Annotated in this window: 54 protein-coding genes and 2 tRNA genes (1 of these 56 cut by a window edge); 30 read left to right on the top strand and 26 right to left on the bottom strand. The window is 67.3% G+C overall.

Features of this window, described 5'->3' with window-relative positions; genetic code table 11:
- A protein-coding gene (locus AB4Z37_RS30115) for an MFS transporter (protein ID WP_441520392.1) crosses the window boundary here: on the top strand, window positions 1–1,004 show its 3' portion. It extends 196 nt beyond the left edge of the window; only the last 1,004 of its 1,200 coding nucleotides appear in the window; its start codon lies beyond the left edge, outside the window; it ends in the stop codon at window positions 1,002–1,004.
- A 75-nt stretch (window positions 1,005–1,079) separates the two neighbouring features.
- The gene (locus tag AB4Z37_RS30110) at window positions 1,080–1,862 is read left to right on the top strand and encodes a class I SAM-dependent methyltransferase (RefSeq protein ID WP_441520391.1); all 783 of its coding nucleotides are present in this window, start codon (window positions 1,080–1,082) and stop codon (window positions 1,860–1,862) included.
- A 129-nt stretch (window positions 1,863–1,991) separates the two neighbouring features.
- On the opposite strand, the gene AB4Z37_RS30105 is transcribed toward AB4Z37_RS30110, so the two are convergent.
- The 5 genes from AB4Z37_RS30105 to AB4Z37_RS30085 form a co-directional block, all read right to left on the bottom strand.
- Window positions 1,992–3,221 (bottom strand): argininosuccinate synthase, encoded by a 1,230-nt coding sequence (locus AB4Z37_RS30105; protein ID WP_441520390.1) that lies wholly within the window; start codon window positions 3,219–3,221, stop codon window positions 1,992–1,994.
- A 72-nt stretch (window positions 3,222–3,293) separates the two neighbouring features.
- Window positions 3,294–4,046: a phosphatase PAP2 family protein gene (locus AB4Z37_RS30100; protein ID WP_441520389.1), complete on the bottom strand. Its 753-nt coding sequence runs from the start codon at window positions 4,044–4,046 to the stop codon at window positions 3,294–3,296.
- Between the two features lie 13 nt (window positions 4,047–4,059).
- Window positions 4,060–4,518: a hypothetical protein gene (locus AB4Z37_RS30095; protein WP_441520388.1), complete on the bottom strand. Its 459-nt coding sequence runs from the start codon at window positions 4,516–4,518 to the stop codon at window positions 4,060–4,062.
- A 10-nt stretch (window positions 4,519–4,528) separates the two neighbouring features.
- Window positions 4,529–5,767 (bottom strand): 23S rRNA (adenine(2503)-C(2))-methyltransferase RlmN, encoded by a 1,239-nt coding sequence (gene rlmN, locus AB4Z37_RS30090; protein ID WP_441520399.1) that lies wholly within the window; start codon window positions 5,765–5,767, stop codon window positions 4,529–4,531.
- Between the two features lie 223 nt (window positions 5,768–5,990).
- Entirely contained in the window at window positions 5,991–6,542 is a 552-nt protein-coding gene (locus AB4Z37_RS30085; RefSeq protein WP_441520398.1) for an invasion associated locus B family protein, read from the bottom strand.
- Between the two features lie 324 nt (window positions 6,543–6,866).
- Between AB4Z37_RS30085 and AB4Z37_RS30080 the strand changes: the two genes are divergently transcribed.
- Complete coding sequence (locus tag AB4Z37_RS30080; RefSeq protein WP_441520387.1) at window positions 6,867–7,841, top strand: NADPH:quinone oxidoreductase family protein; 975 nt, start codon at window positions 6,867–6,869, stop codon at window positions 7,839–7,841.
- A 43-nt stretch (window positions 7,842–7,884) separates the two neighbouring features.
- On the opposite strand, the gene AB4Z37_RS30075 is transcribed toward AB4Z37_RS30080, so the two are convergent.
- Together AB4Z37_RS30075 and AB4Z37_RS30070 are read right to left on the bottom strand one after the other, a co-directional pair.
- The gene (locus AB4Z37_RS30075; RefSeq protein WP_441520397.1) at window positions 7,885–8,271 is read right to left on the bottom strand and encodes a YkvA family protein; all 387 of its coding nucleotides are present in this window, start codon (window positions 8,269–8,271) and stop codon (window positions 7,885–7,887) included.
- 138 nt (window positions 8,272–8,409) lie between these two features.
- Window positions 8,410–8,709, bottom strand: a complete 300-nt coding sequence (locus AB4Z37_RS30070) for a 4a-hydroxytetrahydrobiopterin dehydratase (protein WP_441520386.1) — start codon at window positions 8,707–8,709, stop codon at window positions 8,410–8,412.
- A 164-nt stretch (window positions 8,710–8,873) separates the two neighbouring features.
- Between AB4Z37_RS30070 and AB4Z37_RS30065 the strand changes: the two genes are divergently transcribed.
- The 8 genes from AB4Z37_RS30065 (at window position 8,874) to AB4Z37_RS30030 (ending at window position 18,204) form a co-directional block, all read left to right on the top strand.
- Entirely contained in the window at window positions 8,874–10,316 is a 1,443-nt protein-coding gene (locus AB4Z37_RS30065) for a TAXI family TRAP transporter solute-binding subunit (protein ID WP_441520385.1), read from the top strand.
- Between the two features lie 117 nt (window positions 10,317–10,433).
- Window positions 10,434–12,005: an alkaline phosphatase D family protein gene (locus AB4Z37_RS30060; protein WP_441520384.1), complete on the top strand. Its 1,572-nt coding sequence runs from the start codon at window positions 10,434–10,436 to the stop codon at window positions 12,003–12,005.
- 70 nt (window positions 12,006–12,075) lie between these two features.
- A complete protein-coding gene (locus tag AB4Z37_RS30055; RefSeq protein ID WP_441520383.1) occupies window positions 12,076–12,807 on the top strand; it encodes a prolipoprotein diacylglyceryl transferase family protein in 732 nt (243 codons plus the stop codon).
- The gene (locus tag AB4Z37_RS30050; RefSeq protein ID WP_441520382.1) at window positions 12,788–14,203 is read left to right on the top strand and encodes a radical SAM protein; all 1,416 of its coding nucleotides are present in this window, start codon (window positions 12,788–12,790) and stop codon (window positions 14,201–14,203) included. The genes AB4Z37_RS30055 and AB4Z37_RS30050 overlap by 20 nt, the downstream gene beginning before the upstream one ends.
- Window positions 14,200–14,448: a hypothetical protein gene (locus AB4Z37_RS30045; protein WP_441520381.1), complete on the top strand. Its 249-nt coding sequence runs from the start codon at window positions 14,200–14,202 to the stop codon at window positions 14,446–14,448. Before AB4Z37_RS30050 ends, AB4Z37_RS30045 begins: the two co-directional genes overlap by 4 nt.
- Window positions 14,449–14,729: 281 nt before the next feature.
- Entirely contained in the window at window positions 14,730–16,556 is a 1,827-nt protein-coding gene (gene typA, locus AB4Z37_RS30040) for a translational GTPase TypA (protein ID WP_441520380.1), read from the top strand.
- A 14-nt stretch (window positions 16,557–16,570) separates the two neighbouring features.
- Window positions 16,571–16,969, top strand: a complete 399-nt coding sequence (locus tag AB4Z37_RS30035) for a hypothetical protein (protein WP_441520379.1) — start codon at window positions 16,571–16,573, stop codon at window positions 16,967–16,969.
- Window positions 16,966–18,204 (top strand): flavin monoamine oxidase family protein, encoded by a 1,239-nt coding sequence (locus AB4Z37_RS30030; protein WP_441520378.1) that lies wholly within the window; start codon window positions 16,966–16,968, stop codon window positions 18,202–18,204. Before AB4Z37_RS30035 ends, AB4Z37_RS30030 begins: the two co-directional genes overlap by 4 nt.
- Window positions 18,205–18,231: 27 nt before the next feature.
- Here the strand turns inward: AB4Z37_RS30030 and AB4Z37_RS30025 are convergent, their stop codons facing one another.
- From AB4Z37_RS30025 to AB4Z37_RS30010, 4 genes are all read right to left on the bottom strand, one after another.
- Window positions 18,232–18,804, bottom strand: coding sequence for a Fic/DOC family protein (locus AB4Z37_RS30025; RefSeq protein ID WP_441520377.1), 573 nt, complete (start codon window positions 18,802–18,804; stop codon window positions 18,232–18,234).
- An 11-nt stretch (window positions 18,805–18,815) separates the two neighbouring features.
- Window positions 18,816–19,019: a hypothetical protein gene (locus AB4Z37_RS30020; protein WP_441520376.1), complete on the bottom strand. Its 204-nt coding sequence runs from the start codon at window positions 19,017–19,019 to the stop codon at window positions 18,816–18,818.
- A gap of 89 nt (window positions 19,020–19,108) precedes the next feature.
- A complete protein-coding gene (locus tag AB4Z37_RS30015) occupies window positions 19,109–20,122 on the bottom strand; it encodes a TRAP transporter substrate-binding protein (protein ID WP_441520375.1) in 1,014 nt (337 codons plus the stop codon).
- On the bottom strand, window positions 20,119–21,048 hold the full coding sequence (locus AB4Z37_RS30010; RefSeq protein ID WP_441520374.1) for an alpha/beta hydrolase family protein: 930 nt from the start codon (window positions 21,046–21,048) through the stop codon (window positions 20,119–20,121). Before AB4Z37_RS30010 ends, AB4Z37_RS30015 begins: the two co-directional genes overlap by 4 nt.
- 165 nt (window positions 21,049–21,213) lie before the next feature.
- On the opposite strand from AB4Z37_RS30010, the gene AB4Z37_RS30005 reads away from it, so the two are divergent.
- Together AB4Z37_RS30005 and AB4Z37_RS30000 are read left to right on the top strand one after the other, a co-directional pair.
- Window positions 21,214–21,723 carry a GNAT family N-acetyltransferase gene (locus tag AB4Z37_RS30005; protein ID WP_441520373.1) on the top strand — a complete coding sequence of 170 codons (510 nt, stop codon included), beginning with the start codon at window positions 21,214–21,216 and terminating at the stop codon, window positions 21,721–21,723.
- A gap of 93 nt (window positions 21,724–21,816) precedes the next feature.
- The gene (locus AB4Z37_RS30000) at window positions 21,817–23,298 is read left to right on the top strand and encodes a M20 family peptidase (RefSeq protein WP_441520372.1); all 1,482 of its coding nucleotides are present in this window, start codon (window positions 21,817–21,819) and stop codon (window positions 23,296–23,298) included.
- Between the two features lie 24 nt (window positions 23,299–23,322).
- Here AB4Z37_RS30000 and folD read toward each other — a convergent pair whose 3' ends face one another.
- The 3 genes from folD to AB4Z37_RS29985 are packed head-to-tail and all read right to left on the bottom strand — an operon-like array spanning window position 23,323 to window position 24,842.
- A complete protein-coding gene (folD, locus tag AB4Z37_RS29995; RefSeq protein ID WP_441520371.1) occupies window positions 23,323–24,210 on the bottom strand; it encodes a bifunctional methylenetetrahydrofolate dehydrogenase/methenyltetrahydrofolate cyclohydrolase FolD in 888 nt (295 codons plus the stop codon).
- Complete coding sequence (locus AB4Z37_RS29990) at window positions 24,207–24,548, bottom strand: DUF167 family protein (RefSeq protein WP_441520370.1); 342 nt, start codon at window positions 24,546–24,548, stop codon at window positions 24,207–24,209. Before AB4Z37_RS29990 ends, folD begins: the two co-directional genes overlap by 4 nt.
- Before the next feature lie 3 nt (window positions 24,549–24,551).
- Window positions 24,552–24,842 carry a YggT family protein gene (locus tag AB4Z37_RS29985; RefSeq protein WP_441520369.1) on the bottom strand — a complete coding sequence of 97 codons (291 nt, stop codon included), beginning with the start codon at window positions 24,840–24,842 and terminating at the stop codon, window positions 24,552–24,554.
- A 279-nt stretch (window positions 24,843–25,121) separates the two neighbouring features.
- On the opposite strand from AB4Z37_RS29985, the gene AB4Z37_RS29980 reads away from it, so the two are divergent.
- Window positions 25,122–25,197 (top strand) — tRNA-Ala (locus AB4Z37_RS29980).
- Window positions 25,198–25,283: 86 nt separating this feature from the next.
- Here AB4Z37_RS29980 and AB4Z37_RS29975 read toward each other — a convergent pair.
- The 3 genes from AB4Z37_RS29975 to AB4Z37_RS29965 all read right to left on the bottom strand — a co-directional run bounded on the left by AB4Z37_RS29975 (window position 25,284) and on the right by AB4Z37_RS29965 (window position 27,562).
- Window positions 25,284–26,105 carry a glutamine amidotransferase gene (locus AB4Z37_RS29975; RefSeq protein ID WP_441520368.1) on the bottom strand — a complete coding sequence of 274 codons (822 nt, stop codon included), beginning with the start codon at window positions 26,103–26,105 and terminating at the stop codon, window positions 25,284–25,286.
- Window positions 26,106–26,242: 137 nt separating this feature from the next.
- Window positions 26,243–27,019 carry an SDR family NAD(P)-dependent oxidoreductase gene (locus AB4Z37_RS29970; RefSeq protein ID WP_441520367.1) on the bottom strand — a complete coding sequence of 259 codons (777 nt, stop codon included), beginning with the start codon at window positions 27,017–27,019 and terminating at the stop codon, window positions 26,243–26,245.
- Between the two features lie 63 nt (window positions 27,020–27,082).
- Window positions 27,083–27,562: a TerB family tellurite resistance protein gene (locus tag AB4Z37_RS29965; RefSeq protein WP_441520366.1), complete on the bottom strand. Its 480-nt coding sequence runs from the start codon at window positions 27,560–27,562 to the stop codon at window positions 27,083–27,085.
- 654 nt (window positions 27,563–28,216) lie between these two features.
- Here AB4Z37_RS29965 and AB4Z37_RS29960 point away from each other — a divergent pair.
- Complete coding sequence (locus tag AB4Z37_RS29960) at window positions 28,217–29,215, top strand: DMT family transporter (protein ID WP_441520365.1); 999 nt, start codon at window positions 28,217–28,219, stop codon at window positions 29,213–29,215.
- 51 nt (window positions 29,216–29,266) lie between these two features.
- On the opposite strand, the gene AB4Z37_RS29955 is transcribed toward AB4Z37_RS29960, so the two are convergent.
- From AB4Z37_RS29955 to hemC, 5 genes are all read right to left on the bottom strand, one after another.
- Window positions 29,267–29,342, bottom strand: a tRNA-Thr gene (locus AB4Z37_RS29955).
- Between the two features lie 92 nt (window positions 29,343–29,434).
- Window positions 29,435–31,168, bottom strand: coding sequence for a heme biosynthesis protein HemY (locus AB4Z37_RS29950; protein WP_441520364.1), 1,734 nt, complete (start codon window positions 31,166–31,168; stop codon window positions 29,435–29,437).
- 9 nt (window positions 31,169–31,177) lie between these two features.
- The gene (locus tag AB4Z37_RS29945) at window positions 31,178–32,422 is read right to left on the bottom strand and encodes a COG4223 family protein (RefSeq protein WP_441520363.1); all 1,245 of its coding nucleotides are present in this window, start codon (window positions 32,420–32,422) and stop codon (window positions 31,178–31,180) included.
- An 88-nt stretch (window positions 32,423–32,510) separates the two neighbouring features.
- Complete coding sequence (locus AB4Z37_RS29940) at window positions 32,511–33,257, bottom strand: uroporphyrinogen-III synthase (protein WP_441520362.1); 747 nt, start codon at window positions 33,255–33,257, stop codon at window positions 32,511–32,513.
- Window positions 33,258–33,260: 3 nt separating this feature from the next.
- Window positions 33,261–34,208, bottom strand: coding sequence for a hydroxymethylbilane synthase (gene hemC, locus AB4Z37_RS29935; protein ID WP_441520396.1), 948 nt, complete (start codon window positions 34,206–34,208; stop codon window positions 33,261–33,263).
- Between the two features lie 114 nt (window positions 34,209–34,322).
- On the opposite strand from hemC, the gene tsaD reads away from it, so the two are divergent.
- From tsaD to AB4Z37_RS29905, 6 genes are all read left to right on the top strand, one after another.
- Entirely contained in the window at window positions 34,323–35,414 is a 1,092-nt protein-coding gene (tsaD, locus tag AB4Z37_RS29930) for a tRNA (adenosine(37)-N6)-threonylcarbamoyltransferase complex transferase subunit TsaD (protein WP_441520395.1), read from the top strand.
- Between the two features lie 17 nt (window positions 35,415–35,431).
- The gene (locus tag AB4Z37_RS29925; RefSeq protein WP_441520361.1) at window positions 35,432–36,421 is read left to right on the top strand and encodes an NAD(P)H-dependent glycerol-3-phosphate dehydrogenase; all 990 of its coding nucleotides are present in this window, start codon (window positions 35,432–35,434) and stop codon (window positions 36,419–36,421) included.
- Window positions 36,422–36,430: 9 nt separating this feature from the next.
- Window positions 36,431–36,844 carry an EVE domain-containing protein gene (locus AB4Z37_RS29920; RefSeq protein WP_441520360.1) on the top strand — a complete coding sequence of 138 codons (414 nt, stop codon included), beginning with the start codon at window positions 36,431–36,433 and terminating at the stop codon, window positions 36,842–36,844.
- A gap of 37 nt (window positions 36,845–36,881) precedes the next feature.
- The gene (locus AB4Z37_RS29915) at window positions 36,882–37,553 is read left to right on the top strand and encodes a class I SAM-dependent methyltransferase (RefSeq protein ID WP_441520359.1); all 672 of its coding nucleotides are present in this window, start codon (window positions 36,882–36,884) and stop codon (window positions 37,551–37,553) included.
- A gap of 173 nt (window positions 37,554–37,726) precedes the next feature.
- Window positions 37,727–39,670 carry an acetate--CoA ligase gene (gene acs / locus AB4Z37_RS29910; RefSeq protein WP_441520358.1) on the top strand — a complete coding sequence of 648 codons (1,944 nt, stop codon included), beginning with the start codon at window positions 37,727–37,729 and terminating at the stop codon, window positions 39,668–39,670.
- Window positions 39,671–40,000: 330 nt separating this feature from the next.
- Entirely contained in the window at window positions 40,001–40,525 is a 525-nt protein-coding gene (locus AB4Z37_RS29905; RefSeq protein ID WP_441520357.1) for a L,D-transpeptidase, read from the top strand.
- Between the two features lie 87 nt (window positions 40,526–40,612).
- Here the strand turns inward: AB4Z37_RS29905 and AB4Z37_RS29900 are convergent, their stop codons facing one another.
- Entirely contained in the window at window positions 40,613–41,185 is a 573-nt protein-coding gene (locus tag AB4Z37_RS29900) for a thermonuclease family protein (RefSeq protein ID WP_441520356.1), read from the bottom strand.
- A 93-nt stretch (window positions 41,186–41,278) separates the two neighbouring features.
- A complete protein-coding gene (locus tag AB4Z37_RS29895) occupies window positions 41,279–41,512 on the bottom strand; it encodes a DUF1674 domain-containing protein (RefSeq protein ID WP_441520355.1) in 234 nt (77 codons plus the stop codon).
- 169 nt (window positions 41,513–41,681) lie between these two features.
- Between AB4Z37_RS29895 and AB4Z37_RS29890 the strand changes: the two genes are divergently transcribed.
- The 4 genes from AB4Z37_RS29890 (at window position 41,682) to AB4Z37_RS29875 (ending at window position 47,718) form a co-directional block, all read left to right on the top strand.
- The gene (locus AB4Z37_RS29890; RefSeq protein ID WP_441520354.1) at window positions 41,682–43,022 is read left to right on the top strand and encodes an RsmB/NOP family class I SAM-dependent RNA methyltransferase; all 1,341 of its coding nucleotides are present in this window, start codon (window positions 41,682–41,684) and stop codon (window positions 43,020–43,022) included.
- A 140-nt stretch (window positions 43,023–43,162) separates the two neighbouring features.
- Window positions 43,163–44,911, top strand: coding sequence for a heparinase II/III family protein (locus AB4Z37_RS29885; RefSeq protein WP_441520353.1), 1,749 nt, complete (start codon window positions 43,163–43,165; stop codon window positions 44,909–44,911).
- 212 nt (window positions 44,912–45,123) lie between these two features.
- Window positions 45,124–46,716 carry a bifunctional phosphoribosylaminoimidazolecarboxamide formyltransferase/IMP cyclohydrolase gene (gene purH, locus AB4Z37_RS29880; protein WP_441520352.1) on the top strand — a complete coding sequence of 531 codons (1,593 nt, stop codon included), beginning with the start codon at window positions 45,124–45,126 and terminating at the stop codon, window positions 46,714–46,716.
- Window positions 46,717–46,887: 171 nt separating this feature from the next.
- Complete coding sequence (locus AB4Z37_RS29875; RefSeq protein ID WP_441520351.1) at window positions 46,888–47,718, top strand: AraC family transcriptional regulator; 831 nt, start codon at window positions 46,888–46,890, stop codon at window positions 47,716–47,718.
- Here AB4Z37_RS29875 and AB4Z37_RS29870 read toward each other — a convergent pair.
- Complete coding sequence (locus AB4Z37_RS29870) at window positions 47,715–49,127, bottom strand: MFS transporter (RefSeq protein WP_441520350.1); 1,413 nt, start codon at window positions 49,125–49,127, stop codon at window positions 47,715–47,717. The genes AB4Z37_RS29875 and AB4Z37_RS29870 overlap by 4 nt on opposite strands.
- Window positions 49,128–49,303: 176 nt before the next feature.
- Here AB4Z37_RS29870 and ggt point away from each other — a divergent pair, with 176 nt between their 5' ends.
- Window positions 49,304–51,049: a gamma-glutamyltransferase gene (gene ggt / locus AB4Z37_RS29865; protein ID WP_441520349.1), complete on the top strand. Its 1,746-nt coding sequence runs from the start codon at window positions 49,304–49,306 to the stop codon at window positions 51,047–51,049.
- 87 nt (window positions 51,050–51,136) lie between these two features.
- On the opposite strand, the gene AB4Z37_RS29860 is transcribed toward ggt, so the two are convergent.
- On the bottom strand, window positions 51,137–51,802 hold the full coding sequence (locus AB4Z37_RS29860) for a glutathione S-transferase family protein (protein ID WP_441520348.1): 666 nt from the start codon (window positions 51,800–51,802) through the stop codon (window positions 51,137–51,139).
- A 182-nt stretch (window positions 51,803–51,984) separates the two neighbouring features.
- Here AB4Z37_RS29860 and AB4Z37_RS29855 point away from each other — a divergent pair, with 182 nt between their 5' ends.
- The 4 genes from AB4Z37_RS29855 to AB4Z37_RS29840 all read left to right on the top strand — a co-directional run bounded on the left by AB4Z37_RS29855 (window position 51,985) and on the right by AB4Z37_RS29840 (window position 55,365).
- Complete coding sequence (locus tag AB4Z37_RS29855) at window positions 51,985–52,608, top strand: DUF2239 family protein (protein ID WP_441520347.1); 624 nt, start codon at window positions 51,985–51,987, stop codon at window positions 52,606–52,608.
- Between the two features lie 114 nt (window positions 52,609–52,722).
- Window positions 52,723–54,072, top strand: coding sequence for an MATE family efflux transporter (locus tag AB4Z37_RS29850; RefSeq protein WP_441520346.1), 1,350 nt, complete (start codon window positions 52,723–52,725; stop codon window positions 54,070–54,072).
- Window positions 54,073–54,223: 151 nt separating this feature from the next.
- On the top strand, window positions 54,224–54,838 hold the full coding sequence (locus tag AB4Z37_RS29845) for a 2-hydroxychromene-2-carboxylate isomerase (protein WP_441520345.1): 615 nt from the start codon (window positions 54,224–54,226) through the stop codon (window positions 54,836–54,838).
- 101 nt (window positions 54,839–54,939) lie between these two features.
- Window positions 54,940–55,365 (top strand): SRPBCC domain-containing protein, encoded by a 426-nt coding sequence (locus AB4Z37_RS29840; protein ID WP_441520344.1) that lies wholly within the window; start codon window positions 54,940–54,942, stop codon window positions 55,363–55,365.
- The last annotated feature ends 265 nt before the right edge of the window (window positions 55,366–55,630 follow it).

Genomic DNA, 55,630 nt, shown 5'->3' with positions numbered 1-55,630 from the left:
TCGGCTACGTGACGGGACTGCTGCTGCTGGTCCCGCTCGGCGACCTCATCGAGAATCGCCGGCTGATCTGTACCGTGATCGGTGTCGGCGCGCTGGCGCTGGTGGCCGCGGCCTGCTCGACGCGACCACTGCCGTTCCTCGCGGCGGCGCTGTTCACCGGCCTCGGCTCGGTCGCGGTGCAGATCATGATTCCCTACGCCGCGCATCTCGCGCCGGAGGCGACGCGCGGCCGCGTGGTCGGCAACGTCAGCACCGGGCTGATGATCGGCATCATGCTGGCGCGGCCGGTGTCGAGCGCCATAACCGCAGCCTCATCCTGGCACGTCGTGTTCGCGGCGTCGGCCGCCGTCATGGTCGTCCTCGCGCTGGTGCTGCATCGCGCGCTGCCGCGCCGCGCCCCGGTGGCCCGCCTGCACTACGGCCAGTTGCTGCTGTCGATGGGCCACCTCATGCGCACCACGCCGGTGCTGCGGCGGCGCGCCCTGTATCAGGCGGCCTTGTTCGGCGCGTTCAGCCTGTTCTGGACGGTGATCCCGCTGCTGCTGGCAAGCCCCGCCTTCGGCCTGTCCCAGCGCGGCATCGCATTGTTTGCGCTGGTCGGCGTTTCCGGCGTGATCGCCGCACCGCTCGCCGGCCGGATCGCCGACCGCGGCTATGGCAAGATCGCCACCATGGTGGCGATGCTGGCGGTGGCGCTCGCCTTCCTGATCACCCATATCGCCGAGCAGGGATCGGCGCTCGCCCTTGCGCTGCTGGTGGTGGCCGCGATCCTGGTGGACTTCGGCGTGCAGGGCAATGTCGTGATCGGCTTCCGCGCCATCTTCGTGCTCGGGCCCGAATTCCGCAGCCGCCTCAACGGCCTCTACATGGCCACCTTCTTCGCCGCCGGCGCCCTCGGCTCGGCGGTCGGCGGCTGGGCGTTCGTCCATGGCGGCTGGGCGCTGGCATCGTGGATCGGCCTCGCGCTGCCGGCCGCGGCGCTGCTCTACCTCGCCACCGAATAGACGGCTCCCGCCGTTGTGACTGTCCTCGCGCGCGACGGCGGCCTATGAGCCTGACGCGAGAAACCGGAGGGGCTCATGACGGACGCGACGCACGACATTCACCACGCGGCGAAGGAAGGCTTCGCCGCCAAGGCCGACCACTATGTTCGCGGCCGCCCCGACTATCCCACGGCAATTGCACCATGGCTGACGGAGCGCCTCGGCCTGCGCGGTGGCACCACCGTGCTCGACCTCGGTGCCGGCACTGGCAAGTTCACTGCATACCTCGCGAAGACCGGCGCCCGCGTCATCGCCATCGAACCGGTGGCGGAAATGCGCCGCAAGCTGACGCAGGCGCTGCCCGACGTCGACGCCCGCGCCGGCACGGCGGAAGCCATTCCGCTGCCGGACGCTTCGGTCGACGCAGTGACGTGCGCCCAGGCGTTCCACTGGTTCGCAACACCAGCCGCACTCGACGAGATCCGCCGCGTGCTCAAGCCCGGCGGCCGGCTCGGCCTGATCTGGAACGTGCGCGACGAGAGCGTGCCGTGGATCGCCGCGCTCACCCGCATCATCAACCAGCACGAAGGCGATGCGCCACGCTATGCCAGCGGCGCGTGGCGACGCGTCTTCCCGCACGCGGGCTTCGGCCCAATGCACGAGGATATCTTCCGCCACGGCCACACCGGCACGCCCGAGGACGTGGTCATCAACCGCGTGCGCTCGACGAGCTTCATCGCCGCGCTGCCCGCGGAGGAGGAGGCGAAGGTGGTGGCGCAGCTGCGCGCGCTGATCGCGGCGGAGCCGTCGCTCGCGGGCAAAGATGAGGTGACGGTGCCGTACTCGACGTCGGCGTTCAGTACAGAGAAGATTGGCTGACGACCTCGCGCCTCATCCTGAGGAGGCGCGCAAGCGCCGTCTCGACGGATGAGGCTGAGGTGCCTGTGGCCTCATGGTTCGAGACGCGCGGCGATGCCGCGCTCCTCACCATGAGGCACGAAGCGCGCCTTACAGCCCAAGCTTCTTCTTGCGCTGGCCGAGGGTGCGCAGCCGCAGCGCGTTGAGCTTGATGAAGCCGGCCGCGTCGCGGTGGTCGTAGGCGACGGCGCCTTCCTCGAAGGTGACGAGGTCCTGATCGTACAGCGAGTACCTGCTGTTGCGGCCAACCAGGATGACGTTGCCCTTGTAGAGCTTGAGCCGCACCTGGCCGGTGACGAATTCCTGGCTCTTGTCGATCGCCGCCTGCAGCATCTCGCGCTCCGGCGAGAACCAGAAGCCGTTGTAGACGAGCTCGGCATACTTCGGCATCAGCTCGTCCTTGAGGTGCGCCGCGCCGCGGTCGAGCGTGATCTGCTCGATGCCGCGATGGGCGACCAGCAGGATGGTGCCGCCGGGGGTCTCGTACATGCCGCGCGACTTCATGCCGACGAAGCGGTTCTCGACGAGATCGAGGCGGCCGATGCCGTTGGCGCGGCCGAGCTCGTTGAGCCTGGCGAGCAGCGACGCCGGCGACAGCTTGACGCCGTCGATCGCAACCGCGTCGCCCTTCTCGAAGTCGACGGTAATGTAGGTCGCCTGGTCCGGCGCCTTCTCAGGATCGATGGTGCGCGAGTAGACGTAGTCGGGCACCTCCTGCGCCGGATCCTCCAGCACCTTGCCCTCGGAGGAGGCGTGCAGCAGGTTGGCGTCGACCGAGAACGGCGCTTCGCCGCGCTTGTCCTTGGCGATCGGGATCTGGTGCGCCTCGGCGAACGCGATCAGCTGCTCGCGCGAGCGCAGGTCCCACTCACGCCACGGCGCAATGATGGTGATGTCGGGCTTGAGCGCGTAGTAGCCGAGCTCGAACCGCACCTGGTCGTTGCCCTTGCCGGTGGCGCCATGGGACACGGCGTCGGCGCCGACCTTCTCGGCGATCTCGATCTGCTTCTTGGCGATCAGCGGCCGGGCGATCGAGGTGCCGAGCAGGTACTGGCCCTCATAGACCGCGTTGGCGCGGAACATCGGGAAGACGTAGTCGCGGACGAATTCCTCGCGCAGGTCCTCGATGAAGATGTTTTCCGGCTTGATGCCGAGCAGCAGCGCCTTCTGGCGCGCCGGCTCCAGCTCCTCGCCCTGGCCGAGGTCGGCGGTGAAGGTGACGACCTCGCAGCCATAGGTGGTCTGCAGCCACTTCAGAATGATCGAGGTGTCGAGCCCACCAGAGTAGGCGAGCACGACCTTCTTCACGTCCTTCGTCATGAAAACCCTATGGAATTTTGTTCGATCTGGCGGGTCCGGCCGCCGGATTTCGGCCGGACTATAGGCCAACGCTCAGCGGCGCAACACCCTCAGCCGCCACCGGTAGCCCGGCATCGCCCACCGGGTCAACGCCGCATCGATCGCCTCGTCGGTCCAGCGTGTCGCCGCCCAGCGGTAGATCAGGGCATGGACGATCCAGACCACCCAGAACGACACCAGCCCGGAGACCAGGACGTCGGTCAGGAAATGCCCGCCGAACGCCATCCGCAGGCCGCCGGTCAGGACCCCGAACACCGTCGCCCCGACATAGGCCAGCGGTCGCCACGCCGGCGGCGCCAGGGCGGCCGGCGCATAGGTCCAGAACGCGGTCGAACCCTCGCCGGAGAAGAATGAACAGTTCCTGCGGCATTCGCCGCTCGGATCGTACCAGGGCTTGAAGGTCCAGGGCCCGCCGAACTCAGTGACCATCACCGGGCGCGGCCGCCCCCAATAGCTCTTGAAGGTGAGGTTCGACAGCACGACGGGGGACAGGATGATGGTGATCAGGATGAAGGCCACGGTGCGGCCCCGAACCAGCAGCGGCCTGTCCGGACGGATGAACTTGACCACCACCGCGACGATCGACGGCGCGGCGAACCCCCAGGCAATCCACATCGCGGCGTCACGCAAGACGTTCGCAAGGCCGTCGCCCTTGACCGGGAAGCTCCTGGTCACGGGATCGTAGAACCAGGCTGCGACCTTGAGGTCGATCTCGGGATGCAGCCCGAACACCACCACGAAGACGAGCGACAGCGCGAGCGCAATGAAAAGTCCGGTGCGATTCATGTCAGGGAGCCGTTCAGGGAGCGGTGGGCCGTTCGGACGGCGGATTGCGCCAGGCGCCGGCGTTGCGGCCGGCGATCAGCCAGTAAACGAAGCCGGCGACGATGCCGGCGCCGGTCAGGACCTCGAGCTCGCGGCGGATGATGCCGACGAACGACATCGAGGTGGTGTCGAACGGCACGAGACTGAGGTAGCAGGCCGCGCCGACCGCGGCACCGCCGAGAGCGTAGACCACGAGACTGCGGATCGCGAACGCCTCGGTGATCAGCGCCACGATCATGGCAGGCAGCAGCGCGAAGCCGCTGATGAAGATGAAGCCGAAGGTCGCGATCAGCGACATGGTGGTGTCGTCGAGGCCAAGATTGACATCACTCCATTCCGGCATCAGCACCGCGGCGATCACCACCGCCGCGGCGGCAAGGCTCGCGGCGAAGAAGCCGACGAAGATGACGATGATGCGGACGAGCAGCGCCATCAGGGGCCGCTCAGTCCGTCATTGCCATGGCGCGCAGCGCCTGACGCTCGCGCGCCGACAGCTTCTCGGTCTCGGACTTGAGCTGGCCGCAGGCCGCGAGGATGTCGCGGCCGCGCGGCGTGCGCACCGGCGACGAGTAGCCGGCGTTGAAGACGTATTCGGAAAACTTCTCGATCTGGTCCCAGTCCGAGCACTCGTACTTGCTGCCGGGCCAGGGATTGAACGGGATGAGATTGATCTTGGCCGGGATGCCCTTGAGCAGCTTGACCAGCAGCCGCGCATCGTCGAGCGAATCGTTGACGCCCTTGAGCATCACATACTCGAAGGTGATGCGGCGGGCGTTGGAGACGCCGGGATAGTTGCGGCAGGCGTCCAAGAGCTCGGCGATCGGGTATTTGCGGTTGAGCGGCACCAGCTCGTTGCGCAGCTCGTCACGCACCGCATGCAGCGAGATCGCCAGCATGACGCCGATCTCGTCGCCGGTGCGGGCGATGTTCGGCACCACACCGGAGGTCGACAGCGTGATGCGGCGGCGCGACAGCCCGATGCCCTCGTTGTCGGACACGATCAGCAGCGCATCGCGCACCGCATCGAAATTGTACAGCGGCTCGCCCATGCCCATCATGACAATGTTGGTGACGAGGCGGTTGCCGTTCGGCGTCTCGCGGTCGACCCAGTCATTGAGGCGGTCGCGCGCCACCATCACCTGGCCGACGATCTCGCCGGCGGTGAGGTTGCGCACCAGGCGCTGGGTGCCGGTGTGGCAGAACGAACAGTTCAGCGTGCAGCCGACCTGCGACGACACGCACAGCGTGCCGCGGTCGGTCTCCGGGATATAGACGCACTCGACCTCGTGCGGCCGCTCGGAGGCATGGCCGCTCGGCAGCCGCAGCAGCCACTTACGGGTACCGTCGCTGGAGATCTGCTCGGCGACGACCTCCGGCCGCGCCACCGTGAAGTGCTCCGCAAGCTGCGCGCGGATGTCCTTGGAGACGTCGGACATGTCCTCGAAGCTCTGGGCGCCGCGGACATACATCCAGCGCCACAGCTGCTGGGCGCGCATCTTGCGCTGCTTCTCCGGCACGCCGAGATCGCCGAGGCGGTCCATCAGCTCGGGCCGCGACAGCCCGATCAGCGACGGCTTGTCCGGCGCGACATAGCTCTCGAGCGGCGTCTTCTCCAGCGGCGGCGCGGCGCGCGACAGCTCACGCCCATCGGGCGCGCGCGACGATCCGGCTTCCTGCGGCATCTGGGTCATCCGAAATCTCTGATCCTGCGGCGGCAACGGCCGCTCATCCTCGGGGCGGTTCGGGCCTGCGGCCCTGCCCGGCGGCCTCGCCGGACACCTGCGGAACCCGCCCGCGGCGGCCATTCCTTTACCCTGAAACACCCGCTCCAGATAGCCGTTTTCTGCAATCCTGCAGCCGGTTCCACCCGGCGGACAGCATCGGGACGGCGACCGGCGCCGCCACTCAGCGGCGGCAGTCCTGGGCGAGGCGATCCAGCGCCTGGGACAGCCCCTTGAGCGAGAACGTGTCGGTGGTCTCGGTGCCCTTCGCCGACACGCCCTTGACGGTGACGTCGGTGCTGCGCCGCAGCGCCTCGACCATGCGCTCCTCTTCCGCGGCATTCTTGATCCAGAGACCATCGCCCTGGGTGTACATCGCGTAGCGCGCGCCACCGACCTCGAGCGTGGATTCCGATCCCGGCTTCAGCTGGTAGCCGATCATCACCGACACCTCGTTGACGACCTTCTCCGACGGCCGTGTCGACACGAACACATAGGCGGGATCACGCGGACGATTCGCCGGATGGGTTTTCGACGACGTCGGCTTGGCCAGCGCGAAGCACACCTTCTTGCCGTTCGGCATCGCGGTGTAAGCGCCCCAGGTTCCGAACTGACCGACCAGCGTCGGTTCGGCGCCGCCGATGCTCGGCGGTTTCGCCTCCGGCTTGGCTGCCGCGGGCTTGGCCGCAGCTTTCGATTTCGCGCCCTGCGCCAGCGCCAGCTGCGAGGCGGCCATGCACAGCGCACCCGACAGCAGCACCGTCGCCGAACGCATCGCCAGGTTTTGCCGCTTGAACATCGTCGAGCCTCGCTTGCAGGTGTACGGATCATCGCCGTCGGCGGGTTGGCCCCTCGCTCCGCCGATGCTGCGATTGATCATGTGTGTTTGATATTCCGACTCTTGGAATAACCGGGAAATGCCTGTTTGGGAAGCAGGTTGCGACGAACTGCGCACGTTCGCAAGATCGCGCAGCGATCGTGAATCAGATTGTCGCATGGCCTCAAATCCGCCATGAAGAATGCAGGTTGAATCCTCGTCCTCTCGATTCAGGTGACTGCCATGAAAGCCATCCTGTGTTCTCAATACTGCGGCCCCGATGATCTCGTGCTGGCGGATGTGCCCGATCCCGTCGCGGCGCCCGGCGAAGTGGTGATCGCCATCAAGGCGGCGGCGCTGAATTTCTTCGACCTGCTGATGATTCAGGGCAAGTACCAGATCAAGCCGCCGTTTCCGTTCTCGCCCGCGGCCGAAGTCGCCGGCGTGGTGGAGAGCGTCGGCGCGGGCGTCACCGATCTCAAGGCCGGTGATCGCGTGGTCGCGTCGTGCGGCCACAACGGCGCACGCGAGAAGATCGCTGTGCCGGCGATGCAGGCGGTGAAGATTCCCGACAATCTCGACTACGACCGCGCCGCCGGCATCATCATCATCTACGGCACCGCGCTGCATGCACTGGAGGATCGCGCACGGCCGAGGCCCGGCGAGACGCTCGCGGTGCTCGGCGCCGCCGGCGGCACCGGCCTTGCCGCCTGTGAGCTCGGCAAGCTGATGGGCCTGAAGGTCATCGCCTGCGCGTCGTCCGACGAGAAGCTCGCCTTCGCCAAGCAGCATGGCGCCGAGCTGACCCTCAACTACGCCAGGGACGATCTCAAGGAAGGCCTCAAGACACTGACCGGCGGCAAGGGCGTCGACATCGTGTTCGATCCGGTCGGCGGCGCCTATGCCGAAGCGGCGCTGCGCTCGGTGGCCTGGGAAGGCCGTTTCCTGGTGATCGGCTTCGCCGCCGGCGACATTCCGAAGATTCCGCTCAACCTCGCGCTGCTCAAGGGCTGCGACATCCGCGGTGTGTTCTGGGGCGCCTGGGCGCGGCTCAATCCGGAGAAGAATCGTGCCAACCTGCAGAAGCTGGTGCAGTGGACCGCCGAGGGCAAGATTTCCTCGCATGTCGACCGCACCTTCCCGCTGGCGCAGACCGCGGAAGCGCTCAAGGTTCTGGCGGGCCGCCAGGCGATGGGCAAGGTGATCCTGCATCCGTGATACGACCGCGTGCGCATCGACCGGTCCACGCCGGTCGATGCGATCACTCCGTGGCCGGCGTCACGCCGTCCTTCAGCCGCTGCAGGGCGGCTCGCGCCGCATCGCGATGGTCGGAACGGATGTGGTTCGAGACAAGCCGGATCACGGTGGCGAGCACGGCCGCGTCATCGGTAAAGCCGAGCAGCGGCATGACATCGGGGATGACATCGAACGGCAGGATGAAATAGGCGAGCGCGCCGAGCAGTGACGCCTGCACATGGCGCGGCGTCTGCCGATCGAAGGCGCAGTAATACGCCGCCAGCAGATCCTCGGCGAAGGGCAGCCGTGCCGCCACCTTCTTGATCTTGGCCCAGAACTCCCGGCGCACCCGCGCATGGTCCTTCGCCAGCCGTTCGGCCGGCTCGAAATCCACGGTGTGTTCGGTGGTCACGACCAATTGCTCCTCGACGCCCCACATGGCGACCTGCTCGCCGGCGGAACCCGACGATCGCATCAACAACTGCCGCTCAGGTGGGGGGCGCCCCCAGCCGCTGCAAGATGACAACTGCGCGACATCGCCGCGCCGTGCTCAGGTTCCGCGCGCCGCGATGCGATCCATGACCTTGGCGAGGGCGATGTCCCGCACCGTGACGCCGCCGGCGTCATGGGTCGCCAGCACCACCTCCACGGTCTTGTAGACGTTGCGCCATTCCGGATGGTGGTCGCGCTTCTCGGCCTCCAGCGCCACGCGGGTCATGAAGCCGAACGCCTCGTTGAAATCCCTGAACACGAAGGTGCGGGCGATGGCGTCCCGCCCCTCGACCTCGGACCAGCCGGACAATTCGGCCAGTGCCGCCGCGCGTGCCGCGCCGGTCAGACGCTGATCCATGATACCCTCCTGTCGTCACACCCTTGATCCCTGGTCGGACCGTTCCCATCCTAACCCGGCTTGCCGCTGAGCGCTCGCGGATGGAACCGGTAACCATGCCGGCCGGGAACATGTCGCCGGTTCCCAAATTTGCTATAATTCTGCTCTCAAACGGGCCGATGCGGATGAACCTGAACCTCGCGCAGCTGTTTTCGCGGTCTCCGGCATCGAGCGCCCCTGCGCCGAGCACGCCGGAGCCGACGCCGATCCGCGCCAAGCGCCCGCCGAAAGGGGCGGGCATTTTCATGCCGCTCGCGGTCGCGCTCGCCATCGTGCTGGTGGTCGTCGGTGCGATCTATATCGCCATGCGGCCTGTGACCCTGAAGATCGCGGTCGGCCCGCCGAACAGCGAGGACGTCAAGGTGGTCCAGGCGCTGTCGCACGCCTTCTCACGCGACCGCGGCGGCTATATCCGCCTGAAGACCATCGTCACCGACGGCGCGGTCGCCAGCGCCGCGGCCTTCGCCAACAAGACGGTCGATCTCGCGGTGATCCGCGGCGACCTCGAGGTGCCGAAGGATGCCGCCAGCATCGCCGTGCTGCGCAAGAATCTCGCGGTGCTGTGGGTGCCGTCCGCCGGCAAGGGCAAGAAGAGAAGCGCGATCAAGAAAATCCAGAATCTCGCAGGCCGCCGCATCGGCGTGATCGGCCGCACCCCCGCCAACGTCAACCTGCTCAACACCATCCTGCGCCAGTATGGCGTCGATCCCGCCAAGGTCGAGGTCGTGCAGTTCTCGACCGGTGAGGTGGCCGAGGCAGTGCGCACGCAGAAGGTCGATGCGCTGCTCGCCGCCGGGCCGCTGAACAGCAAGGTGACCATGGATGCGCTGGCAGCGTCGCAGCGCGATGGCGGCGAGCCGACCTTCCTCGCCATCGATGCGGCCGACGCGATCGCCCAGAACGTGCCCGCCTATGACGTGGCCGAAATTCCGGCCGGGGCGCTCGGCGGCGTACCGCCCCGCCCGGACGACGAGATCAAGACCATCAGCTTCTCGCACCTCATCGTGGCGCGCAAATCGCTGTCGGAGGTCACCGCTGCGATGCTGACGCGGCAGATCTTCGCCGTGCGCCAGAGCCTGATCCCGGACGTGCCGGCGGCATCGAAGATCGAGACCCCCGACACCGACAAGGATGCCTCGATTCCGGCGCATCCCGGTGCGGAGGCCTATGTCGACGGCGAGGAAAAGACGTTCCTCGACCGCTACAGCGATTTCATCTGGTGGGGCATCATGGGTCTGTCCGCCATGGGTTCGCTCGGCGCCTGGTTCGCCGGCTACCTCAAGCGCGACGAGCGCCAGAACAACAGCTCGCTGCGCGTGCGCCTGCTGGAGATGCTGTCGCAGGCCCGCCAGGCCGGCAGCCATGAGGAACTCGACTCGCTGCAGTCCGAAGCCGACGAGATCCTGAAGGACACCTTGCACTGCTACGAGGATGGCGCCATCGACGATGGCCCGCTCACCGCCTTCAATATCGCGCTCGAGCAGTTCCACACCGCCGTCGCCGACCGCCGCAGCATGCTGACGGCGCAACCGCCACGTGCGCCGGTGCCGCTGCGCGCGCAGGGCTGACAAGGACCGGACGACACGTCCGGCGCCGTCATCGAACTTTCACAAATCCGTTTTCAGCCTGTCAGTACGGCTTTCCATGGTCTGGCCTTGGACGGCCCAGAGACAGGGAGACCCGCCATGCCGATCCGCGTCCGTCATCTCTCGCGTCGCCGCTTTCTGACCACCGCAGCCGCGACCGGCGCAGCGACCGCATTCGGCGGCCTCGCCGCGCCCTATCTCAGCCGTGCCGCGGACCGGCCGCAGATCAGCCATGGCGTGCAGGCCGGCGACGTGTCGCAGGGCAGCGGCGTGGTGTGGGCCCGCGCCGACCGTCCGGCGCAGCTGCTGGTCGAGGTTGCGACCACGGAATCGTTCAAGGACGCCCGCGCGCTGCCGCCGATCACCGCACTGCCGGAAAGCGATTTCACCGCCAAGATGCTGATCGAGAACCTGCCGTCCGACCAGACCATCTTCTACCGCGCGCGTTTCCGCGACCTCTCCCATATCGACATCGTCGGCGAACCGGTGGTCGGGCGCTTCCGCACCGCGCCGGCAAGCCGCCGCGACGTCAGCTTCGTATGGGGCGGCGACGTCGCCGGCCAGGGCTGGGGCATCAATCCGGACGACGGCGGCATGACCACGTTCGCGGCGATGCGCAAGCACGACCCGGACCTCTTCATCCACTCCGGCGACACCATCTACGCCGACGGCCCGATCCCGGCCGAGGTCAAGCTGCCCGACGGCAAGATCTGGAAGAACATCACCATCCCGGAAAAGGCCAAGGTGGCGGAGACGCTTGCCGAGTACCGCGCCGCGCACAAATACAACCTGCTCGACGACAATCTGCGCGCCTTCAATGCCGAGGTGCCGATCTTCGTGCAGTGGGACGACCACGAGGTGACCAACAACTGGTCGCTGTCCAAGCAACTGCCCGACGCCTACAAGGAGCGTGACATCACGCTGCTGGCGGCCCGCGCCGCGCGCGCCTTCCACGAGATGTACCCGATGCGCGAGAGCATCGTGGAGCCCGGGCGCGTCTACCGCACCATCAACTATGGGCCGCATCTCGACATCTTCATGCTGGACGAGCGCAGCTACCGCGGCGCGAACGGCGACAACCTGCAGACGGTCTACGGCCCCGATGCCTACTTCATCGGCGCCGAGCAACTGGCCTGGCTGAAGCGCGAACTGCTGGCGTCGCGCGCGACCTGGAAGGTGATCGCCTCCGACATGCCGATCGGCATCGTGGTCTATGACGACGCCGCCAATCGCAAGGGCTCTGAAGCCATCGCCCAGGGCGACGGCCCGGCGCGCGGGCGCGAGCTCGAGATCGCCGACCTCCTGCGCTTCATCAAGTCGGCGGGCGTGCGCAACACGGTGTGGCTGACCGCCGACGTGCACTACGCCGCCGCGCACTACTACAACCCGGACAAGGCCCAGTTCCAGGACTTCGACCCGTTCTGGGAGTTCGTATCGGGGCCGCTGCACGCCGGCACCTTCGGCCCCAACCCGATGGACAACACCTTCGGGCCGGAGATCAAGTTCATCAAGGCGCCCGGGGCCGACCGGCAGAACCTGCCGCCGTCGGCCGGAATGCAGTTCTTCGGCCATTGTGTGATCGACGGCGCGAGCGGACAGCTGACCGTGACGCTACGGGACCGGGCTGATACCGCACTGTGGTCGGTGACGCTCGACCCCAAGCTCGGCTGATCGACAACCGCCGCACCTCCAGGCGAGCCGTCGCGACACACTCATCGGCCGAATCGGCTAAGCAGGTGGCATGAGCGGGGCGGCCCTTCATGTCGTATTCGACATCGCGGCGTGGCTGGCGGCGGCGGCGGCGGCCCTGTGGCTGACGCGTGTCCGGCGTATCCAGTTTCCGGCCCAGTCATTCAGGCTGCCCTATATCGCAGCGCTGCTGTTCGGCGCCGGATCGGGCGCCTACCTGTTCGGCTCACTGAATCTGTGGCTCTCAGGACTGCCCGGCATCGCCCGGTCGATCGAAGGGGCGCTGGCCGGCGGTATCGTCGCCATCGAGCTCTACAAGCAGGCCAATGGTATCGCACAGCGCACGGGTGCGCGTTTCGCGCTGCCGCTGGCGATCGGAATCGCGCTCGGCCGCATCGGCTGCTACGCCGCAGGCCTCGACGACTTCACGTACGGAATACCGACGGCGTTGCCCTGGGGGCACGATTTCGGCGACGGCATACAGCGCCACCCGGTACAGCTCTACGAATGCGCCGCGATGGCGATCTTCGCCGCCTGGTATGTCGGTATGGTGATGCAACGAAACAGTTTCGTCATCACCAACGGCTTCTACCTCGCTCTTGCGTTCTATGGCCTGCAGCGTTTTGTCTGGGAGTTCTTGAAGCCCTATGCCGGGCTGATCGGCCCGCTGACATTGTTTCATCTGCTGTCGTTTGCCATCATGCTCTACGCCGTGGTCATGCTGGCGACGGCCCCTCCCCGCGCCCCAGACAGGGACATGCTTGATGACCGCCGCGCTGCGTAGATCGCGCCCCTACATCTTCTGGGGCCAGACCCAATCGCTCTGCGAGACCTGCCTGGCGCTGGTGCCGACGAAGATCCAGATTATCGGCGACGAGGTCTGGTACGAAAAGCGCTGCAGCAAGCACGGTGTGCAGTCGACCCTCGTTTCCACGGATGCCGCCTACTGGCGGCGCTGCAAGGACTTCATCAAGCCGGGCGACAGGCCGCTGACATTCCAGAGCCGCACCGAATTCGGCTGCCCGTTCGATTGCGGTCTCTGCCCCGACCATGAGCAGCATTCCTGCCTCGCGCTGATCGAGGTGACAGACCACTGCAACCTGACCTGCCCGGTGTGCTTTGCCGAATCCTCGCCGGCACGCTCGCACTTCCTGCCGCTGCCCGCCATCGAGCGGATGCTGGACGCCCTGGTGGCCAGCGAGGGTGAACCCGACCTCGTGCAGATCTCCGGTGGCGAACCCACGCTCCATCCGGACTTCTTCGCCATCCTCGATGCGGTGCGCGCCCGCCCCATCCGCCATGTCATGATCAACACCAACGGCCTGCGCATCGCACGCGAGCCGGAATTCGTGGCGCAACTCGCAGCCAACAAGCGCGGGCTCGAAATCTACCTGCAGTTCGATTCGCTGGCGCGCGACGCCCTGGTCAACCTGCGCGGCGCTGATTTACGCCGGATTCGGCAGCAGGCGCTGGAGAACCTGGAAGCCCACGGAATTTCCACGACACTGGTGGCGACCGTGAAACGCGGCGTCAACGATCACGAGATCGGCGACATCGTTCGCCATGCGCTCGGCTGGCGCTGTGTCCGTGGCGTCACCTTCCAGCCGGTGCAGGACGCCGGCCGCAACGAGGGGTTCGACAAGACCACTGACCGCATCATGCTGTCCGATATCCGCCGGCGGGTGGTCGAAACCGGCGTGTTCGGCGACCGCGACATGATCCCGCTGCCCTGCAATCCCGAAAGCATTTCCATCGGCTACGGCCTGCGTGACGGCGACAGTGTGCTGCCACTGACCTCGCTGATCCCCCACGACCAGCTGGTCGCTGTCATGCCCAACACCATCAGCCCGGAAAAATATCCGGCGCTGCGGGAGAAATTCGTCGACCTGTTCTCGTTGTCCTCGGGGCCGCTCAACACCAGCGACCGCGTCGCCGAACTGCTGTGCTGCCTGCCGAGCTTCCAGGTGCCGGATGGCCTGAGCTATGAGAACGTGTTTCGCGTCACCATCGTGCAGTTTCTCGATCGCTTCAATTTCTGCGTCGGCAACGTCAAGCGCTCGTGCGTCCATTTCGTGACACCGAACGGCCAGATCATCCCGTTTGACACCTACAACCTGTTCTATCGCGACGGTCGCATCGACCAGATCCGGGCGCGTCTGAGCCAGGAGATGAAGGAATGAGCACCCCGGATACCCCTCCCCCGGCCCAGCCCCCGCAACCCGCCCGCAGCGGCTGCCTGACGGCCATCATGGTCATCGCCGGCATCATCATGCTGCTGCCGGGGCTCTGCTCGCTGGTGGTGGGCGGGATCGGGCTGATGTCCGGCGGCGGAATAGCCGATGGGATGATCCTGGGTATCTTCGCCGTCACCTTCCTCATCGCCCTGCTCGGCGCCTTGTTGATCCGGGCAGCGACCCGCCGTTGATAAATCTGACATAATCCGGGGCGTCCCGAGGCTCCCGGGAGGTTTCCGAAGGTCCGGTTCCGCCCCATCAAAATGGCCGGCCGCCCGGCATTTGCCGTTGTTTTTGGGCGAATTCTGACTATATTGCGCCGCAACGCGTGAGAGTGCCCGGTTCGGACAGAGCCGGGCACCGCCTTTTTCAGGCTCCACTTCGCCGGAACAGGCTTCGGCAGACCGGATGGCCATCGACGCCCCCTCATCTCACGCCCCTGCGTTTTAAAGAGCTGAAAGAATAGACGCCCATGAATATGCGCAACGTCGCCATCATCGCTCACGTCGACCATGGCAAGACCACCCTCGTCGACAAGCTGCTTCAGCAGTCCGGCACCTTCCGGGACAACCAGAAGGTCACCGAGCGCGCGATGGACTCCAACGATCTCGAACGCGAGCGCGGCATCACCATCCTCGCCAAGGCGGCGTCGGTGCAGTGGAAAGAGACCCGCATCAACATCGTCGACACCCCCGGCCACGCCGACTTCGGCGGTGAGGTCGAGCGCATCCTGAACATGGTCGACGGCGCGCTGGTGCTGGTGGACGCCGCGGAAGGCCCGCTGCCCCAGACCAAGTTCGTGGTGTCCAAGGCGCTCAAGGTCGGCCTCAAGCCGATCGTCGTCATCAACAAGGTCGACCGTCCCGACGCCCGCCCGACCGAGGTCATCAACGAGGTGTTCGACCTGTTCGCGGCGCTCGACGCCAGCGAGGAGCAGCTCGACTTCCCGATCCTGTACGGCTCCGCCAAGCAGGGCTGGATGGCCGAGAGCTTCGAGGGTCCGAAGGACCAGGGCATGCAGCCGCTGTTCGACCTGATCCTGCGCCATGTGCCGCCGCCGACCGTCGAGGAAGGCCCGTTCCGCATGATCGGCACCATTCTCGAGGCCAACCCCTATCTCGGCCGCATCATCACCGGCCGCATCTCCTCGGGTCTGATCAAGCCGAACCAGACCATCAAGGTGCTGTCGTCCGACGGCAAGCTGGTCGAGCAGGGTCGTATCTCGAAAATCCTCGCGTTCCGCGGCCTCGAGCGCGTGCCGCTCGATGAAGCCGAAGCCGGCGACATCGTCGCCATCGCCGGGCTGACCAAGGGCACCGTCGCCGACACCTTCTGCGACCCGACCGTCGAGACCCCGCTGGTCGCCCAGCCGATCGATCCGCCGACCGTGTCGATGTCGTTCATCGTCAACAACTCGCCGCTCGCCGGCACCGAGGGCGACAAGGTCACGAGCCGTATGATCCGCGACCGCCTGCTGCGCGAAGCCGAAGGCAACGTCGCGCTGCGCGTGGTGGAAGCCGCCGACAAGGATGCGATGGAAGTGTCGGGCCGCGGCGAACTGCAGCTCGCCATTCTGATCGAGACCATGCGCCGTGAAGGCTTCGAGCTGTCGGTGTCGCGTCCGCGCGTCGTGCTGCAGAAGGACGACGCCGGCCAGTGGCAGGAGCCGATCGAGGAAGTCGTCATCGACGTCGACGAGGAGCATTCCGGCGTCGTCGTGCAGAAGATGAGCGAGCGCAAGGCCGAGATGATCGAGATGAAGCCGTCGGGCGGCAACCGCCTGCGGCTGGTGTTCTACGCTCCGACCCGCGGCCTGATCGGCTACCAGGGCGAACTTTTGACCGACACCCGCGGCACCGCGATCATGAACCGCCTGTTCCACGGCTATGCGCCGTACAAGGGCGAGATCGCTGGCCGGCGCAACGGCGTGCTGATCTCCAACGACCAGGGCGAGGCGGTGGCCTACGCCATGTTCAAGCTGGAAGACCGCGGCCCGATGATGATCGAGCCGGGCTGGAAGGTCTATCGCGGCATGATCGTGGGTGAGCACACCCGCGACAACGACCTCGAGATCAACGTGCTCAAGGGCAAGCAGCTCACCAACATCCGCACCACGTCGAAGGATGAAGCGGTGCGCCTGACCCCGCCGATCCGCATGACGCTGGAAAAGGCGCTGGCGTACATCGAGGACGACGAGCTCGTCGAGGTGACGCCGAAGTCGATCCGGCTGCGCAAGAAGCACCTCGATCCGAACGAGCGCAAGCGCGCCGAGAAGACCAAGGAAGTCCTCGCCGGGTGATCTAGGGCACGAAATTGGGCACCATTCCAATTCGTTTTGACGAACGATGGAATGGTGCTTCAATTCCCATCGAACACTGGCACTTTCACAGAAGACTCTTTTCTCGCTATGGCATAGTTCTTGAGCCTGGCGAATTTTCTGGAATCATCAAAGATATCAAGAAAAAGCGCGCTGATCTTGTTCAGCGAAAAAGGCTTGGGGCTGCCGTTTATCTAGTCCACCTCCGATCGAGCGATGCGCTTGTTTACGTCTTAGCTCTCGGTTCGCGCCTCTTGACCGCCTATCCGCCTCAGTTCGAGAAGCCGAAGGGATCTAAAATCAAGGTGGGGCAGCGGACGGGTATTCTTGACCTGCCAGACGGCTCTCAAGTACGCGTACGCTTCCGCATTACGCGGTCAGGAGAGGACCGTTGAGCCTTCCATCTCATGTCGATGTTGCGATCATCGGCGCCGGCGCGGCCGGACTGGCGGCGGCGCGGACGCTAGAGCACTCCGGCCTGTCAGTCCTGATCCTCGAGGCACGCGACCGCATCGGGGGGCGCAGCCACACGATGACGCTCGCGGGCGGTATCCCGTTCGACCTCGGCTGCGAGTGGCTGCATTCCGCCGACAAGAACGCGTTCGTGCCGATCGCGCGCGAGCTCGGCTTCGCCATCAACACCAGCAGGCCGCGCTGGCGCGAGCAGACCTTCAATGTCGGCTTTCCACCAGACCGCCGCGCCGCGTTCACCGCGGCGCTCGACGCCTTCTACGACCGCGCCGAAGCCGCCGCCGACCTGCCGCAGGACAGCGCCGCGAGCGATTGGCTCGTCCCCGGCGATCCCTGGAATCCGCTGATGCACGCCATCTCCACCTATGTGAATGGCTGCGAGCTCGACCGCGTCTCGGTCTATGACATGGACGCCTACGAGGACACCGAGGTCAACTGGCGCCTCGTCCGCGGCTATGGCGCGCTGATCGCGGCCTATGGCACGCCCTGCCGGGTGGCGCTCAACGCCGCGGTCACGCTGATCGATCACTCCAGCACGACCATTCGAATCGAGACCGCACGCGGCACGCTGACCGCAGGCAAGGTGATCATAACCACGCCGACCAGCCTGCTCGCGCGCGAGGCGATCCGCTTCTCACCAGCGCTGCCCGACAAGATCGATGCCGCGGGCGGCTTGCCGCTCGGCCTCGACGACAAGGTGATGCTGGCGCTCGACGGCGACACCGACCTGCCCGCCGACGGCCATCTCTACGCCGCGACCGACCGCGCCGGCATCGGCAGCTACCACCTGCGTCCCATGGGCCTGCCCTGCGTGTCCGGCTTCTTCGGCGGCAGCTATGCCCGCGCGCTCGAGGATGCCGGCGAGGGCGCGCTGGCCGCGCAGGCGATCGACGACATCGTGGCGCTGCTCGGATCCGACTATCGCAGCAAGCTGCGGCCACTTGCCGCCTCGCGCTGGGGACGCGATCCCTTTGCGCTCGGCGCCTACTCCCACGCGCTGCCCGGCCATGCCGGCGACCGCGCCAAACTCGCAGCTCCCGTCGATGGCCGCCTGTTCTTCGCCGGCGAAGCCACCTCACCGAATTTCTTCTCCACCGCCCACGGCGCACGCGACAGCGGCGAGCGGGCGGCGAAGGAAGTGCTGGGCCGAGTTCAGTAAGCAACCGCCCCCAAAGCTTGCGCAACCTTAGGCGACGAGATCCACGATCAGGTCGCGCAATGGCATCTCGTCGCCATCGAAGCTCGCAATCATGGCATGGAGCATTCGACCAGCGTCAAGCCTATCCATATTGAGATGATATCCAGCATGCGTTGCCAGCATATCAAAGAACGTCAGCTGCGAACGTCCATTACCCTCACGGAACGCATGGATTGCGTTAAGTTCGGCTAGAAAATGAGCGGATCTTTCGGCAAAATCTTTTTGCGACAAACCTTGATAGAAGTTGTCCACCTTCAATTCACCGAACAATTTCTCGGCCTGGCTCACAATGTTCTCGGGGAAGCAGAACGGACTGCCGCCCTTCGCTATCCGCACCGTGCGCGGCTGCCCTGCCCATTCGTAAACGTCTTGAAACAGGTGGTGATGCACGGCGCAGTAGTGCACGAAATCGAGATCGCCATCTGGCAACGGCTCCGTCGCCCGCTGCATACTGATTTCGGCCTCAAACGCATCGAGTTCATCGGCCGTGCGTAGATCAAGCAGGTTCTTGAGAACAGTGGATCCATCGTATGTATAGGGGTCGTCGACCGCATCATACATACGCTCGCCCCTTAGCTCTTGCGGTATGCCCTTATGATAAGGCGACGAGCTTCTTCGGCCGACAAACCCTGGTCGGTTGACGAGCGAGCACGTTTTCGCATCGCGGTCGACACCGTGATGCCCTCAACTTCACTGATCTTGGTAAAACGGGCACGGCCAACGGTATGCCCTTTTACCAGAGCCTCCTTCGGGAGATTTTTCTTCGGTGTCGGCATGACTTAAACCTACCACAAAGTTGGTTGCCGCACCACCGACGCCGTATCCACGCCCCTTGAGCTCCTGATACGCCGCATCGAAAGTGGCCTCACCCGCCGAGCGTCCCCGTATATTTCTCCAGCGCGGCCCAGGCTTCGGTGCCGAACTTCGCCTTCCAGTCCCGGTAGTAGCCGGCCTTCTCCAGCGTCTGGACAAACTGAGTCCGGTCGACCTCGTTGAAGCGCAGGTTCTTGGCCGCGAGTGTCGCCTTCAGCGCGATGTCCTGCCTCGCGAAGTCCTCGTGCTGCTTCTGCACGGCATCGTCGAAATGGTGGGTGATGATCTCCCTGTGCGCCGGTGGCATCGCCTCCCACACCCGGCTGTTGCTCAGCACCCACAGCCCGTCCCAGCTGTGCCGCGTCAGCGCGCAATACTGCTGCACCTCGTAGATCTTCAGTGCCTCGAATTGCACCAGCGAGTTCTCCATGCCGTCGGCGACCTTGGTCTGCAGCGCCGAGTAGAGCTCGCCGATGCTGATGGTGGTCGGCGCCGCGCCCAGCGACTGGAACAGCGAGGTCAGGAGCGGGCTCGGCGGCACGCGGATCTTGAGCCCCTGCAGGTCGCTCACATTTACGACCGCACGGGTGCTGGTGGTGACGTTGCGAAAGCCGTTGTCGAGGCACTTGAACGACACCATGCCGAGCTTCTGCAGCGCGGATCGGATCAAGGCGCCGAGATCGCCGTCGAGCGCGGCCCACAACGGGTCATAGCCCTTGAACGCGTAGGCGACGCCGGGCATGCCGGCGATGTTGGTGAGGTTCTGCAGCGACGAGCACGATGCCACCAGGAAGGGAATTCCGCCGGTGCGCAGCTGCCGCTGCATGTCGGCCTCCGAGCCGAGCTGGCTATCGGCCAGAAACAGAATATCGACCGCGCCTTTGGTGTCCTTGCGAATCGCATCCGCCGCGGCCGCCATGAAGGTCGAGGCGGAATGACCCGACGGCATCGGCGAGCCCATGACGAACTTGTTGTCGGTGCCCTGCGCACGCACCACCGCCGGCGCGGCGATCACGGCCCCTCCCGCAAGCACCATGGCCCCGAACCCGCGGCGCGTCATCGTCATTGGCGTTCTCCCTCGATCTGCTTGTTGTCGTTGCGCCGCCTGGTCGCGCGCCCCGTGGCGGGCTCCAGATCCAGCGTCTTCACCACATCCCGCACCTCGTCGCGTTCCGCAAGCCAGTGGCCCTCGTCGCCCGACGATGCCCACATCCGAAACGTCACCGCATCGCCGCCGGCACGAAACGCCTGCGCCATCTGCTGTGACAAGGCCGGCGAGAAATAGCTGTCGTTCTCGGCCACCAGCCAGGTCACGGGAATGCGCGCGCCCTCGCCGAACGTACCGGCCGCGGCGATCAGCCGCTGTTCGGCACAGACCTTGAGCGGGCGATCGTCCGCATGGCCGCCGCGGCCCGGCGCGAACACCACGATCCGCGCAATCAGACGTGGATCGGAGGCGGCAAGCGCAAGCGCCCCCCAGCCGCCCGCCGAATGCCCGACGACGATGGCGCCGTCCCGGCGAATGAACGGCTCGTTGCGCATCGCCTCCAGGGCTAGGCGCAGCGATGCGGCCGTGGCGCGGCCGGCGGCGACATAGTCGGCGCCCTCGCAGGCGCCCTGATCTTCGAGGTAGGGCCCGCCGGTCGAGCCATGGCCGGGCCGTTCGGGGACCAGCACGGCAAAGCCGCGCCCGACCAGTGCGCTCGCCAGCGCGCGATAATGCGGCTGCGGCATCTGCGCCCGCCGTATCGCATTCTGCGTCGAGGCATGGGCAATGACCGCCAGGCGGAATGGCCCCGCACCGGCGGGGCGATAGAGGAAGGCGCGCGATACGGTGGCGGTATCGGGTGACGGGATGCGCCACACCTGCGGCCGGGCCTGCGAATCATCCGAAGGCGACCCCGGCCCTTGCGCACGCGGTGAGGTTGACCACAGCACCACCATCAGCGCGGCGAACGCGGCGGCAATTTTCAGCCCTTTGGCAATCACCATTCGTTCGATCATTGCGGCCGCGCCGGTCGCAGGCAAGCAGCGCGCCGCAACATGTCCCCTTTCGATACAGTTCATGACGGGAACATGATGCCCAAAGTCCACATGTTAACCTATAATTAACGATAGACCTTGAAGCGGCGGCACCGACTTGCTTTGATGAGCGTCATGAGCACGATCCTCATCGAAGTCCGACAGGCCAAGACATCCGACGCCACCGCGGTGGCCTCGACCCACGATGAGGCGTGGCGCGCAGCCTATCAGGGCATCATTCCCGGTGCCGAGCTCGAAAAGCTGATCAACCGGCGCGGCCCGCAGTGGTGGGACAGCGCCATCCGCAAGGGCAGCCGCATCAGCGTGCTGGCGTTTGGCGAGCAGATCGCCGGCTATGCCAATTACGGACGCAACCGCGCGCGCAGCCTGCATTTCGAAGGCGAGATCTACGAGCTGTATCTGCGTCCTGAATTCCAGGGTCTCGGCTTCGGCCGCCGGCTGTTCGCCGCCGCGCGCCGCGATCTCGCCCAGAGCGGCCTCAAGAGCATGGTGATCTGGGCGCTGTCCGACAACGAGCCGGCGGTGGAGTTCTATCGCGCGCTCGGCGGCCGGATGGTCGCGCGCTCGTCCGAGCAGTTCGGCCCCAAGACCCTCGACAAGGTCGCCTTCGCCTGGACGGCTTAAGTCCGCTGCCGGACGGTTGACGTCCGGCCGTTTGCCCGACACGCTGTCCCCGCTCCAAATCCGCCCCGCCAGATTGTGCCGCGAGACCGGCTGATGCGACGGCTGCTCAAATCCCTCCGGACCATCGTCATGCTGCTGCTTGCCGCAGTGGTGGCCGTGGCCGCGATCGTCACCGTCAATGCCGTCAACCTGCGCACCCGCCAGGTCGCAGTCGCGCCGCTGGCGCCGCTTCCGTTCGAGGTCCAGCCCGCGGCCGACCGGCTCGCCGCCGCCATCCGTTTCAGGACCATCTCCGACGCCGCCGCACCCGACCAGAACGCCGATGCGTTCTTGAAGCTGCATGCGCATATCGCGGCGAGCTTTCTCGCGTTCCATGCCGCGACAAGGCGCGAGGTTGTCGGCCGCTACAGCCTGCTCTTTACCTGGGAGGGCAGCGACCCGAAGGCGCCGCCGATCGCGCTGTTGGCACATCAGGACGTGGTGCCGATCGCGCCGGGCACCGAGCAGGACTGGCAGGTGCCGCCGTTCGACGGCGTGGTGCGCGACGGCTTCATCTGGGGCCGCGGCGCCTGGGACGACAAGGGCAGCCTGTTCGGTATCCTGGAAGCCGCCGAGAGCCTCGCGAAAGCCGGCTTCCGCCCGCGCCAGACCATCTACTTCGCCTTCGGCCATGACGAGGAGGTCAGCGGCCAGCGCGGCGCCAAGGCGATCGCCGACCTGCTGGCGTCGCGCGGCGTCAAGCTCGACTTCGTGCTCGACGAGGGTCTGCTGATTCTCGACGGCGTGCTCGGCGGCCTCAGCAAGCCGGTGGCGCTGATCGGCGTCGCCGAAAAGGGCTACGCCACGCTGAACCTGAAGGTGAGCGCGACGCCCGGACATTCGTCGCTGCCGCCGAAGCAGACCGCGATCGGCATGATGAGCGCGGCGCTCGCCAGGCTCGAGCAGAACCAGATGCCGGCGCAGCTGCGGCCGCCGCTGCCCGAAATGTTCGAGACGCTCGCCCCCGAAATGGACCTGGTCAACCGTGCGGTGCTGTCCAACCTGTGGCTGTTCAAACCGCTGGTGCTGCAGCAGTTCGCCCGCACGCCGAACACCGACGCCGCGATCCGCACCACCACCGCGCTGACCATCTTCAATGCCGGCAACAAGGACAATGTGCTGCCGGGCAATGCGGAGGCCACGGTGAATTTCCGCCTGCTGCCGGGCGACACCCAGGCCAGCGTGATCGAGCACGTCCGCCGCACCGTCGAGAATGACCGGATCGGCATCGAGCCGGCGGCCGGCAACGGCAACCCGCCGCCGATCACCGGCACCGCGAGCTTTGCCTACCGCGCGCTGAACCAGACCATCCGCGAGGTGTTTCCCGACGTGCTGGTGGCGCCGAGCCTGCTCACCGCGGCGACCGATTCGCGCAACTACATCAACGTCACCGACAAGGTGTTCCGCTTCGTCCCGGTGCGCGCCAAGCCCGCCGACCTCAGCCGTTTCCACGGCACCAACGAGCGGCTGTCGGTCGACAACTATGCCGACATCATCCGCTTCTATCGGCGGCTGCTGCAGAACGTCGCATCGTGAGGCGATCGCGCCGCGCGGACAGGCTCAGACCGCCGGGGCCGGCAGTCCCTTGATGGCGCAGGCGGCGCGCAGGGTGTTGACCAGCAGGCATGCCACCGTCATCTGGCCGACGCCGCCGGGCACCGGCGTGACCGCGCCGGCCACCTGCATCGCCTCGTCATAGGCAACGTCGCCGACCAGACGGCTCTTGCCGTCGGCGCCCGCCGGCAAACGGTTGATGCCGACGTCGATCACCACCGCGCCGGGCTTGATCCAGTCGCCGCGCACCATTTCCGGCCGGCCGACCGCGGCATAGACGAGATCGGCCTGGCGACACAGCTGCGGCAGGTCGCGCGTGCGCGAATGCGCGATGGTCACGGTGGCGTTCTCGTTGAGCAGCAGCTGCACCAGCGGCCGGCCGACGAGATTGGAGCGGCCGATGACAATGGCGTTCATGCCTTCCAGCGAGGCATGCACCGTCTTGGTCAGGATGATGGAGCCGAACGGCGTGCTTGGCGTCAGCGCGTTGAAGCCGCTGGCGAGGCGTCCGGCATTGACCGGATGCAGGCCGTCGACGTCCTTCGCCGGATCGATCGCCGCGATCACCTTCTGGCTGTCGAGCCCCCTGGGCAGCGGCAGCTGCACCAGGATGCCATGGACCGACGGGTCGGCGTTGAGTTGGGCGACCAGCGCCAGCAGGTCACTCTCCGCGACATCGGCCGGCAGGGTGTGCTCGAACGACACCATGCCGGCGGCACGGGTCTGTTTGGCCTTGCTGCGGACATAGACCTCGCTCGCCGGATCGCTGCCCACCAGCACCACTGCAAGACCCGGCGTGAGCGCGTGGTCGCGCTGCACCCGCGCGACCTCCTGCGCGACACGTGCGCGCAGATCCGCTGCGATGACCTTGCCGTCGATGATCTGCGCCGTCATTTCGTCTCCTTGGTCGCGGCCGCGCACGCAGCCTCGAGCAGCGCCGCCAGATGCCGGGGGTCGCCGTGCAGCTTGACTTGCTTCACCCGCGCGGTCGCGCCCGCTAAAATCTCGATGTCGCTGCGCCGCAGCTTCAACCGGGCGGCGAGCAATCGCGTCACCGCATCATTGGCCTCGCCGTCCGCCGGCGCCGCCCGCACCCTGACCTTCAGGACCGCGCGCCCATCGGACATCACCTCGATGCCGTCGAGGTCATCGCGCCCGCCCCGCGGGGTGACGCGCACCACGAGCAGGAGGCCGCCGTCAGCGTCGCGCCACGGCAGCGCGGTCTGCGACACGCCTCAGAACACGTTGGGGTAGATGTATTCGGCGATGTACATCTGGATAAGCCAGATGAGGAGAAACACGATAATCGGCGAGATATCGAGCCCGCCGAGATCCGGCATCCTCTTGCGGATCGGGCGCAGGACCGGCTCCGTGATCCTGTAAAGAAACTCCGTCACCGATGCCACGAATTGGTTGCGGGTGTTCACCACGCCAAACGCAATCAGCCATGACAAAATTGCCGCAGCGATCAGCAGCCACTTGTAGAGGTCAAGCACGGTAACGATGATGGAAAGGATCGGGCGCATGGAATGATCTGTCTCGCGGTGCGGGTCGCTGACGGGAAAGACGGATTTCTGAGGCGATTCGACGCCACCTTGACCGGGCTTACGCCCGACGGAACAGGGGCGATCGGTTGCGCCGCCAAATTACCGGTTCGCTCTCACAGGAACAAGGGAGGCGATCCGGAAAGCGGTCAAAACGACCGAGAAAACAATCGCGGACGAGACGCACACGCCATTGACTTGGCACAGGGCTGGACTGTAAATGGCGCGCTTGTTCGCGGTGCCCATGGCACCGCGGCGCGGGGGGCCGTAGCTCAGCTGGGAGAGCGCCTCGTTCGCAATGAGGAGGTCAGGGGTTCGATTCCCCTCGGCTCCACCACCCGCCCGACAAGCCTGACCCGAGACAAGCCTGATACGTCACCACAATTCGACCGGCATGCGCACCGCCTCACGGCGGGCATGAGCTTATTCCGCGGCGACCAGCAGCGGTGCGGCCGCGACGCCGTCGAAGCCCTGCACGTCCTGACGCAGCCAGCCGCGCAGGAAGCGGTCGAGCCACGCCCGCTCAGCGACATCGTAGACCGCGCGCCCGGCGAAGTGCTCCGTCCGCAGCCGCGCCCCGGGCATCGCCATGCGCTCATGCCCGCGGGTGGTCCAGCGGTGCATCATCGCGGTGGTGACATCGGGGTGGAACTGGAACGCGAAGCAGCTCCCGGCGCGGAACGCCTGCACCGGAAAATCGTCGCCCTCTGCCAGCATCTCGCAGCCCGCCGGCAGATCAAAGCCCTCGCGATGCCACTGATAGACCTCCGCCGGCCAAGCCGAACACAGCGCCTGCCCTGCGGCGGTCGGCCGGATCGGGTAATAGCCGACCTCGACCCGCCCCGCGGGATGGAAGCTGACCCGCGCCCCGAGCTGGCGCGCCAGCATCTGGGCGCCAAGGCAGATCCCCAGAAACGGCCGGCGCTCGCCCAGCGGCACGGCAAGCCATTCGGTCTCCTGGCGGATGAAATCGTCGGGATCGTTGGCGCTCATCGGGCCGCCGAACATCACCACGCCGGCGTGCCCATCCAGCGTCGTCGGCAGCGGATCGCCGAATCGTGGACGGCGGATGTCGAGGGTGTAGCCGAGTGCGCGCAGCGCGTTGCCGACCCGGCCGGGTGTGGAGGTTTCCTGGTGAAGGATAATGAGGATCGGCCGCAGCGGCTGCGAGAAACCGGCCTGAGGGGCGCGCTCACAAAATCGGGGAACGACGGGCGCCTTGCTGCGATCAGCCTGCGACGACATGATTTTCTTTTAAAGTCGAACCGATATGAGATTACTACTCAATTTCTTACCAAAGATGGAATGTTTTTATTGGGCAGCTGGTGCCTGCAAATGCGGCGCCGTGGCCGCGTGCCGCCGGCTTGCGCAGCATCGCGCCGCTACCGCTTGCGCTGGATGCGGCTGGCGGCACCGAGCACGATCGGGCGCGGCGCAAGGCGCAGCAGCAGCGGGATGACTTTCATGGCAAACCCCGGCAGCACCACGCGTTTTCCCGCCATCAGACCACGATAGCCGGCCAGCGCCACCTTGGTGGCGGACATGTTCAGAAGGCGCGAGTCGACCCCCGGCTGGACGCCGGCACGGGTCTGGAACTCGGTCGGCACCGGCCCCGGGCACAGCGCCGTGACCCGCACCCCCTTGGGCCGCAGCTCCTGGTGCAGGGCTTCGGTAAACGACAGCACATACGCCTTGCTGGCGTAATAGACCGCCATGCACGGCCCCGGCAGGTAGCCGGCGATCGACGCCACGTTCAGGATGCCGCCGCCATGGCGGATGATGCTGTCGGAGAAGCGCAGCGACAGATCGGTCAGCGCGCGCACGTTGACTTCGATCATGCCGATCTGCTCGCCGCGGTCGAGCGTGCAGGCGTCGCCGAGCAGCCCGAAGCCGGCATTGTTGACGACGAATTCGACCTCGACGTTCTGTGCCGCAAGCGCGCCGGCGATAATGTCGCAGGAATCGGACCGCTCGAGATCGCAGGCGATGACGATCGGCGCGGCGCCGCCGGCATTGACGATCTCATCCGCCAGCGCGCTCAGCCTGTCGGCGCGACGTGCCACCAGCACCACGCGATGGTCATTGGCCGCGAAGATCCGCGCCAACTCGACGCCGATGCCCGTCGATGCTCCGGTAATCAGGGTTACACGTTCGACCATCGCATGTCTTCAATACTGACGGGATTCAAAGGCGCGAGATGGAGTTCAGGAGCACACGACAAATCAGTTGGCGGCATCGGGGGCCAGCCGGCCTTCAGCCACCCGACGCTTGAGATTGATGCGATCACGCGACGAGACGCCGAGCAGATCGGCAGCCCGCCAGACCACATTCTCCTCGAACTCGCTGACACGCCCGTCGGCATAAACCAGTTCCCACATCATCTCGATGATGCGCAACCGGCCTTCTTCGTTGACCGAGCGCATGATGATGCTGGTGAAGTGGTAGAGGTCGACGGCCTCGCCTTCCACCAGGGTCGCATCCGCGATCAGCAGGTCGGCCGTGCCGGGATCGATCTGGAAACGGTATTCGAGCAGGCTGTGCAGCTTCCTCGTCTCTGCCTCCGACGGTGCACCGTCGATCGAGATCACATGGATCAGGAGCGCCGTGGCGGCCAGACGATAGTCCGTCTCGTCAAAATGGCGATGCGTCTCGCCGGCGGGAGAAATCACATCCGAAATGAATTGACGCAGCTTATCGAGCATTCCGCATCACAATCAAAAATGTCTCGCCGCCATTCCCGTTGGCACAATTGCCCGTCCGGGTCGCGCAGCACGAAACATGCCATTCGCCACCCAGCCCGCCCCTCCGGGTGACCCGCTCATCTCGACCACCGCCTCGAAGAACCGGTGAACGAGCGCCCCCTTTTTGGGCGGGCTCCGTTCTATGGCGCGAAAGCGGATACCTTGCAATCCAAACCCGGGGAACTCGCATTGACCGCAATCCCGCTGCCTCGGGCTCGATTGATCTTAGCCCTTTGAATTACCTTGCGATTGTTACAATTGGGTAATGCCTGCGCCGATCGCCGCACCTCTGGGAATCCGCACCTGTGGCGGGGCGCCACGCGCAGCCTGATGAGACGACCGCCGGCCTTGACCAGGCGTGCTGTCGAGATGGCTTCATCACCGTCATCTCCGGATCTGGCCGACATCGCCACAGCGCGAAAGATCGCGGCAATGATGGCCCTTGGCACCATCAGCGGCAGGAACCCGCATCATGAGGCGCCAGCTGCGCGCCGTGAGCATGGCAGCCCTCAGCTTCGGCGGTTTGAGCCGGGTTGTTGTTGCGGGGGGCGGAGAAGCGTGGGAGGGCTCGCTCAACGAGATCAGCCGAATCGGCGGCCACACAACGAGACCGCATTGACCCTCCGCCCCGCAGCGCAGCTCTCTCAGCCTCGCGCGACTGCGACCATCGAAGCCGATGTCAGCCAGGCCGAATCCGGCCGCCAACCCCGGCAGGCGACCACCGTCGATCGGCCGCTGCGCGGCATCCCGCTGGTGCTGCTGTCGACGGTTTTCCTCTCCTCGTCCGACACGATGGCCAAGTATCTGGCCCTGCGGCTGCCGGCAGTCGAAATCGGCTGGCTGCGCTATCTGATGTTCGCGCTGCTGATGTGCCCGATCGTGCTCGCGGCCTCGCCACGCCAGGCGATGCGGACCGTGCGCCCGGGGCTGCAGGTGCTGCGCGGCCTGACGCTGGTCGGCTCGTCGCTGCTGTTCATCTCCGCGCTGCGTTTCCTGCCGATCGCAGAAGCGACCACGACAAGTTTCGTCTCGCCGATCTTCGTCACCGTGCTGTCGATCTTCTTCCTCGGCGAGACCGTCGGCCTGCGGCGCTGGCTTGCGACCATCACCGGTCTCGTCGGCGTCATCATCGTGGTGCGGCCGGGCACCAGCGCCTTCCACCCCGCAGCCCTGCTCGCCATCACATCGGCGCTGTGCTGGGCGATCTCGCTGGTGACGACCCGCAAGATCGCCGGCCGCGACGCCCCCGTGACAACCATGGCCTACTCGGCCCTTGTCGGCTTGCTGCTGCTGTCGGCGTTGCTGCCGTTCGCGTGGATGCAGCCGACCGCATGGGAGCTCGTGATCGCGGCCGCGCTCGGCGCTGCCGCCACGGCCGGTCACTGGCTGGTCGTGCTGGCCTATCGCTACGGCGACGCTTCGGTGCTCGCCCCCTTCAGCTACACCCAGCCGATCTGGGCGACGCTGCTCGGCTTCGCGGTGTTCGGCGATGTGCCCGATGGCTGGACCTTCGTCGGCGCGGCCATCATCATCGCGAGCGGGCTCTACACCGCCCACCGTGAGCGGGTGCGTCGCTCGACCCTCGCGCTCCACGCCGCCACGGCGCAGGCCTGAGCCGCCCGCCACGCCGGCGCTGCAAATTGATCAGATTTTTCAGGAAGATGGTGGTGCCGCAAGAGGGATTCGAACCCCCGACCCCGTCATTACGAATGACGTGCTCTACCAGCTGAGCTATTGCGGCGAAATCGATGCGGTTTCGGCGCCCCTGATAAAGCGCGCCGGCCCGATTGGCAAGGACTGACGCCAGGAACTTGGTCCCGCCGCGGCTGGATCTCAGCCGCCCCAGCGCGTGAGAAAGCCGCGCCAGCCACCACGCTGGCCCTGCGGCGGATAGGGCGAGTCGGCGAACTCATCCCCCACCAGCGGATCGTCGATGCCGGGATCGTCCGGCGCCCGCACGATCGGAATGACCGGCGGAGGCGCCGGTTTATGCAGGTCCGGACGTGGTCGGAACACCGGGGGAGACGGCGCGGCATCGTGGCGCTGTGCGCCGGCTGGCGCGGACACATCGACCGGCCCGGATGCGGCCGGGACCACCATGTCGACCGGCGCTGGCGCCGCGACCTCGGCCTCGGCCTCCGTGACAGCGGGTGCTGCAGGCGCCGCGGCCGCCTCGGTCAACACCGGCTCCGGGTGCGGCGGCGCGATGGCATCGACGGCGGCCGGCACAGGCTGCGGCCCTGCCGAAAGGGCCGAATCGAGGTCGTGCGCGGCGCTGTCCGACGGCAGTGCGGCGAGCGGCGTCTGCCACTGGAACGCATCGAGCCGGCCGCTGACCGGCGACACCGGGCGCCAGCGATCCGACACATAGCCGTCCGCCGTCCACACCGGATCGTGCGCGGCGCGCACCGCCCGCAGCGTCCAGCTGCGGGCACGGCCGCTGTCGCCATGCTCGGTGCGCTCGATCTCCGCCATCAGCATGGCGACACGCTGGGTCGGCGCCGCGACGAACGGTGCCAGCACCTCGCGGGCGCGGGCAAACTCGCTGGCGTCGATCGCGGCGCGCGCGATCGCCAATGCGCCCTCGATATGTCCTGGCGTCTTCGCCGCCAGCGTCTCGACCCGCGTCAGCCGCTGCCGTGCCGAATCGCCGAGCCGCACATGGGCATAGGCGTCAGCGAGATCGGGATGCGGCTGTGCCAGCCACGCCGTCTCCAGAATGCGCATGGCGCGGCGGATCTGGTGCGCCTCGCTGAGATATTTGGCGGCGAGCACCGCGGCCGGCACCAGCGTCGGCGCCAGCTTGACCGCTTCCATCGCGCTTTCACGCGACAGGTCGCGATCCCTTGCCGCGAGCTCGAGCGCCCGCGCCGTCAGCAGCACGCCGCGCTGGCGGCGATGCGTCGTCTTGTCGATCTGTCCGGCGGAAAAATTGCTGTCGAGCAATTGCAGCGCGCCATCCCAATCGCCCTTGGCGCAGCGAAAGCCGAGCATCGCATGCGACGCCCAGGGCGACGCCGGCGCGACCTTCAGCGCTTCCTCGGCGATCGTCACCGCGGCAACCGGATCGTCGGCGCGTTGCGCCTCGACGAACAGCCCGCGCAGGCCGAGCAGGCGGGTCTCCTCACGCTCGGCCATGGCCCGGAACGCGCGCTGCGCGCCGGCGCGGTCGCCGTCGAGCTGGGCGGCCTGGGCATGCAGCAGCAGCGCCAGCGGATCGTGCTGCGCGTCGCGCCGCGCGATATGGGCGTGGCGCCGCGCCGCAATCGCATCGCCGGTGCCGATTGCCAGCAGACCATGGGTGATGGCATGGCGGCCACGCATATGGCGGCGCTCACGATGGCCACGCCGCAGCCGCTCCGGCGCGCGCCACAGCGCACGAACCAGCGCCCACGCCAGCATCGCCACGATCACCGCGACCACGAAGCCGAGCACGAACACCGACATGCTGGTTTCGATGCGCAGATCGCCCCAGGTCAGAACGACATCCCCGGTCTGGTCGGCGACCCACGCCGCGCCGAACGCGGCCAATGCGATCAAGAGAAGAAACAGAATGATTCGAAGCATCGGCACGACCTATGGCGTGGCGGTGATGGCCGTGATGGCCTTGGCGGCGAACTGACCCGACGCGGCCAGCGCCGCATCCCGCGCCGCCACCTTGTCGAGCCATGGTTGGAGCTTGCCGCGATCCCCATCCGGCAGCGAGGCAAGCTCGCGCGTCACCGCGGCGAGATCGCCACGCGCGGCCGCGGCCGTGCTGCGCGCCAGGACACCGGCATCATCCGCGGCGCCGGCGGCATCGGTACGGCGGATCTTCACCAGCCGCTCGGCACTGCTGCGCAAGCGATCGAGCCAGCCCCCGGATGTCGCTTCGGCCTTGCGATCCACGACCGGCGCAAGCTCGCGGCGCAATGCCACGAACTCGAGTCCGAGACTGGCGGCGCTCGGCACCCCGCCTGCGGCGAATGCGTCCAGCGGCTTGAGGAGCGCCGGATCCTCCGCAAGCCGCTTCGCGGCACCGAGCGCCGGTGCGAACGGCTCACCCTGGCGCACCGCCATGTCGAGCGCGCTCGCCGCAATCGCGCGGCGCAGCTTGCTGTCGTCGGCCGGCTTGGCCGCCACGGCTTTCTCGGTGCGCGCTCCGATCTCGGCGAGACGCGCATCGGAGCTGCCTTGCGCATCCCTGAGCTGCGCAGCCTGCGCCGTCAGCGTCTGCAGCCGCGCATCGAGCTGCGCAAGACGCGTCTCGAACGCCGACAGGTCGGGCGCCGAAGCCGTCGCTGTCTCGGCCGGAGCAGCCTTGATCTCGCTCACCGCCTTGGTGGCGCGCTCGACCTGCTCGCGCAGCATCGCGAGATTGTCGCGGAGCGCGCCGAGCGATTTTTCCACCCCGTCGAGCCGCGTGGCCAGAGCCGTGTCAGGCTTCACGGTCGCGGCCGGCGCGGCCTCGAGCCGCGCCACCCGCGCCGCCAAGGTCTCGATGGTCGCGACCATCGACATGCTCAGCGCATTGGAGTTGCCGATCAATCCGGTCACCCAGCCCGCGCCGCCGATTACGAGCGCGCCGATGGCGCCTGCCGCTGTGGCAGCGAGCAGGCCGCCCGCCCTGCGCGGGCGATAGGTCGCGCCTTCGGCTTCGGCGGATGTATCCGCCCGCCTCGGCTCCGCGCCCTCGTCCGCCGCCGCGTCACTGGCCTGGGCCGCGGCCGTCTCGACCCGGGACGCCTCGAGGTCAATGGTCGGCGGCGTGCGTGGCCGACGGCCGCCCTCTGCTCCGGTCTCCGACGCGGGACCGCCGTCCTTGGGGGTGTCGTCGACCATCCAGTTGCACTCCTGTTACATTAGTCTAGCGCGGTTTTATGATCGGGACACACACCTGCCCCAACAAACTTTTGTCTGGACAGACGTACTAGCGCTGGCGCAGTGCGCGGACGATCGTGTCCAGCATCGCAGGCTCGTTCGGCGCGGCCGCCACCACGACATGCTCCGCCCCCGCATCGTGCATCACCCTCGCCACCGCTTCGGACAGGCAGCATTGCGGCAGCGCCAAGGCCGTGATCTCGACGCCGTCGGCGCGCGCCGCGGCGACGAAGGCCCGAGCACTGCGGCGGGAGAAATGCAGGATCGCGTCGATACGGCCGGCCGTGAAAGCGTCGCGCGCCTCCTGCGGCAGATGCGCGACCGTCGCCATGCGATAGGCGGTGTGCACCGTCACATGGATACCGTGCGCATCGAGCGGCGCCGAGAGATCATGGGCGAGATCCGCTCCGGCGAGATGCAGCAGCGCCGGGCTTCGCCCGGCTGCAACGCCGGCGCGCGCGGCAAAATGCGCGGCGATCAGCGGCGGCAGCTCAGTTGCGCCGCCCTCGCCGGCAACGACCGAAGCAAAGCCGAGCGCACGCGCCGCCTCGGCGGTATGCCCCCCGACCGCGAACACGGACGTCCTGCGCCAACGCGCCAGGGCGGGATGATCGGCAATGGCGCGCAAGGCATTGGCGCTGGTGACGATCAGGCCATCATACTGTGTCGCGTCGTCGGCAACAGTGACCGCCTCGAACTGCAGCAGCGGCGCCAGCACCGCCGCAACGCCTCTGTCGCGCAATGCCGCGGCCGTCGCAGCATTGTCTGGGTGCGGCCGCGTGACCAGCACCGCCACGGCTCAGGCTCCGCCGAACAGGGTGAAGAACGTCTCGCCGGCGCGGTCGCGCAGTTCCCGCGCGGCATCGGCACCGAGCGCGACCGCGTTGTTGCGATGGCCCTCACGCACCGTCTCGTATGATTGCCTGCCATCGGGCGAGATGATCAGGCCGCGGAAGTGGATGCGATCGCCCTCGACACGGCAATGCCCGCCGATCGGCGTGCGGCAGGAGCCGTCGAGCAGCGCGAGGAAGCTGCGCTCGGCATTGAGCGCGACCTCGGTATCGGCATGGGTGATGCGGGCCACGAAGGCATTGATGCGGTCGTCGTCGCGCCGCGATTCGATCGTGATCGCGCCCTGGCCGACCGCCGGCAGGAATTCGTCGACCGCAAGGATGCGCGTCGCCTTGTCCTCCAGGCCGAGCCGTTTCAATCCGGCGAGCGCCAGCAGCGTGGCATCGGCTTCGCCTTCGGCGATCTTGCGCAGGCGCGTCTCGACATTGCCGCGAATGACCTTCACCTGCAGATCCGGCCGCAGCCGCAGCACCATGGCCTGCCGCCGCAGCGACGCGGTGCCGACCACCGCGCCGGCGGGCAGCGCGGCGATCGAATCCGCCTTGTGGCTGATGAAGACGTCGCGCGGATCCTCGCGCGGCAGGAACGCCGACAGCCAGGTGACATCGGGCAGGAAGGTCGGCACGTCCTTCGACGAGTGCACCGCGAGGTCGATGGTTCCGGCGAGCAGCGCTTCCTCGATCTCCTTGGTGAACAATCCCTTGCCGCCAACCTCCAGCAGGGGCCGATCCTGAATCACGTCGCCGGAGGTCCGGATGGTGCGGATGGCGATTCGCGCCTCGTCGAGGCCATGCGCCAGCGCCAGGCGGCGGCGGACTTCATGGGCCTGGGCCAGCGCCAGCGGGCTGCCCCGCGTGCCGATGGTTGCGACGATGTCCAATTCGGACGCCTGCACGTCTTGTCTCTCCACCTTTTGCTCCGGGCGCGGTAATGCTACGCCGGGCCCGAAAAGGGAAGCGCCGGTTTGCCGGCAAAGGCAAGAGCCGAAAAGCGAAGAGAAGGGGTGAATTTGGTCACGCGGACACCGACGCTGGTGCTGGGCATCGAGACCACCTGCGACGAGACCGCCGCGGCCGTGGTCGAGCGCCAGGCCGACGGCAGCGCGCGCATCCTGTCGAACATCGTCCGCTCGCAGATCGACGAGCATGCCCCGTTCGGCGGCGTAGTTCCCGAAATCGCAGCGCGTGCCCATGTCGACTGTCTGGACGGCATCGTCGCCAGCGCCATGCAGGAGGCCGGCATTGCGTTCGACCGGCTCGACGGCATTGCCGCCGCCGCGGGCCCGGGCCTGATCGGCGGCGTCATCGTCGGGCTCACCACCGCCAAGGCGATCGCGCTGGTGCACAACACCCCGCTGATGGCGGTCAATCACCTCGAAGCGCATGCACTCACCCCGCGCCTGGTGTCGCCGCTGACGTTCCCGTACTGCCTGTTCCTCGCCTCCGGCGGCCACACCCAGATCGTCGCGGTCCTCGGGGTCGGCGACTATGTGCGGCTCGGCACCACCGTCGACGATGCCATCGGAGAAGCGTTCGACAAGGTCGCCAAGATGCTCGGGCTCGGCTATCCCGGCGGCCCGCAGGTCGAGCGCGGCGCCGCGACCGGCGATGCCAGCCGCTTCGCGTTGCCGCGCCCCATGCTCGGACGGCCCGACGCCAATTTCTCGTTCTCCGGCCTGAAGACTGCGGTGCGCAACGAAGCCGAGCGCACCGCGCCGCTCGGACCGCAGGATATCGCCGACCTGTGCGCCGGCTTCCAGGCCGCCGTGATCGCGTCCACCGCCGATCGCCTGAGCACCGGCCTGTCGCTGTTCCGCGAGCGCTTCGGCGCGCCGAAGGCACTGGTCGCCGCCGGTGGCGTCGCCGCCAACCAGGCGATCCGCGCCGCGCTGCAGACGGTTGCCGATCAGGCGCGAACCGCGCTGATCGTGCCGCCGCCCGCGCTCTGCACCGACAACGGCGCGATGATCGCATGGGCGGGCCTCGAGCGGCTGGCGCTCGGCCTGACCGACACCATGGAAACGTCGCCGCGGGCGCGCTGGCGGCTGGACGAGACGACGCCGACCCCGGCGCAGTTCGCCAACACCCGCGCGCGGCACTGAAGAAGGCCGATCGAGGCATGTCATCGTTCTCAACCGTTGCAGTGGTCGGTGCCGGCGCATGGGGCACCGCGCTTGCCAATGCAGCCGCGCGGGCCGGCCGCGCCGTGACGCTGATCGCGCGCGACGCGGCAACGGCAGATGCCATCGCGCGCGCGCGCGAGTCGCTGCGGCTGCCCGGCGCGCGCCTCGATCCGGCGATCGCCGTGAGCGGCAACGCCAGCGATGCGACAAAGTCGCACATCGTGCTGCTGGCGGTGCCGGCCCAGGCGCTGCGTGCGGCGCTCGCGCCGTTCGCGCAGGACCTCGCCCGCGGAACCGTGGTCGTCGCCTGCGCCAAGGGCATCGAGCGCGGCACCCGCCGCTTCATGACGGAGATCATCGCTGAACTGGCACCGCAGGCCGTGCCGGCGATCCTGTCGGGACCGAGCTTTGCCGACGACGTGGCGCGGGGTCTGCCGACCGCGGTGACGCTCGCGGCTCACGACGAAGCCACGGCCGCCGCGCTGTGCCAGGCGCTGGGCTCGCCGACATTCCGGCCCTACCACACCACCGATGTGCGCGGCGTCGAGATCGGCGGCGCAGCCAAGAACGTGCTGGCGATCGCGGCCGGCATTGTCGCCGGCCGCAAGCTTGGCGCGTCGGCGCTGGCGGCCCTGACCACCCGCGGCTTCGCCGAGCTGGCGCGTTTCGGCCGGGCCTGCGGAGCCCAGGCGGAAACCCTGGCCGGACTGTCGGGGCTCGGCGATCTCGTGCTGTCATGCGCGAGCGCGCAGTCGCGCAACTTCTCGTTCGGCATCGCGCTCGGCGAGGGCGCGAGCCCGGCGCAAGCGGCCGGCGGCAAACTCGCCGAGGGCGCGTTCACTGCCGCCGTGCTGCTCGACATTGCCCGCGCACGCGGCATCGACATGCCGATCACGGACGCGGTGGCCTCGATCCTCGACGGCCGCATCGACATCGACGCCGCGATCAACGGCCTGCTGACACGGCCGTTCAAGGCCGAGGGATAGGAGAACGGGATGGCTTACTGGCTGGTGAAATCGGAGCCCTCGGTGTGGTCGTGGGACCAGCAGGTCGGAAGGGGCGCCAAGGGCGAACCCTGGACGGGCGTGCGCAACCACACCGCGAAGCAGAACCTGGAGAAGATGAAGAAGGGCGACCTCGCCTTCTACTATCACTCCAACGAGGGCAAGGAGATCGTCGGCATCGTCGAGATCATTCGCGAAGCCTACCTCGATCCCACCGACAAGAGCGCCAAGTTCGTGTGCGTCGACATCAAGGCCGACAAGCCGCTGAAGACGCCGGTCACGCTCGCCGCCATCAAGGCCGACAACAAGCTCGCCGAGATGGACCTCGTCAAATACTCCCGCCTCTCGGTGCAGAGCGTGACCGCCGAACAGTGGAAGCACGTTTGCAAGCTGGGCGGCCTGTGACGCCAGCACGCCCTGCATCTTGCGGGCAACCCGCCACATGACGGGGCCATCCGCGCAGCGAATCACCGATCCCGCCGCCTTCATCCGCGCCAACACGCGGCTGCACGCGGTGCCGCTGGTGCCTGAGATCGTGCTGCATGTCGCCGACGAGGCGGTGCCGCTGTGGACCAAGACTGAAGACGAGCTCGGCGAGGCCGGCCTGCCGCCGCCGTTCTGGGCGTTCGCCTGGGCCGGCGGCCAGGCGCTGGCGCGCTATGTGCTCGACCATCCGGCCGAGGTCGCCGGGCGCGCGGTGCTCGACCTTGCGTCCGGATCCGGGCTCGTCGCCATCGCCGCGATGAAAGCTGGCGCGCAGAGCGTGCACGCCGCCGACATCGACACCTTCGCGCTCGCAGCCATCCGCCTCAATGCCGATGCCAACGCCGTGACGGTGGCCGTCGGCGACGGCGACGTGCTCGCCGGCGCGACTTGCCCCACGGTGCAGACGATCCTGGCCGGCGACATCTTCTACGAACGCGACACCGCCGAGCGGGCCTATGCATTTTTGTCCGCACAGGCCGCGCGCGGCGCCGCCGTGCTGATCGGCGACCCCGGCCGCAGCTACCTGCCGAGGGATCGGCTGCGCCGGCTCGCGGACTATCATGTGCCGGTGACACGCGAGCTCGAGGACACCGAGATCAAGCATACCGCGGTGTGGACACTGGCGTGAACGGGACGGTGCCGTATCCTGTGATCACGCCGCCCGGGATGCCTGACGCCGAGCGACAAAAGTCCTATTCCTTTCGGCTTGTCGCAGTCGTAAAGGGCAGCGCATAATTGGCGAGCAAAAACGCCGGCCTGCCAGGCGCAAGCGCTCGCGATCGAACGCGTAGTGGAGGGAACATGTCTGAGAAAGTTTATCCGGTCCCGGCCGAGTGGGCGAAGCGTGCCTATGTCGACGACGCCCATTACCGTGAAATGTATGCAAAGTCGGTCTCCGACCCGAACGGGTTCTGGGCCGAGCACGGCAAGCGGGTCGACTGGATCAAGCCCTTCACCAAGGTGCAGAACGTCTCCTACGCCCCCGGCGAGGTCTCGATCAAATGGTTCGAGGACGGCACGCTCAACGTCGCCTGGAACTGCATCGACCGCCACCTCGCCAAGCGCGGTGACCAGGTCGCCATCATCTGGGAAGGCGACGATCCCGGCAGCGACAAGAAGATCACCTACAAGCAGCTCCATGCCGAGGTCAGCAGGTTCGCCAACGTGCTGAAGTCGCGCGGCGTCCGCAAGGGCGACCGCGTCACCATCTACCTGCCGATGATCCCGGAAGCCGCCTACGCCATGCTGGCCTGCGCTCGCATCGGCGCCATCCATTCGGTGGTGTTCGGCGGATTTTCGCCGGACTCGCTCGCCGGCCGCATCAAGGACGCGCGCTCCACCGTGGTGATCACCGCAGACGAAGGCCTGCGCGGCGGCAAGAAGGTGCCGCTGAAGGCCAATACCGACGCGGCGGCGGAGAAAGCCGGCGGTGTCGAGAGCATCATCGTGGTCCGCCACACCGGCGGCAACGTGCCGATGCACAGCGGCCGCGACCTGTTCTATGACGAGGCGGCGAAGACGGTGCCGGCGGAATGCCCGTGCGAGGAGATGAGCGCGGAGGACCCGCTGTTCATCCTCTACACGTCCGGCTCGACCGGCACGCCCAAGGGCGTGGTGCACACCACCGGCGGCTACCTGGTGTTCGCCGCCATGACCCACCAGTATGTGTTCGACTATCACGACGGCGACATCTACTGGTGCACCGCCGACGTCGGCTGGGTCACCGGCCACAGCTACATTCTCTATGGGCCGCTCGCCAACGGCGCCACCACGCTGATGTTCGAGGGCGTGCCGAACTATCCGGACAACTCGCGGTTCTGGAACGTCATCGACAAGCACAAGGTCAACATCTTCTACACCGCGCCGACGGCGATCCGCGCGCTGATGCAGTCCGGCGATGGCCCAGTGAAGAAGACCTCGCGCGCCTCGCTGCGGCTGCTCGGCTCGGTCGGCGAGCCGATCAATCCGGAAGCCTGGGAGTGGTACTATCATGTGGTCGGCGAGGGCCGCAGCCCGATCGTCGACACCTGGTGGCAGACCGAGACCGGCGGCATCCTGATCACGCCGCTGCCCGGCGCGACCGCGCTCAAGCCCGGTTCCGCAACGCGGCCGTTCTTCGGCGTGGTGCCCGAGATCGTCGACGCCGACGGCAAGGTGCAGCAGGGCGCCACCGAGGGCAATCTCTGCATCTCCCGCTCCTGGCCGGGCCAGATGCGCACGGTCTATGGCGACCACGAGCGCTTCATGCAGACCTACTTCTCGACCTATCCGGGCAAGTACTTCACCGGTGACGGCTGCCGGCGCGACGCCGACGGCTACTACTGGATCACCGGCCGCGTCGACGACGTCATCAACGTGTCCGGCCACCGCATGGGCACCGCCGAGGTCGAAAGCTCGCTGGTGGCGCACGCGCTGGTCTCGGAAGCCGCCGTGGTCGGCTATCCCCACGACATCAAGGGCCAGGGCATCTATGCCTACGTCACCCTGATGACGGGAGCGGAGCCGACGGAAGAGCTGCGCAAGGAGCTGGTGGCCTGGGTGCGCAAGGACATCGGCCCGATCGCCTCGCCGGACCTGATCCAGTTCGCGCCCGGCCTGCCCAAGACCCGCTCCGGCAAGATCATGCGCCGCATCCTGCGCAAGATCGCCGAGGATGAGTTCGGCACCCTCGGCGACACCTCGACCCTCGCCGACCCGGCCGTGGTCGACGACCTGATCAGGCATCGCCAGAACAAGAAGGACTGACCGGCCGACGGTCGCGGCGGTCCCGCCAGGACCTCGCGCAAGGCCCCGGACACCGTCCGGGGCCTTTGTCGTTCCGGAACCCGCCGGGCCCCGCCCCGGTCAATCACACACATTTCAACGGCGGAGCGGCCGAGGGGGCGCTTTGCCGGCGAGTGTTGTTTTCCGGACATTTACTTTGTTGCACGGATCTTATTTCTAGCGCCTTCGGACATGGCGGCTGGGGCCTTGGTTTGAACCTCTTGGTCAGCGCCGCGGCCATAGGATTTCCGAAGGGAACACGATCGGACGCGGTCCGCCGCATCCGGCCATTTTGGGGTTGAGGAGAAGCGTATGTCGGCGAGGACGTCGGTTGCTATGATCGGAACGCTGGCGGTGGCCGGCAGCCTGTTGGCCCTGAGCCCGGCGCAGGCGCGCCCGGACCTGGTGTCGTTCCGCGAAGCCTATGAACCGGGCACCATCGTCATCAAGACCGGCCAGCGCCGGCTGTACCTGGTGCTCGGCGAAGGCCAGGCGGTGCGCTATCCGGTCGGTGTCGGCAAGGCCGGCAAGCAGTGGGCCGGCAGCGCGCGCATCGACGGCAAGTATCGCAACCCGGCGTGGTCGCCGCCGGCCGACGTCAAGCGCGACAAGCCCTCGATACCGGACGTCATTCCCGGCGGCTCGCCCGCCAATCCCATGGGAGTCGCCGCCATGACCCTGTCCGGCGGCGGGCAGTACGCCATCCACGGCACCAATGTGCCGAGCTCGGTCGGCGGCTACGTCTCCTATGGCTGCATCCGCATGTACAACGAGGACATTTCCGACCTCTATGGCCGCGTCTCGGTCGGCACCCCGGTGATCGTCACCTCGCGCTGACGCCGCGGGCGACCTGCGGACACGACGAAGCCGCGCGGTGCGCGGCTTTTTCGTGCGGCAAGGCCCGCATGTGGCGACCGGCCGGCGTCAGCGCTCCCAGAAATTGCACCAGCCGCTGCGATGGCCGCCGTCGTAGCGGCGGGCCTGCCCGGCGGCGAGCATGGCGCTGGAGACGTTCGGCGTGCGCGCCGTGGCGGCATCGGCGACGACGCGGCCGGAATACTTGTCGGGCCCGATATTGTAGATCGCGACATTGCCTTCGCTGAGCAGCGTCCGCAGCGCCTGGGTCGCGGCCTTCGCCATCTGCCATTCGCGCTCGCAGGCCGCCTTCAGCTCCGGCGCATCGATGCCGCGCAGCCGCACCCGCGTCACGATCGCGCGGTCGGGCTGCGACAGATGCACCCGCGCCACAAAGGTATCGCCGTCGATGGTTCGCAGCACCTCGACCGGCATGCGCGCGGCCGGATCGGCCGTGCGGTCCCGCAGGATTTCGTTCGCCGAATCAGGCCAGACCCGCGTCGAACCAGGCGCTGGCGGCAGATGCAGCCAGGCGCGTAGCGGCAACATGGTTCCCACCGCCACGCCGATCACGAACACCCATGGCAGCACGGCCACGATGCGGCTGCGGAGCGGTGCGTTGAGACGGGGCTGAAAGAACATGGCGGGGCCGGGCGCGAAAGCGAGGTCGCCCGACTATAGCACAAACACAGAACATAACCTTAATCGATGCCAGCGCGCCGGCCGGGGCGCCGCTCAGAAGTCCGAGGCGATGCCCTTGCGTTCCCAATCGCCGTAGCGGGTCGGCTCGGGGCCGCGCGGTCCCTGCAGCTCGACCGGCCGGTCTTCCGCTTCTGCCTCCGCCTTGCGCCGACGCTCCGCAGCCTCGGCAAGTGCGCGCTGCGCAGCCGGCGGCAGCGGCTTGTGCGACACCGCCGCATCATCGGCTTGGCGCGCGGGCGACGCAGGCACGGCATTGCTGTCAGTCATCGAAAGGCTCCCGTCACGCGCCAGATCCACACCAGCGCGGTCTGACATTGTCATCTGACGCGCGATTGTGATGGCGTGAAGGCGCTTCTTACATTTGGCATATTCGCATGTCACGTTGCCGGTCCCGCCAAGATCCCAATCCTCTCAGCTCGAGTACTGCCCGTTGTCCATGAAGCCTTCGCGATTCGCTCCGCCCACCGAGGTTCCAGGCCTCGCCACGCGCCGGATCGCCGCGGACATTCTCGATGGCGTGCTGCACAAGCGGCGCACCCTGGACGACCTGCTGGACGGCGCTGCCGCGCATCCCGGACTGAAGACGCTGTCGGATCGCGATCGCGCGCTGATGCGGCGCCTCGTCGCCACCATCCTGCGCCGGCTCGGCACGCTGCGCCATGTGCTGTCGCGCCTGCTCGACAAGGGGCTGCCGACCGACGCGCCGCGCGCGCAAAGCGCGCTGCTGATCGGCGCGGCGCAGATCCTGTGGATGGATGTGCCCGATCACGCCGCCGTCGACCTGTCGGTGCGCCTCGTGCAGGCCGATCGCCGCGCGGCCAAGTATGCCGGCCTCGTCAACGCCGTGCTGCGCCGCTGCGCGCGGGAGGCCGAGCCGCTGATTCGCGAGGTCGAGGCCCAGTCGTTGGACGTGCCATCCTGGCTGATGGCGCGCTGGATCGCCCATTACGGCGAGGCCACGGCGCGCGACATCGCGCGTGCCATCGGCCACGAACCACCGCTCGACCTGACGGTGAAAGGCAATCCGGCCCAGTGGGCCAGTCGCCTGCATGGCGAGACGCTGCCGACCGGAACCGTGCGCACCCTGCTGCAGGGTCCGATCACCATGCTGCCCGGCTTTACCGAGGGCGCCTGGTGGGTGCAGGACGCCGCCGCGGCGCTGCCGGCAAGGCTGTTCGGCGACGTCGGCGGCAAGGCCATCGCCGACCTCTGCGCCGCGCCCGGCGGCAAGACCGCACAGCTCGCCCATGCCGGCGCCCGCGTCACCGCGGTCGACCGCTCGCCCGGCCGCATCGCGCGGCTGCTGGACAACCTCACCCGTCTGTCACTGCAGGCCGAGACCGTGGTCGCCGACGCCACTGAATGGCCCGGCGAATCATTCGACGGCGTGCTGGTCGACGCCCCCTGCGCCGCGACCGGCACCATCCGCCGTCATCCCGACGTCGCCTGGCTGAAGCACGAGGCCGACATCGACGCGCTGGCGGCCCTGCAGCGGCGGTTGCTGCAGAAAGCCGTCGCGCTGCTGAAGCCCGGCGGCACGCTGGTCTATTGCACCTGCTCGCTGGAGCCGGAGGAAGGCGAGCAGGCGGTCGACGCGCTGCTCGCCGCGGATTCGACGATGCGCCGCCTGCCGGTCGACCCCGCCGAGGTCGGCGGCCTCGCCGAGATCATCAATCCGCAGGGCGATATCCGCACGCTGCCGTGCCATCTGCCCAATCCCGACCCCCGCCTTGCGGGGCTCGACGGCTTCTACGCCGCCCGCCTGGTCAAGGCCTGACGACGACGCTACCGAATCAGATGCAGTTCGCCGCCCGGGCGGCCGTGGGGCTTTATTAGGGTCTGTCCGGTAGGGTGTGCTCGGCGCATTTCCAGATTAAAAGGGTGCGCAACGATTCTACACCAAAGTCAAAGGTGCGCGTGTCGGCCGCTCAACGACGACGAATCTCGACGCTTCTGCTCGGCCGCTTTGCCAGGAGAACCGCGGCGCGCGTCAGCGGCGGATCGGTCGCGCTGTCACGCCTGCTGCCGTCGCGCACCGACCGGCTGCTCATCGCGCCGCAGGACCTGCGCACCACCGACGCGACCCGCGCCGCCGAGATCTATGCCGGCCGCTTCGTGTTCGCCGGCAAGATCGTCACCTGCCACGGCCGCTCGATCTTCGAGCTGGAACCGCCGTCCGACGACTGGGAGGCGGTGCTGCTCGGCTTCGGCTGGCTGCGCCACCTGCGCGCGGCCGATTCGGCGCTGACCCGCGCCAACGCCCGCTCCCTGATCGAGGACTGGTTCGCCCATCAGGGCAAGGCCCGCGGCGTCGGCTGGCGCGCCGACGTGCTGGCGCGGCGTGTCATCTCGCTGCTGTCGCAGGCCCCCCTGGTGCTGTCGGACACCGACAGCAAGTTCTACCGGCGCTATCTGCGCGGCCTCACCCGCGAGATCCGCTACCTGCGCTATGCGATGATCGACATCGCCGACGGCCTGCCGCGGCTGCAGGTGCAGATCGCGCTGTGCTACGCTGCGCTCTGCCTCGCCAACCAGGGCCGCCAGATCCGCGGTGCGACACGCAAGCTGTCCGACGAGCTGCAGCATCAGATCCTGCCTGACGGCGGCCACATCGCGCGCAACCCCGGCGCGCTGATCGAGATCCTGCTCGACCTGCTGCCGCTGCGGCAGACCTTCGCCGCGCGCAACATCCCGCCGCCGCCGCCGCTGCTCAACGCCATCGACCGCATGATGCCGATGCTGCGCTTCTTCCGTCACGGCGACGGCAGCTTCGCGCTGTTCAACGGCATGAGCCACACCCCCACCGACCAGGTGGCGACGCTGCTGGCCTATGACGACACCCACGGCGTGCCGATGGCCGGCATGCCGCACACCGGCTTTCAGCGCCTCGAGGCCGGCCCGGTCACCCTGATCATGGACACCGGGGCGCCGCCGCCCGCCGCCGTGAGCTATGACGCCCACGCCGGCTGCCTGTCGTTCGAGCTGTCGGTCGGCACCAGCCGGCTCGTGACCAACTGCGGCATGCCCCCGACCGGCCGTGACAACTGGCGCGCCTTCGCCCGCGGCACGCCGGCGCACTCCACGCTGACCTATCACGAGACCTCGTCGTGCCAGTTCGTCGAGCTCACCGCCGTGAAGCGGCTGCTGCAGGGCGCACTGATCACCCGCGGCCCGCGGGTGGTCGAGGTGGAACGCGAGACGGTCGCCAACGGCACGCTGCTGACCGCCTCCCACGACGGCTATGTGCCGCAGTTCGGCATGGTGCACCGGCGCGTGCTGATGCTGGCGAGCGACGGAACCCGGCTCGACGGTGAGGACACGCTGGTGCCGACGGGCCGCATCAAATCCGGCAGCGACGACTACGCGCTGCGTTTCCATCTCCATCCCTCGGTCAAGGCCAGCCGCCTCAGCGACGCGAGGGGCGTAATGCTGGTGCTGCCCAACCGGGACGTGTGGACCTTCGAGGCGCTGGACGACCGGGTCGAGCTCGAGGACAGCGTGTTCCTCGCCGGCACCGACGGCCCCCGCCGGACCGTCCAGATCGTGATCCGGCAATCGGCGCGCCAGGCCGCCAACATCCGCTGGAGCTTCATGCGCTCGGCCGCCTCGGCCTCCGCCACCCATGCCCGGCGCAACGCCCGCCGCGAGCCCGAGCTGCCGCTCTAAAGCCTCTGTCGCCGCAGTCGAGGCGGTGATCGCGTCTCCCCGGAATCTCGGCCGAGCCGCTTATCGGGCGATCATGTCGCGGAAACCCCGTCATTTGGCTGAACCAGACACCGCGCACGGTCTGGAATTTGCCGAAAAATTGCCGTCCCGGCGGTTTCGTGCCCCCTCAAATCGTGCTAGGCGGCGGGCTTCCCACCGCTGGATTTGACGCCATGACCGACCATCCGCGCCGCGTGACCCGCGCCCTGCTTTCCGTCTCCGACAAGACCGGCCTGATCGAATTCGCGAGGGCCCTCGCCGGCCATGGCGTCGAGCTGGTGTCCACCGGCGGCACCGCCAAGGCGATCGCCGCAGCCGGCCTTGCCGTGAAGGACGTCTCGGAGCTGACCGGGTTTCCGGAGATGATGGATGGCCGCGTCAAGACGCTGCATCCCAAGGTCCATGGCGGCCTGCTGGCGATCCGCGACAATGCCGAGCACACCGACGCGATGGCCGCGCACGGCATCGTTCCGATCGACCTGCTGGTGGTCAACCTCTACCCGTTCGAGGCCACCGTCGACAAAGGCGCCAGCGAAGAAGACTGCATCGAGAACATCGACATCGGCGGTCCGGCGATGATCCGCGCCGCGGCCAAGAACCACGACGACGTCGCCGTCGTCGTCGAAACCGCCGACTACCAGGCCGTGCTCGACGAACTTGCCGCCCATGGCGGCGCGACCACGCGCACGCTGCGCCGCCGCCTCGCGGCCAAGGCCTATGCCCGCACCGCCGCCTATGACGCGGCGATCTCCAACTGGTTCGCCGCGCAGCTCGCGATCGACGCGCCGGACTTCCGCGCCATCGGCGGCCGCCTTGTCGAAGCGCTGCGCTATGGCGAGAACCCGCACCAGAAGGCGGCGTTCTACGCGCTGCCGGAACGCCGCCCGGGCGTCGCCACTGTGCGCCAGGTACAGGGCAAGCAGCTGTCCTACAACAACATCAACGACACCGACGCCGCCTATGAGTGCATCGGCGAGTTCGACACGCGGCGCACCGCGGCCTGCGTCATCGTCAAGCACGCCAATCCCTGCGGTGTCGCCGAAGGCCATGACCTCGTCAGCGCCTACCGCAAGGCGCTGGCCTGCGATTCCACGTCCGCCTATGGCGGCATCGTGGCGCTGAACCGCCCCCTCGACGCCGAGGCCGCGCGTGCCATCACGGAGATCTTCACCGAGGTGATCATCGCCCCCGACGCCAGCGAGGAAGCCATCGCCATCGTCGCGGCCAAGAAGAACCTGCGCCTGTTGCTCGCGGGCGGCCTGCCCGATCCGCGCGCCGGCGGCCTCACCGCCAAGACCGTCGCCGGCGGCCTGCTGGTGCAGACCCGCGACAACGCGGTGGTCGACGACATGGTGCTGAAGACCGTCACCAGGCGCGAGCCGACCGACACCGAGCTTGCCGACCTGCGCTTCGCCTTCCGCGTCGCCAAGCACGTCAAGTCGAACACCATTGTCTACGCCAAGAACCTCGCCACCGTCGGCATCGGCGCCGGCCAGATGAGCCGGGTCGATTCGGCGCGGATCGCCGCCCGCAAGGCCCAGGATGCCGCCATCGAGGCCAAGCACTCCGAGCCGCTGACCAAGGGCTCGGTGGTCGCCTCCGACGCCTTCTTCCCGTTCGCCGACGGCCTACTTGCGGCGATCGAGGCCGGCGCCACTGCAGTGATCCAGCCCGGCGGCTCGATGCGCGACGACCTCGTGATCAAGGCTGCCGACGACCATGGCATCGCCATGGTGTTCACCGGCGTGCGGCATTTCCGCCACTGAGACGCCGCGCCGGCGAAGGCCGGCGCAATTGCGATCAAGTCGCCGCCGCCGGCCGCTGCTAGTGTCCCGGTTCTGACATTCGCATCACATTCGCCCGAAGGGCTCGCGGCGATATTGAAGCAAACGTCAGATCCACCACACTCGACTGCAAGGCCTACAGTGGAGCCTGACATGACGCCGGTCGCCAGGGCGCTCTGGTTCATCGAGAGCAAGGTCGAGTGCGGCATGACGCTGGCGGAGATCGCGCTCTTCGCCGGCGTGTCGCGCTATCACCTGTGCCGCGCCTTCGGCGAAGCCACCGGCCTGTCGGTGATGCGCTACGTGCGCGGGCGCCGCCTCAGTCGTGCCGCGCGGCAGCTCGCCGATGGCGCACCCGACATTCTCACCGTCGCGCTCGATGCCGGCTACGGCTCGCACGAGGCGTTCACGCGCGCGTTTCGCGAGCAGTTTGCGGTCACACCCGAAACGGTTCGCGCCCAGGGCAACCTCGCCGCGCTCACCCCGATGGAGCCGATCAGGATGGATGAAACCCCGCGCATCGAACTGGCGCCCCCGCGCTTCGAAAATCACGGCCCGCTGCTGGTCGCCGGCCTCGGCGAGCGCTACCGCTTCGAGACCAATCACGGCATCCCGGCGCAATGGCACCGCTTCATCCCCCACATCGGTCATGTGCCGGGTCAGATCGGCATGACCACCTATGGCGTGTGCTGCAATGCCGACGGCACCGGCAATTTCGACTATATCGCCGGCGTCGAGGTCGCAAGCTTCGATGACCTGCCGGCGGAGTTCAGCCGGGTGCGAATTCCCGAACGGCGTTACGCTGTGTTCAGCCATCACAACGTCTCGACGATGCGGGATGCCGTCCGTTTCATCTGGAGCCGCTGGCTGCCATCGTCCGGCCACGAGGTCGCCGATGCCCCCGACATCGAGCGCTACGACGAACGCTTCGACCCCGAAACCGGCACGGGCACCATCGAGATCTGGATTCCTCTCGCGCGCTAGCCGGCCCGCCGCCCATGCGGGTCGCGCACCCGCGACAGCAGCGCGAGGCCGGCGAGGAAGAACACCACCAGCACGGTCATGCCGGCCTTCTGGCTCATGGTGAGCGCGGTCACGAGGCTGACCGCGAGCGGCGCCATGAACGACGTCACCTTGCCCGACAGCGCGAACAGCCCGAAATACTGCGTGATACGGTCGGGCGGCGCGAGACGGATCAGCAGCGTGCGCGACGCAGCCTGCAGTGGCCCCGCGGCCATGCCGATCAGCGCGCCGAGCACGATATAGGCCTTCTCCGCGGGTGCTGCGAACAGCGGGCCGCCGGGCACCGGCGGCGCGACGGGGACGACGAAGAACAGCCGGTCGCGGTCCATCGACAGGATCACCGCAATCGCCAGCAGCAGGATCAGCATGCTGCCGGTGATCACCTTCTTCGGCCCGAGGCGATCGTCGAGCTTGCCGCCGAGCCATGCACCGAGCGTACCGGAGATGGCGAGCAGGATGCCGAACACTCCGATCTGGATCGTATGCCAGCCGAAGGTGCCGGCGGCGTAGATGCCGCCGAACGCGAACAGCGCCACCAGCGCGTCGGTGTAGACCATGTTGGCGATCAGGAACGTCGCCATCTGGCGATTATTTGGCAGGCTGGCGAGCGTGCCGCGCAGCTCGCGCAGGCCCTGCTTCACCGCGCGCCGCACCGGCAGGCGCGATTCGTAGTCGGGCGTGAACAGGAACATCGGCAGCACGAACACGATGAACCACAGCCCGGTGAGCGGCCCGGTGATGCGGTCGCCCTCATGCAGCGCGGCATCGAGACCGAACGCCGGCGTGAAACCGAACAGCGTGCGCCCGGTGTCCGGATTGGCGGCGAGGAAGCCGAGCACCAGGATCAGGCTGAGGATGCCGCCGATATAGCCCGTGGCCCAGCCGGTGCCGGACAATCGCCCGATGCGCTCCGGCGGCACCAGGGTCGGCATCATCGCGTTGTTGAACACGGTGGCAAACTCGACGCCGATGGTGGCAATGCCGAACGCGATCAATAGCGGCAGGATCACGCTCTGGTCACCCGGCTTGCCGATCCACATCAGCGACGAGCCGATCACCAGCAGCGCGCCGAACGCCGCGATCCAGGGCTTGCGGCGACCGCTGGCGTCGGCGATGGCGCCGAGCACCGGCGACATCAGCGCGATGACGAGGCCGGCGGACGCGGTGGCATAGCCCCACAACGACTGGCCCGTCGCGGGATCGGCGGCCACATTGGTGGCGAAATACGGTGCGAACACGAAGGTCGTGATCAGCGTGAAGTAGGGCTGCGCCGCCCAGTCGAAGAAGATCCAGCTCACCACCGCCGGCCACGACGGATAGCGGCTTGGCGCCTGGGCGTTGTCGTCAAGCGCGACGGAGGAATGCGTCATCGGGGCGATCCAAGGGTCGATTGGGGCGATCGCATGGCCCGAATGCCGTGCGATCAATTTTGACTGGCTAGGCGAAACTCAAGCGAATGTCAGCTTCACCACTCTAGCAGATGTCCTAGCATACCGTTGATGATACGCTGTGACGACGGCGGAGCCGCAGGAGGGCCAGTATTTTGATGTCCAACGCGACGTGCCGCCGCACCGTGGTTGCGGCACTGCTGTTGTGCAGCCTGTTCACCGCCGCCGTCGCGCAGGATGCGCGGCGCAGCACCTATGATCCCGCCTATGCCAGCCGCACGACACCGGTCGCGTCCCGACAAGGGCTGGTGGTCGCGCAGGAAAAAATCGCCGCCCGGATCGGGGCGGACGTGCTGTCGCGCGGCGGCAACGCCGTCGATGCCGCGGTTGCCACCGGCTTCGCCATGGCGGTGACTTATCCGCGCGCCGGCAACATCGGCGGCGGCGGCTTCATGGTGATCCACCGCGCCAGCGGCGAGGACGTCGCCATCGACTATCGCGAGACCGGCCCCGCCGCGATGACTCGCGACGTGTTCCTGGGTCCCGACGGCAAGCCCGACAATGCCAGGTCGCGCGATTCGGCGCTCGGCATCGGCGTACCCGGCACGGTGGCGGGCCTTGCATTGGCGCTCGACAAATACGGCTCGGGCAAGTTCACGCTGAAGGAACTGATCGCGCCGGCCATTGCGCTGGCGCGCGACGGCCTCACCGTGACCGACGATATCGCCGACACCCTGCCCGAATCGCACACGCGCCTGGCGCGCTGGCCCGCCGGCGCGCGCATCTTCTCCCGGCCGGACGGCAGCGTGCTGCGCGAGGGCGACCGGCTGCTGCAGCCGGATCTCGCTGCGACGCTGACCGCGGTTGCCGAGCAGGGGCCACGCGGATTCTATCAAGGGCCCGTGGCGGAAAAGCTCATCGCCGGCATCCGCGGCGCCGGCGGCATCATGACCATCGAGGATCTCAAGACCTACCAGCCGGTGATCCGCACGCCGGTGCGCGGCCGCTACCGCGGCTACGACATCGTCTCCATGCCGCTACCGTCGTCCGGCGGCGTGGTGCTGCTGGAGACGCTCAACATCCTCGAGGGCTATCGCCTCGGCGAACTCAAGCAGGGATCGGTCGAATCGCTGCATCTCCTGATCGAGGCCATGAAGCGCGCCTACGCCGACCGCGCCCGCTATCTCGGCGATCCCGCCTTTGCCGACGCGCCGCTGGAGCGGCTGCTGTCGACAGACTATGCCGCACAGCTGCGCGCCGCGATCCGCGGCGACCGCGCGGCGACCGCCGAAGAGGTCGCCGCCGCGCAACCGTCGCCGCGCGAGGGCAGCAACACCACGCACTTTTCGGTGGTCGATGCCGCCGGCAATGCGGTGAGCAACACCTACACCCTCAATTTCAGCTACGGCGTCGGGCTCGTGGCGGAGGGCACCGGCGTGCTGCTCAACAACGAGCTCGATGATTTCACTGCGGCACCGAGCGCATCGAACGCCTACGGCCTCGTCGGCTTCGAGGCCAACCTGCCAGGGCCGGGCAAACGTCCGCTGTCGTCGATGACACCGACCATCGTGCTCAGGGACGGCAAGCCGGTGCTGGTGACGGGTTCGCCCGGCGGCAGCCGCATCATCTCCGCGGTGCTGCAGGTGGTGGTCGACGTCATCGACTACAGGATGGATGGGGCGCTGGCCGTGGCGCTGCCGCGGCTGCACCAGCAGTGGCGTCCCGAAGGCGTCTATGTCGAGCAGGGATTTGCCGCCGACGTGCTCGATGGCCTGCGCGCGAAAGGCCACACCATCGTGATGCCGCTCGGCCAGACGTCGGCCAACTCGATCAGCTTCACCGCTGAGGGCGCGCTCGGCGCCCCTGACCCGCGCACCCGCGGCGCCACCGCCGCGGCGCCGTGAGTGGGGCGTACCGGCCAGCCACGTCTTGTGGCCACGCCGCCCCTTCCCCTCATGGTGAGGAGATGAAGTGCGATGGCTGTGTTGACGCTATCGCCCGACCTCGTATGGCCCGCCCTTCTCCAGCGCGCGCTGATAGGCTGGCCGCGCATGGATGCGGGCGAGGAAGGCCAGCGCCTTCGGGTGGCCGTCCGCGAGGCCGGCGCGCGACGACGCCGCTTCCAGGGGAAAGCTCATCTGGATGTCGGCCGCCGTGAAATCGTTGCCGGCGAACCATTCGGACTTGCCGAGCTCCTCCTCCCAGAACGCCATGTGCTGCTTGAGCTGCGGGTCGATCATGGTGGCCATCGCGCCGCCCGCGATCATACGCGCGACTGGACGGATCAGCGCCGGCACGCGTTTCGGCAGCAGGCCGAAGATCAGCTTGAGCAGCAGCGGAAACATCGCGGAGCCTTCCGCGTAGTGCAGCCAGTAGGTGTAGCGCAGCCGCTCCGGCGTACCCGGCGGCGGGATCAGGCGGCCGTTGCCATAGGTCTCGATAATGTAGGTCAGGATCGCTCCGGATTCGGCAATGGTGTTGCCGTTGTCGGTGATCACCGGCGACTTGCCGAGCGGATGGATCTGCCGCAGCTCCTTCGGCGCCAGCATGTTGGGCTGACGCTGGTAGCGCACGATCTCATAGGGCACGCCAAGTTCTTCGAGCAGCCACAGCACGCGCTGTGAGCGGGAGTTGTTGAGGTGATGCACGGTCAGCATGAAGCCCCTCCATCTGGCCGCTCCGAACGCGGATGGCGACCCGCTCTCTGGTAACAGGGTGGCGCGGAACCGGAAACCGGAGATCGGCGGCGCGCCCGCGCATGGCAGAAATAATCCCGGGTGTTATTGACTGTAATATTTACCCGGGTATAAATGCCCCGGTATTCACACGGCGGCCAGCCATGAGCGACACCCGCACCACCTGCATTGCCTTTCGCGACGACCGGCGCATCGCCGAGGGCTCGCTGCGTGATGTCGCCGAGGGCATCAAGCGGGCGTTCGGCACCGCGGACCCGCACGGCGTGCTGATCTTCAATGTCGAAACCAGCCAGCCGGTAGAGATGGACCTGCGCGGCAGCCTCGCCGACGTGCTGGCCCGCTTGCCGGCCGCCGCGATGGCCCCGCCCGTGGCGGAGCCGCCGGCGGCCGAGCCGGCCCGCGGACCGGGGCGGCCGAAGCTCGGCGTGGTGGCCCGCGAGATCACCCTGCTGCCACGGCACTGGGACTGGCTGGCGCTGCAGCCGGGCGGCGCCTCGGTGGCGCTGCGCCGGCTGATCGATGAGGCGCGCAAGACGCAGGGATCAAAGGACCGCGTCCGCCTGGCGCAGGAGGCCGCCTACCGCTTCACCGCGGTGACGGCCGGCAACCGCCCCCACTACGAGGAGGCCATGCGCGCTCTGTTCGCCGGCAACCGGACACGCTTCATTGAGTTGACGGACGGCTGGCCGGCGGATATTCGCGATCACGCCCGGCGTCTGGCAGCACCGGCCTTCCACCACGACGACAGCTCCGGCCCCACACGCTGACACGATTCGACGTTATCGAATCCAGCGCCGCTTCCGCTTCGCCCGCGTGCCGCGCCCCTTAAGCGCCGCATTCACTCCGCACGACCCGACTTCATTTTGCTTTCGAGGATTTCCATGTCCGCCCCCACGCCCTTGTGGAAGACCTATCTCGTTTTTCTCGCGCCGATGATGCTCAGCAACATTCTGCAGGCGCTATTCGGCACCCTCAACAACGTCTATCTCGGCCAGATGATCGGCGTGAACGCGCTCGCCGCGGTGTCCGCCTTCTTTCCCGTGCTGTTCCTGTTCATCGCCTTCATCATCGGCCTCGGCGCCGGTGCAACCATCCTGATCGGCCAGGCCTATGGCGCGCGCAACCTCGAGAAGGTCCGCACCATTGCCGGCGCGGCGTTCAGCGTCGCGCTGCTCGGCGGCCTCGTGATCGCTGTCCTCGGCGGCCTGTTCGCGCGGCCGATGATGGTGGCGCTGTCGACGCCCGCGAACATTCTCGAGGACGCCGTCCTCTATGCCCGGATCATGATGATCATCATGCCGGCGACCTACGCCTTCATCCTGTCGACCTCGATCATCCGCGGCGTCGGCGATACCGTGACGCCGCTGATTGCGCTCGGCATCTCCACCGTGATCGGCCTCCTCGTGACCCCGGCGCTGATCGTGGGCTGGTTCGGCCTGCCACAGCTCGGCGTCGCCAGCGCCGCCATCGCCTCGCTGGTATCGTCGACCGGCACGCTGCTCTGGTATGGCCTCTACCTGCGCGCCCGCAGGCATACCATGGCGCCGGACCGCGTGTTCCTGCGCGGCATGAAGATCGACCCGAAGCTGCTGCTGACCATCGTGCGCCTCGGCATGCCCTCGGCGGTGCAGATCGCCGCCATGGCGCTGGCGGAGCTGGTGCTGCTCGGCCTCGTCAACAGCTTCGGGGCGGACGCCACCGCAGCCTATGGCGCGGTCAACCAGGTGCTGAGCTACGTCCAGTTTCCGGCGATCTCCATCGCCATCACCGCATCGATCTTCTCCGCCCAGGCGATCGGTCGCGGCGACTTCGACCGCCTGCATGTCATCACCCGCACCGGGGTGATGCTGAACATCGTGCTCACCGGCGGCCTCGTGGTGCTGGCCTATCTCTTGTCGCGCACCATCATGAGCGCCTTCATCACCAATCCGCCTGTGGTCGATCTCGCCCAGCGGTTGCTGCATGTGGTGCTGTGGAGCTCGGTGGCGTTCGGCCTGTCCGGCGTGTTCTCCGGCGTGATGCGGGCGAGCGGCACTGTGTTCGTGCCGATGGCGCTGTCGATCTTCGCCATCGCCGCGATCGAGGTGCCGGTCGCGCTGGTCCTCAGCCGCACCATCGGCCTCAAGGGCGTATGGGTGGCCTACCCCGCCACCTTCTGCGCGATGTTCCTGCTGCAGGCCGGCTACTACCTGCTGGTCTGGCGCAAGCGCCCGATCGAGCGCCTGGTGTAACGATCGAGGCCAACCGGTGAACCCGCACCGGTTGGCTTCATCCCGGTTTGCCCAGTCAGCACGATTTGCTTAAATGCGCCGCCCGCAACGGCCGCGGCGCAGGACCGTTGTCCGGCGCCGACGCACAAGCAACGCTCCGAGGAGGGAAACAATGGCCGCACCCAATCCGCAATTCCTGTTCGACGTCGGCAGTCCGAACGCCTATCTCAGCCATCTCGTGATCCCGGAGATCGAGCGCCGCACCGGCGTCACGTTCGAGTATGTCCCGGTCTTGCTCGGCGGCATCTTCAAGCTGACCAACAACCGCTCGCCGATCGAGGCGTTCGGCGGCGTCAAGAACAAGCTCGCGTTTCATGCGGTCGAGACCCGGCGCTTTCTCGAACGCTACCACCTCAAACCCTACGTGATGAACCCGTTCTTCCCGGTCAACACCCTGCTGCTGATGCGCGGCGCGGTGGCGGCTGAGATCGATGGCGACTTCGCGCGCTATGTCGACGCGGCCTTCCATCACATGTGGGCCGAGCCGAAGAAGATGGACGATCCGGAGGTCGCGGCAAAAGCGCTCGCCGAGTCCGGCCTCGACGCCGCGCGGCTGCTGGCCCGCACCAGGGACGACGACGTCAAGAGCCGCCTGATGGCCAACACCCAGAACGCGGTCGACCGCGGCGCCTACGGCTCGCCGACCTTCTTCGTCGGCGACGAGATGTTCTTCGGCAAGGAGCAGCTGCGCGACGTCGAAGAACTGATCATCGCACAGAAGGCATGAGCGCCTCGCCGCGGGCTTGCGGCCGGCCTCTCGGGCGACCATGTTGGCCGACGTCGCCGGGACCATCGAGCCGGCGAGCCTGGACGGATGAGGTCTTGCCGATGCCCGACTGGCAGCTGAACAGCAGCACCGAGGTGATCGTCGACGCCTCGGCCGAACGGCTGTGGGCGGCACTGACGGATCCTGCCGACACCGAGCGCTATTTCATGCGTGCCCGCGTCACGGTCGGCGATGTCGGCGAGGCCTATCGCCTCGCGCGTGACGACGGCTGGGGTGTCGACGGCACCGTGTTGGCGAAGGAGGCGCCGCACCGGCTGCGGGTGAGCTGGGGCAGGCGGACACCGCCCGGGCTGGACGTCCCCAATTGTGAGATCGAGTACCTGATTGCGCCGGCCGCGGACGCGCCATCGCGCTGCCGCCTCACCATCAATGAATATGTCGACGGTCCGATGCCGCCATCGCTCGCCCAGGCCGGTCGCACCGGCTGGGCGCTGATGACGCGCGGCCTGCAGGCCTATCTCGGGTGATCGGGCGCGGCGTTTTGGACATGGGCCGCTGCTCCATATTCAGCGTCATCACCGGGCCGGCGCGCCAGCGCCGTGACCCGGTGATCCATCTTGAAACGTCTTCCATGCAAGAAGACAGCTGGATTGCCGGGTCAAGTGTTCAGTCCGGGGACATCACCGACGGGTGTTCGGAGACATAGCCGACACATCACAATACATGGACAGGCTGTTAGGGAGTCGGTCCATGCCATGGCGCAAGGTGTCGGTGATGGAGCAACGACGGGAG

The organism is Bradyrhizobium sp. 2TAF24, from assembly GCF_052115025.1.
GTDB lineage: Bacteria > Pseudomonadota > Alphaproteobacteria > Rhizobiales > Xanthobacteraceae > Bradyrhizobium_A.
This window is presented reverse-complemented; position numbering and strand designations above follow the sequence as displayed.

Bases quoted from the DNA above. Each gene is read 5' to 3' on its own strand.
- AB4Z37_RS29890 (WP_441520354.1), top strand. From the start codon at position 41,682: ATGAAGCCTTCGCGATTCGCTCCGCCCACCGAGGTTCCAGGCCTCGCC.
- AB4Z37_RS29875 (WP_441520351.1), top strand. From the start codon at position 46,888: ATGACGCCGGTCGCCAGGGCGCTCTGGTTCATCGAGAGCAAGGTCGAG.
- AB4Z37_RS29925 (WP_441520361.1), top strand. From the start codon at position 35,432: ATGTCATCGTTCTCAACCGTTGCAGTGGTCGGTGCCGGCGCATGGGGC.
- AB4Z37_RS29895 (WP_441520355.1), bottom strand. From the start codon at position 41,512: ATGACTGACAGCAATGCCGTGCCTGCGTCGCCCGCGCGCCAAGCCGAT.
- folD (WP_441520371.1), bottom strand. From the start codon at position 24,210: ATGACGGCGCAGATCATCGACGGCAAGGTCATCGCAGCGGATCTGCGC.
- AB4Z37_RS29840 (WP_441520344.1), top strand. From the start codon at position 54,940: ATGCCCGACTGGCAGCTGAACAGCAGCACCGAGGTGATCGTCGACGCC.
- AB4Z37_RS29985 (WP_441520369.1), bottom strand. From the start codon at position 24,842: ATGCGCCCGATCCTTTCCATCATCGTTACCGTGCTTGACCTCTACAAG.
- AB4Z37_RS29975 (WP_441520368.1), bottom strand. From the start codon at position 26,105: ATGTCGTCGCAGGCTGATCGCAGCAAGGCGCCCGTCGTTCCCCGATTT.
- AB4Z37_RS29855 (WP_441520347.1), top strand. From the start codon at position 51,985: ATGAGCGACACCCGCACCACCTGCATTGCCTTTCGCGACGACCGGCGC.
- AB4Z37_RS30025 (WP_441520377.1), bottom strand. From the start codon at position 18,804: ATGTATGATGCGGTCGACGACCCCTATACATACGATGGATCCACTGTT.
- ggt (WP_441520349.1), top strand. From the start codon at position 49,304: ATGTCCAACGCGACGTGCCGCCGCACCGTGGTTGCGGCACTGCTGTTG.
- AB4Z37_RS30070 (WP_441520386.1), bottom strand. From the start codon at position 8,709: ATGGATCAGCGTCTGACCGGCGCGGCACGCGCGGCGGCACTGGCCGAA.
- AB4Z37_RS29970 (WP_441520367.1), bottom strand. From the start codon at position 27,019: ATGGTCGAACGTGTAACCCTGATTACCGGAGCATCGACGGGCATCGGC.
- AB4Z37_RS29860 (WP_441520348.1), bottom strand. From the start codon at position 51,802: ATGCTGACCGTGCATCACCTCAACAACTCCCGCTCACAGCGCGTGCTG.
- AB4Z37_RS30050 (WP_441520382.1), top strand. From the start codon at position 12,788: ATGACCGCCGCGCTGCGTAGATCGCGCCCCTACATCTTCTGGGGCCAG.
- AB4Z37_RS29870 (WP_441520350.1), bottom strand. From the start codon at position 49,127: ATGACGCATTCCTCCGTCGCGCTTGACGACAACGCCCAGGCGCCAAGC.
- AB4Z37_RS30105 (WP_441520390.1), bottom strand. From the start codon at position 3,221: ATGACGAAGGACGTGAAGAAGGTCGTGCTCGCCTACTCTGGTGGGCTC.
- AB4Z37_RS29900 (WP_441520356.1), bottom strand. From the start codon at position 41,185: ATGTTCTTTCAGCCCCGTCTCAACGCACCGCTCCGCAGCCGCATCGTG.
- AB4Z37_RS29920 (WP_441520360.1), top strand. From the start codon at position 36,431: ATGGCTTACTGGCTGGTGAAATCGGAGCCCTCGGTGTGGTCGTGGGAC.
- AB4Z37_RS30020 (WP_441520376.1), bottom strand. From the start codon at position 19,019: ATGCCGACACCGAAGAAAAATCTCCCGAAGGAGGCTCTGGTAAAAGGG.
- AB4Z37_RS30080 (WP_441520387.1), top strand. From the start codon at position 6,867: ATGAAAGCCATCCTGTGTTCTCAATACTGCGGCCCCGATGATCTCGTG.
- AB4Z37_RS30055 (WP_441520383.1), top strand. From the start codon at position 12,076: ATGAGCGGGGCGGCCCTTCATGTCGTATTCGACATCGCGGCGTGGCTG.
- AB4Z37_RS29950 (WP_441520364.1), bottom strand. From the start codon at position 31,168: ATGCTTCGAATCATTCTGTTTCTTCTCTTGATCGCATTGGCCGCGTTC.
- AB4Z37_RS30065 (WP_441520385.1), top strand. From the start codon at position 8,874: ATGAACCTGAACCTCGCGCAGCTGTTTTCGCGGTCTCCGGCATCGAGC.
- AB4Z37_RS30110 (WP_441520391.1), top strand. From the start codon at position 1,080: ATGACGGACGCGACGCACGACATTCACCACGCGGCGAAGGAAGGCTTC.
- AB4Z37_RS30015 (WP_441520375.1), bottom strand. From the start codon at position 20,122: ATGACGATGACGCGCCGCGGGTTCGGGGCCATGGTGCTTGCGGGAGGG.
- AB4Z37_RS30010 (WP_441520374.1), bottom strand. From the start codon at position 21,048: ATGGTGATTGCCAAAGGGCTGAAAATTGCCGCCGCGTTCGCCGCGCTG.
- typA (WP_441520380.1), top strand. From the start codon at position 14,730: ATGAATATGCGCAACGTCGCCATCATCGCTCACGTCGACCATGGCAAG.
- AB4Z37_RS30100 (WP_441520389.1), bottom strand. From the start codon at position 4,046: ATGAATCGCACCGGACTTTTCATTGCGCTCGCGCTGTCGCTCGTCTTC.
- AB4Z37_RS30045 (WP_441520381.1), top strand. From the start codon at position 14,200: ATGAGCACCCCGGATACCCCTCCCCCGGCCCAGCCCCCGCAACCCGCC.
- AB4Z37_RS30085 (WP_441520398.1), bottom strand. From the start codon at position 6,542: ATGGCCGCCTCGCAGCTGGCGCTGGCGCAGGGCGCGAAATCGAAAGCT.
- purH (WP_441520352.1), top strand. From the start codon at position 45,124: ATGACCGACCATCCGCGCCGCGTGACCCGCGCCCTGCTTTCCGTCTCC.
- AB4Z37_RS29965 (WP_441520366.1), bottom strand. From the start codon at position 27,562: ATGCTCGATAAGCTGCGTCAATTCATTTCGGATGTGATTTCTCCCGCC.
- AB4Z37_RS29905 (WP_441520357.1), top strand. From the start codon at position 40,001: ATGTCGGCGAGGACGTCGGTTGCTATGATCGGAACGCTGGCGGTGGCC.
- rlmN (WP_441520399.1), bottom strand. From the start codon at position 5,767: ATGCCGCAGGAAGCCGGATCGTCGCGCGCGCCCGATGGGCGTGAGCTG.
- AB4Z37_RS30095 (WP_441520388.1), bottom strand. From the start codon at position 4,518: ATGGCGCTGCTCGTCCGCATCATCGTCATCTTCGTCGGCTTCTTCGCC.
- AB4Z37_RS30060 (WP_441520384.1), top strand. From the start codon at position 10,434: ATGCCGATCCGCGTCCGTCATCTCTCGCGTCGCCGCTTTCTGACCACC.
- AB4Z37_RS30005 (WP_441520373.1), top strand. From the start codon at position 21,214: ATGAGCACGATCCTCATCGAAGTCCGACAGGCCAAGACATCCGACGCC.
- AB4Z37_RS29915 (WP_441520359.1), top strand. From the start codon at position 36,882: ATGACGGGGCCATCCGCGCAGCGAATCACCGATCCCGCCGCCTTCATC.
- AB4Z37_RS29945 (WP_441520363.1), bottom strand. From the start codon at position 32,422: ATGGTCGACGACACCCCCAAGGACGGCGGTCCCGCGTCGGAGACCGGA.
- AB4Z37_RS29850 (WP_441520346.1), top strand. From the start codon at position 52,723: ATGTCCGCCCCCACGCCCTTGTGGAAGACCTATCTCGTTTTTCTCGCG.
- acs (WP_441520358.1), top strand. From the start codon at position 37,727: ATGTCTGAGAAAGTTTATCCGGTCCCGGCCGAGTGGGCGAAGCGTGCC.
- AB4Z37_RS30000 (WP_441520372.1), top strand. From the start codon at position 21,817: ATGCGACGGCTGCTCAAATCCCTCCGGACCATCGTCATGCTGCTGCTT.
- AB4Z37_RS29845 (WP_441520345.1), top strand. From the start codon at position 54,224: ATGGCCGCACCCAATCCGCAATTCCTGTTCGACGTCGGCAGTCCGAAC.